The sequence below is a fragment of the Allobosea sp. P2_B12 genome, from assembly GCF_056404835.1.
In genome coordinates this window covers 560,908-605,137 of the sequence record NZ_JBFUDG010000003.1, presented here as the reverse complement: position 1 = coordinate 605,137, position 44,230 = coordinate 560,908, and the positions used below count along the sequence as shown (strand labels likewise).

At 64.4% G+C, this 44,230-nt stretch carries 29 protein-coding genes, 1 tRNA gene and 1 pseudogene (1 of these 31 cut by a window edge); 20 read left to right on the top strand and 11 right to left on the bottom strand.

Annotated elements, in window-relative coordinates:
* The first annotated feature begins 113 nt into the window (after positions 1-113).
* From AC1DYU_RS11590 to AC1DYU_RS11580, 3 genes and pseudogenes are all read left to right on the top strand, one after another.
* Positions 114-190: transfer RNA gene (locus AC1DYU_RS11590), tRNA-Met, on the top strand.
* A 71-nt stretch (positions 191-261) separates the two neighbouring features.
* Positions 262-808: pseudogene (locus AC1DYU_RS11585) on the top strand (IS110 family RNA-guided transposase); the annotation flags it as partial.
* Positions 809-1,625: 817 nt separating this feature from the next.
* Positions 1,626-3,548 (top strand): response regulator, encoded by a 1,923-nt coding sequence (locus AC1DYU_RS11580; protein WP_476791726.1) that lies wholly within the window; start codon positions 1,626-1,628, stop codon positions 3,546-3,548.
* Here AC1DYU_RS11580 and AC1DYU_RS11575 read toward each other — a convergent pair.
* A complete protein-coding gene (locus AC1DYU_RS11575; protein WP_476791725.1) occupies positions 3,506-4,381 on the bottom strand; it encodes a response regulator transcription factor in 876 nt (291 codons plus the stop codon). The two genes, AC1DYU_RS11580 and AC1DYU_RS11575, sit on opposite strands and share 43 nt — an antisense overlap.
* A 95-nt stretch (positions 4,382-4,476) precedes the next feature.
* Between AC1DYU_RS11575 and AC1DYU_RS11570 the strand changes: the two genes are divergently transcribed.
* The 5 genes from AC1DYU_RS11570 to AC1DYU_RS11550 all read left to right on the top strand — a co-directional run bounded on the left by AC1DYU_RS11570 (position 4,477) and on the right by AC1DYU_RS11550 (position 11,733).
* Entirely contained in the window at positions 4,477-5,457 is a 981-nt protein-coding gene (locus tag AC1DYU_RS11570; protein WP_476791724.1) for an ABC transporter substrate-binding protein, read from the top strand.
* Complete coding sequence (locus AC1DYU_RS11565) at positions 5,454-6,350, top strand: ABC transporter permease (protein ID WP_476791723.1); 897 nt, start codon at positions 5,454-5,456, stop codon at positions 6,348-6,350. Before AC1DYU_RS11570 ends, AC1DYU_RS11565 begins: the two co-directional genes overlap by 4 nt.
* 2 nt (positions 6,351-6,352) lie before the next feature.
* A complete protein-coding gene (locus tag AC1DYU_RS11560; RefSeq protein WP_476791722.1) occupies positions 6,353-7,177 on the top strand; it encodes an ABC transporter permease in 825 nt (274 codons plus the stop codon).
* Positions 7,178-7,187: 10 nt separating this feature from the next.
* Positions 7,188-8,249, top strand: a complete 1,062-nt coding sequence (locus tag AC1DYU_RS11555) for an ABC transporter ATP-binding protein (protein WP_476791721.1) — start codon at positions 7,188-7,190, stop codon at positions 8,247-8,249.
* Between the two features lie 109 nt (positions 8,250-8,358).
* Complete coding sequence (locus tag AC1DYU_RS11550; protein ID WP_476791720.1) at positions 8,359-11,733, top strand: molybdopterin-dependent oxidoreductase; 3,375 nt, start codon at positions 8,359-8,361, stop codon at positions 11,731-11,733.
* A 307-nt stretch (positions 11,734-12,040) separates the two neighbouring features.
* On the opposite strand, the gene AC1DYU_RS11545 is transcribed toward AC1DYU_RS11550, so the two are convergent.
* The 6 genes from AC1DYU_RS11545 to AC1DYU_RS11520 form a co-directional block, all read right to left on the bottom strand.
* On the bottom strand, positions 12,041-13,732 hold the full coding sequence (locus tag AC1DYU_RS11545) for an FAD-dependent oxidoreductase (protein ID WP_476791719.1): 1,692 nt from the start codon (positions 13,730-13,732) through the stop codon (positions 12,041-12,043).
* A gap of 74 nt (positions 13,733-13,806) precedes the next feature.
* Positions 13,807-15,036, bottom strand: a complete 1,230-nt coding sequence (locus AC1DYU_RS11540) for an MFS transporter (protein ID WP_476791718.1) — start codon at positions 15,034-15,036, stop codon at positions 13,807-13,809.
* 138 nt (positions 15,037-15,174) lie between these two features.
* A complete protein-coding gene (locus AC1DYU_RS11535) occupies positions 15,175-15,807 on the bottom strand; it encodes a hypothetical protein (RefSeq protein ID WP_158486882.1) in 633 nt (210 codons plus the stop codon).
* A gap of 9 nt (positions 15,808-15,816) precedes the next feature.
* Positions 15,817-18,075 (bottom strand): xanthine dehydrogenase family protein molybdopterin-binding subunit, encoded by a 2,259-nt coding sequence (locus tag AC1DYU_RS11530; protein ID WP_476791717.1) that lies wholly within the window; start codon positions 18,073-18,075, stop codon positions 15,817-15,819.
* A 1-nt stretch (position 18,076) separates the two neighbouring features.
* The gene (locus AC1DYU_RS11525; RefSeq protein ID WP_476791716.1) at positions 18,077-18,538 is read right to left on the bottom strand and encodes a (2Fe-2S)-binding protein; all 462 of its coding nucleotides are present in this window, start codon (positions 18,536-18,538) and stop codon (positions 18,077-18,079) included.
* 23 nt (positions 18,539-18,561) lie between these two features.
* On the bottom strand, positions 18,562-19,014 hold the full coding sequence (locus AC1DYU_RS11520; RefSeq protein WP_476791756.1) for a GlcG/HbpS family heme-binding protein: 453 nt from the start codon (positions 19,012-19,014) through the stop codon (positions 18,562-18,564).
* A gap of 572 nt (positions 19,015-19,586) precedes the next feature.
* Here AC1DYU_RS11520 and AC1DYU_RS11515 point away from each other — a divergent pair.
* The 9 genes from AC1DYU_RS11515 to AC1DYU_RS11475 all read left to right on the top strand — a co-directional run bounded on the left by AC1DYU_RS11515 (position 19,587) and on the right by AC1DYU_RS11475 (position 35,028).
* A complete protein-coding gene (locus tag AC1DYU_RS11515) occupies positions 19,587-22,415 on the top strand; it encodes a winged helix-turn-helix domain-containing protein (RefSeq protein WP_476791715.1) in 2,829 nt (942 codons plus the stop codon).
* Positions 22,416-22,811: 396 nt separating this feature from the next.
* Positions 22,812-24,353: a cation:proton antiporter gene (locus AC1DYU_RS11510; protein ID WP_476791714.1), complete on the top strand. Its 1,542-nt coding sequence runs from the start codon at positions 22,812-22,814 to the stop codon at positions 24,351-24,353.
* Positions 24,350-25,582 (top strand): flavin monoamine oxidase family protein, encoded by a 1,233-nt coding sequence (locus AC1DYU_RS11505; protein ID WP_476791713.1) that lies wholly within the window; start codon positions 24,350-24,352, stop codon positions 25,580-25,582. Before AC1DYU_RS11510 ends, AC1DYU_RS11505 begins: the two co-directional genes overlap by 4 nt.
* Positions 25,583-25,807: 225 nt before the next feature.
* Complete coding sequence (locus AC1DYU_RS11500) at positions 25,808-26,566, top strand: alpha/beta fold hydrolase (protein ID WP_476791712.1); 759 nt, start codon at positions 25,808-25,810, stop codon at positions 26,564-26,566.
* A gap of 130 nt (positions 26,567-26,696) precedes the next feature.
* The gene (locus AC1DYU_RS11495) at positions 26,697-27,710 is read left to right on the top strand and encodes an aldo/keto reductase (RefSeq protein WP_476791711.1); all 1,014 of its coding nucleotides are present in this window, start codon (positions 26,697-26,699) and stop codon (positions 27,708-27,710) included.
* Positions 27,711-28,275: 565 nt separating this feature from the next.
* Positions 28,276-30,948: an aconitate hydratase AcnA gene (gene acnA, locus AC1DYU_RS11490; RefSeq protein WP_476791710.1), complete on the top strand. Its 2,673-nt coding sequence runs from the start codon at positions 28,276-28,278 to the stop codon at positions 30,946-30,948.
* A 44-nt stretch (positions 30,949-30,992) separates the two neighbouring features.
* Positions 30,993-31,961, top strand: coding sequence for a Bug family tripartite tricarboxylate transporter substrate binding protein (locus tag AC1DYU_RS11485; protein ID WP_476791709.1), 969 nt, complete (start codon positions 30,993-30,995; stop codon positions 31,959-31,961).
* A gap of 64 nt (positions 31,962-32,025) precedes the next feature.
* A complete protein-coding gene (locus tag AC1DYU_RS11480; protein WP_476791708.1) occupies positions 32,026-32,928 on the top strand; it encodes a GntR family transcriptional regulator in 903 nt (300 codons plus the stop codon).
* A 177-nt stretch (positions 32,929-33,105) separates the two neighbouring features.
* Positions 33,106-35,028, top strand: coding sequence for a diguanylate cyclase domain-containing protein (locus tag AC1DYU_RS11475; protein WP_476791707.1), 1,923 nt, complete (start codon positions 33,106-33,108; stop codon positions 35,026-35,028).
* A gap of 169 nt (positions 35,029-35,197) precedes the next feature.
* Here the strand turns inward: AC1DYU_RS11475 and AC1DYU_RS11470 are convergent, their stop codons facing one another.
* The 3 genes from AC1DYU_RS11470 to AC1DYU_RS11460 all read right to left on the bottom strand — a co-directional run bounded on the left by AC1DYU_RS11470 (position 35,198) and on the right by AC1DYU_RS11460 (position 38,328).
* On the bottom strand, positions 35,198-36,778 hold the full coding sequence (locus AC1DYU_RS11470; protein ID WP_476791706.1) for a diguanylate cyclase domain-containing protein: 1,581 nt from the start codon (positions 36,776-36,778) through the stop codon (positions 35,198-35,200).
* Positions 36,779-37,012: 234 nt separating this feature from the next.
* Positions 37,013-37,660, bottom strand: coding sequence for a LysE family translocator (locus AC1DYU_RS11465; RefSeq protein WP_158486455.1), 648 nt, complete (start codon positions 37,658-37,660; stop codon positions 37,013-37,015).
* A gap of 41 nt (positions 37,661-37,701) precedes the next feature.
* Entirely contained in the window at positions 37,702-38,328 is a 627-nt protein-coding gene (locus AC1DYU_RS11460) for an FMN-binding negative transcriptional regulator (protein ID WP_476791705.1), read from the bottom strand.
* 77 nt (positions 38,329-38,405) lie between these two features.
* Here AC1DYU_RS11460 and pdxR point away from each other — a divergent pair, with 77 nt between their 5' ends.
* From pdxR to AC1DYU_RS11445, 3 genes are all read left to right on the top strand, one after another.
* Positions 38,406-39,824 (top strand): MocR-like pyridoxine biosynthesis transcription factor PdxR, encoded by a 1,419-nt coding sequence (gene pdxR, locus AC1DYU_RS11455; RefSeq protein WP_476791704.1) that lies wholly within the window; start codon positions 38,406-38,408, stop codon positions 39,822-39,824.
* 131 nt (positions 39,825-39,955) lie between these two features.
* Positions 39,956-41,893 carry a hybrid sensor histidine kinase/response regulator gene (locus tag AC1DYU_RS11450; protein WP_476791703.1) on the top strand — a complete coding sequence of 646 codons (1,938 nt, stop codon included), beginning with the start codon at positions 39,956-39,958 and terminating at the stop codon, positions 41,891-41,893.
* A gap of 140 nt (positions 41,894-42,033) precedes the next feature.
* Positions 42,034-42,306: a hypothetical protein gene (locus tag AC1DYU_RS11445; protein WP_476791702.1), complete on the top strand. Its 273-nt coding sequence runs from the start codon at positions 42,034-42,036 to the stop codon at positions 42,304-42,306.
* Positions 42,307-42,619: 313 nt separating this feature from the next.
* Here the strand turns inward: AC1DYU_RS11445 and fdhF are convergent, their stop codons facing one another.
* Positions 42,620-44,230 carry the 3' portion of a formate dehydrogenase subunit alpha gene (gene fdhF / locus AC1DYU_RS11440; RefSeq protein WP_476791701.1) on the bottom strand. Its footprint extends 1,164 nt past the window's final position, so 1,611 of the gene's 2,775 nt are visible here — the last part of the coding sequence; its start codon lies beyond the right edge, outside the window — the gene reads right to left on this strand; it ends in the stop codon at positions 42,620-42,622.

Sequence of the window (44,230 nt, the reverse complement as noted above, 5' to 3'; positions counted from 1 at the left end):
GAATATGCCCTCATCACATGACAATCAGCGCGCGGCGTTGGAGCGAAAGCCCCAGCGCCGCGTTGCCGTTTAAGGACCAGTCCAACCAAAGGACTAAGTCCAGCAAGCCTTATCGCGGGGTGGAGCAGCCCGGTAGCTCGTCAGGCTCATAACCTGAAGGTCGTAGGTTCAAATCCTGCCCCCGCAACCAAAACACACCAAAACCCCGTCGCACCAGCGGCGGGGTTTTTGACGTTCCGCAGGGAAGAACGCCAGAATTCGCGCCAGGTCAGCCCGGCCTTCGTCGACCAGGTCGTGCAGATGAGCGCCTGTATCCCGGGCCTGTCCGGCGCCATGCGTCGCCTCGTTGCTGCCAGGGCAGCCGTGCTTGAAGCCGTCTCTGCGATCGATGCCGATGTGAAGCGTCTCGTGCGCGTATCCGACGCCTGCCAGCGGCTCATGACCATCCCCGGAGTGGGTCAGCTCACTGCGCTGGCCTTCGCCGCTGCGGTCGATGACCCTTCACGCTTCCGGCGCTCACGGGGATCTCGGAGCCTATCTCGGCCTCGTACCGCGGCCCTATCAATCCGGCGAGATCGACTATGTCGGCGGTATCTCCAAGGTCGGTGACAAGCGCGTGCGAACACTGCTCTACGAAGCTGCGAACGTCATGCTGACCCGTTGCAAGGGCGGGCTGAAACTGAAGGACTGGGCACTCGCCATCGCGAGGCGATCGACAATGCGCAAGGCGCGCATCGCACTCGCCCGCCGCCTCGCCATCATCATGCACGCCATGCTGCGCCACGGCACCGAGTTCCGGCCAGCCTGACATCCACGAGTAGTTACGCAAAGGCAAGACAGGAGGCCGCAATGAGATCCCGAGCGGGAGCGACGCCCGAGGGAGGGAGCAGATGATGGCGCCGATTCTGTAGCATGCCGCCGACCAGATCGGCCGACTGCGGTTTCAACCAAGCCACCCCGCACCCAGCCGACCCCATCAAGTGCCGATGAGCACGCGGAGAACGCAGGCTCCCAACGGCATTTTCCGCTCAGGACCATGCAGCCAGACCTTGACCCGTTAGAGAACACTATCGGCGCGTCCTTGTCTTTGAGCCGCACGGCGTAGAAATGCGGCAGAGATAAAGCGGTAACCGTATTCGTTTCGGCCTGCGGGTTGCCAACTCGGATGCTCATCGTCGCTGAAAGGTGCTTTTGCGACGGCGCCAAGTGGGCCAATCTCGGTGCCAACCTTCTTTGAAACAGGCATATAGCGCCCCATGGTCGACACAGCTGTCTCAGGTGACGCATTGCTCTGGCACTGGTCCGGGCGCTCAAATGAGATCACGTGGACTGTTCCGGCATCCCAAGAGCCCATCGCGGATACATCACAGCTCCGCAACGGCGATGCGCAGATCCGGCTCCATGATGGGACGATTGCGACGCTCAGCGAGCTTGCGCTGTCCGCGGCCCGGGATAGCTCGGCCTTTGTCGGCCATGTCGCCGCGAGCCCTCCCTTCCTCGCGATCGATGGTGCCGCAGTGTTTGGCCGGTGGATCAGCCCGCTCGATGTGGCGGGTACGGTATTTCCCGATGAGCTCGCATGCAAAGGCCAGCCCGATGCGTTGAGCCGCGCCTTGCTCGAGGGCATGGAAGCCCTCCCGGAAGCCTTCGTGCTCTATGACGCGGAAGACCGGATGCTGATCTGCAATGCTCAGTACAAGCGCCTCTACCCTGCAGTCGCCGACCTCATGAAACCGGGGCTCTACTTCCCCGATCTGGTGCGCGAAAGCGTGCGCCGGGGCGTCTTCAAGATCAGCGATGACGAGGACAATTGGGTCGAGCGGCGCATTTCCTTCCACAGGACCGGCATCGGCTTCTTCGAGCAGCAGCTCGCCGATGGACGCTGGATCCAGGTCAGCGAAAGGCGCACCCCCTCCGGCGGCACGACCAGCATCCGCGCCGACATCACGGTCCTCAAGGCGCGCGAGCGTGATCTCAGGGCGGCCCGCGCCAGGGCCGAGGCGGAGATCGCGATGCGCACCCAGTTCATCACCAAGGTCGGGCACGAATTGCGCAACCCGCTGAACGTGATCTACGGCATCGCGCAACTCCTTGCCGAGGAGGCGATGCCGAAGCGGCACCAGGCAATGATCCAGAACCTGGTCGGGGCGTCCCGTGCGATGCGCGATGTCCTGAACGACATCCTAGACATCGCGAGCATCACATCCGGCCGCGTCGCCATCCAATCCGAGATCGTCGAGAGCCAACCCCTGCTTCAGGAGATCGCGGGTCTTGCGCGGAGCATGGCGAAGCAGAAGGGCCTGACCTTCCATGCCCGCATCCGCCCCGACGAATTGATGCCGATCTGGTCGGATCCGCGACGCCTGAGGCAGATCTTCTTCAATCTACTGAGCAACGCGTTCAAATACACCGCTTCGGGGACCATTTCACTGCGGGCAGCCGTCCGCCGCAATGCCAGCGACAGCCCGGTGCTGCGCGTCACGATCACCGATTCCGGCTCCGGCATCGACAAGGACCGCTCGCGACGCCCCTTCGCGCCCTATGGCAGGCACAAGGACCACGTCGCCTCGGGAATCGAAGGCCTTGGACTGGGATTGGCGATCAGCGAGGAATTGGCGGAGGCCATCGGCGCGCGTCTGGGACTGGCCCCCGGCCGCCATCGCGGGACGCGGGCCTGGGTCGATATCCCCCTCGCCAGCCTGGGCGAGAGGCCCCAGCCGGAAGCTCCAGCCGGTTCGGACCGGATCATCGCCGCCGGCGGCCCGCCGCTTGATGTCCTGGTTGTGGATGACGAGCAGATCAATCTGATCGTCGCCGAGGCGCTTCTGAAAAGGCTCGGTCACAAGGTTACGACCGCGCTCGATGGGCGGGCGGGCATTGCCGCCTTGGAACAGCGTTCCTATGACGCTGTCCTTCTCGACATCTCGATGCAGGACATGTCCGGCATCGATGTGGCCGGGTGGATCGTCGATACGCGGCCGCGCGAGAGCTGGCCAGCCATCATCGCCATGACCGGGAACGTACTGCCCGCCGACATCGAGACCTATTTTGCCGCGGGGTTCACGGGCTTCGTCGAGAAGCCTGTCGCCCTGGAGCAATTGGCGGAGACGCTGACAGCGACACGCGATTTCGCGCGGGGCGTTAGCGTGCTGCAGCCCAAGGACCGCCTGCGCTTTTCCGAGCGAACGGACAGCCTCGGCGATTTCGACACCTCGCGCCTCGACCGCATGGTTGGAGATGTCGGGCCGGAGACTGTTCAGGCAATCGTCGTCGCGGGTACGGCGACCCTCCGGCAGGCAGCTGAAGCGCTGGCGTACCCCTCGGGCGATGAGGGCGATCTCGGAAAGCTGATGCACAAGGTGCATGCCGCCGCGGGCCTTTTCGGCTTTCACGAGCTGTCGGACAGAACTCTGCATCCGATCGCAGACGGGGACGGCGCCATATCGCAACGCCAGAACCGCCTTCTGGTCGACTGCCTCACCGACGCGATCGCGCAGATGGAGCACTATGCGTCCCGTCTCGATGAACGGCCGGCGCCTCTGACCTGAAACCGCGGCGTGGTTTCGAGCTTGTAGCCATAGCCCCGCACGGTTTTCAGCAAGGCGGAATCGAGCCCGGCTTCGGCAAGCTTTCTGCGCAGCCGCGAGATCCTGATGTCGATGGCGCGCTCGGATTCCGGCGCGTCGCCGCTCGTTACGGCATCGATCATCTGGGCGCGCGTCAGAACGCGATCCGGGCTTCGCGCCAGCGCGGTCAGCATCGAGAATTCGAGCGCACTCAGATCGACCCGGTCGCCGGCAGCGTTGAGAAGTGTGCGGCCCGCGAGATCGAGTTCACCGCCGGCGCACGCCAGGCGCATGGCGGGATTTTTGTCCTGCCGCTCGCCGCGGCGCAGGATGTTGTTGAGACGCAGCACGAGCTCGCGCGGTTCGAACGGCTTGGTGATGAAATCATCAGCGCCGATTTCCAGCGCCAGCAGCCTGTCTTCCGCGCCATGCCGCCCCGTGACCACGACGATCGGGATAGACGACCGCGCTCGCACCATACGCGTCAGCACGATGCCGTCCTCGTCGGGAAGATTGAGATCGATGATGACGGCGTCCCAGCTCTCGCGGTCCAGCCGCCTCAACCCGGCCTCCGCCGAGCCCACTCTTTCGGTGAGGTAGCTGGCGGTCCTGAAATAGGCGGCGAGAAGAATGCCGAAGGTGTCGTCATCCTCGATGAGCAGCAGTCTCTTGATCGAACGCCTCCCGTTTAGAGCCCTACCAAGCTGAAACAATCGTGAAGCAATGACAACACATTCGTGAAGCCCGCCGCGGTTAGCTTGAAGGTTCACACCCCAGTGGGTGAAGGAACGGCGGGCCGCCTGGCCACAGCCCAATCAAGGGGAATACCGTGTCGGATCATAATCTTGCGGTGGAGAGTCTCGATCGTCGGCGCCTTCTTGGGCTCGGGACGGCTGCCGCCCTGAGCACGATGCTGCCCACGCCCTCTCAGGCTCAGAGCGGGGATCTGGTCGTCTCGAACTGGGGCGGCGACTGGAACGAACGCATCGTGAAAGGGTTCGAAGCCCCAGCCTTCGGCTCCTCGCCGCTGCGCATCGTCCATGACCTCGCTCCGGTGCCTGAACGCAAGGCCAAACTTCTCGCCGAGCGCCGACTTCCGCGGGGCACTGTCGATGTGACCTGGCTCAGCGACGCCGATGCCTACGAAATGAACGCGCAGGGTGCGCTCGAGACGCTCGACGTCTCGCGCATCCCGAGCCATGGCAACATCAACGAGAAATTGCGACTGCCCTATCTCGTGCCCTGCATCTATGGCGGCGTGGTGATCCTCTACAATCCGGCCAAGATCCCTGAGCCTCCGACGAGCTTCGCCGATCTGTGGAACCCGAAATATGCCGGCCGTGTCGGGCTGATGGACCAGATCTACTTCAACTACATCTATGCCGCCTCGCTCTCCCATGGCGGCTCGATGGGCGATGTCAGCAAGGCTTTCCCGGCCCTGCTGGAGATGAAGAAGGCGGTCCAACCGCGGCTCTATCCCTCGCACCAGGCTCTCGCCGCCGCCTTCAAGGATGAGGAGATCTGGATCTCGGCCAACTACAGCGCCCGTGCTGTGCAATGGGGCGCCGAAGGCCTGCCGATCCGCTGGTCCTACCCCAAGGAAGGCGCGGTCTTCATCTCGTTCGGGGCAGGCATTCCCAAGCGCGCCCGCAATGTCGACGGCGCCTATAAATATCTCGACGCAATGCTGCAGCCCAAGCCCATGGGGGCGATCGCGGAGGCGACCTCCTATTCGGTGGTGACCGGCAATGCCGAGCTCGCCCCCGATGTGCGCAAGCGCCTCGAATTCACGCCCGACCAGATCGCCAAGCTGAACTTCGTCGACTACCCCTACGCGGCCAAGAGCGATCCGAAATGGGTCGAATGGTGGAACAAGGAATTCAAGGCTTGAGCCTGGCCTTGGACACCCCCGCACCGAGCCTCTCGCCTCGCCTGGCCCGCCGGTCCAGCGCCGGTTGGCTTCTCCTTCCCAGCCTGACGCTGGTTCTGGCCGGTCTCGTCCTGCCGCTCGTCCTGATGGGCCGGACGAGCCTGGCGGTGTTCGATCCGGGCCAGCTCGCCGCTGAAGGGCTGACGCTGGAGAACTACACGCGTTTCTTCGGCGATCCGTTCTATCTGTGGATTCTCGCACGCACCCTGACGGTCGCCGCCTCCTGCACATTGGTCTGCCTGCTGCTGGGCCTCCCTGCGGCCTACATCCTCACGCGCCTGACGAGTCCGGGCCTGAAGACGGCGCTGATCCTGGCGACGATCGTCCCACTGTTGATGGGCAATGCCGTGCGCGCCGCCGGCTGGATGGTGCTGCTCGCGGATCGCGGCCTCGTCAATTCGGCGCTGCTTTACACCGGCATCATCGTCGAGCCGGTCCGCATTCTCTATACGGGCACCGCGGTGGTGATCGGCCTCATCGCCGTGCTCCTGCCCTTCATGATCATCTCACTGCAGAGCGTCTTCGAGGGCATCGGCGAAATCTACGAGGAGGCGGCGCTCAGCCTCGGCGCCCGACCCTGGTCGATGTTCTTTCGTGTGCTGCTGCCGCTGGCGATGCCCGGCATCTTCTCCGGTTGCCTGCTCTGCTTCGTGCTGGCTGTGAACGCCTATGCAACGCCCGTCCTGATCGGAGGCCCGTCCTTCCAGATGATGGCGCCGAAGGTCTATGAGCAGGCGATCAAGGTTTACAACTGGCCTTTCGCCGCGAGCCTCGCCTTCATCCTGATGGGCGTCACCTTTGCGCTGACCGTGCTGTCGAGCGTGACGCTTCGCAAGCGCTACGGGATGGTGTGACGATGCTGCGCGCCACCTCGGCAAGATTTGACACGTTTCGTCCCGCCATGATCCTCGGCTCGGCCATCGCCTTCGTGACGGTTCTGGCGCCGCTCGGGGCGGTGATCTGGGTCAGCTTCTTCAAGAACAAGATCATCGGCTTTCCGCCGAGTGGCTACACGCTCGATTGGTATCTGGCCGCCTGGGAGATGAACCGGTTTCGCGACGGCTTCATCACCAGCTTGCAACTCGGCATCGTGGCGACGCTGGTCAGCCTGTTGGTCGGCGTTCCAGCCTCCGTCGTACTGGCGCGGGGCGACTTCCCCGGGCGGGAGGCGATCCAGGCCTTGCTGCTCGCGCCGTTGATCGTGCCGGGCATCGTCGCGGGCGCGGCCTTCTACATGTTCCTGATCGAGATCGAGGTCGTGACCGGCATCCAGATCGCGATGACTTTTTCCGGCCTGGCGATCGCCCACAGCCTCATCGCTTTGCCCTGGACGGTCAGGCTCGTCACGGCCTCGCTGCTGGGAGCCGACCGCCAGCTCGAAGAGGCGGCGCTCACCATGGGAGCTCGCCCGCTAAAGGCCTTCTGGCGTGTGACCTGGCCGGTCATCCGGCCAGGCGTCGTGGCGGGTGGGCTGTTCTCCTTCGTGGTCTCGTTCGTCGATCTGGAGAAGTCATTGTTCCTGGTCGGGCCGGGCACCACCACGCTGCCCATAGCCATCGTGAACTACCTGGAATGGAGCATCGATCCCACGATCGCGGCCGTCGCCACTGTTCAGATCGTACTCATCGCGGCCGGGCTCGTCGTCACGGACCGCTATTTCAAGCTCACGCGCGCATTCTGAGAAGACGTCGATGTCAAAGATCACACTTCGCGACGTAACCAAGCGATATGGCAGCCTGACCACGGTAGACAAGGTCTCGCTCGAGATCGCGCAGGGCGAGTTCGTCGCTTTCCTCGGCCCCTCCGGCTGTGGCAAGACGACGACGCTGCGCATGATCGCGGGGCTCGCCTTCGCCAGCGAAGGCAGCATCTATTTCGGTGACCGCGATGTGACGGTCCTGCCGCCCTATCTGCGCGACGCCGGCCTCGTCTTCCAAGGCTACGCGCTCTTCCCGCATATGACCGTCGCCCAGAACGTCGCCTTCGGACTGGAGATGCGCAAGGTCGGCCGTGAGGAGAAAGAGCGGCGCGTCATCGAAGCCTTGTCCCTCGTCAAGCTCGATCATCTGGCGGGCAGGCTTCCCAAGCAGCTCTCCGGCGGCCAGCAGCAGCGCGTCGCCCTGGCGCGCGCCATCGTCTATCAGCCCGAAGTCCTGCTCCTCGACGAGCCGCTTTCCGCGCTGGATGCCAGGCTGAGACACGAGGTCAGGACCGATCTGCGGCGTCTCCAGTCGAAGCTCGGGCTCACCACCATCTTCGTCACGCATGACCAGGACGAGGCGATGAGCGTGGCCGATAGGATCGTGGTGATGTCGGCAGGCAAGGTCGAGCAGATCGGCACGCCTCACGACATCTATGAGCGGCCGGCGAGCCGCTTCGTCGCCGAGTTCATCGGCCTGGCGAATTTCATGGAGGGCGATCTGGCCGCGCCGGATCGCTTCCGCGCCAGCAACGGCGAAACACTGGCAATCACGGCTGATGCGCGTCGCGCCAGCGCCTCGACCATCGCGATCCGCCCCGAACGGATCAGCCTGCACCGGCCCGCAAGTGAGATCCTCGCGGACAACCAGATGGCCGCGACTGTCGAGGAGGTCTCCTATCGCGGGGCGCTGACTGAATTCATCGTCCGCAGCGATGTCGGCCAGCGGTTGATCGCCCACAAGCAGAACCAGGACATCGCACAGGTCGACCTCCCCCGACCCGGGGATCGTGTGGTCGCAGCGTGGTCGGCCGCGGCAACACGCGCCTTCTGAGGCTTTGAGAGACCGGCATTTCGGATAACGGGCGCGCGGCGAGCGCAGCGCCTGAACGAGGACGCGCACGCAAGACGCGCACTGGGACGAAACCGCTTCGAGGCGCGTGATGACCGAGCGACATGAAGGATACTGCACGCTTTGCCGCTCGCGCTGCGGCTCAGTGACTCTCGTCGAGAACGACAGGATGATCGGAGTCGAGCCTCGCCCTGGCCATCCGACGGGCGGCGCCCTGTGCGCCAAGGGGCGCGCAGCCCCCGAAATGGTCCACAGCCCGCTGCGCCTGACCACGCCACTGCGCCGCATCGGCAAGAAGGGCGAAGGCGCGCCACAATGGGCCCTGATCAGCTGGGACGAAGCGCTCGACGAAATCGCAGCGCGCTTGCTGTCGATCCGCGCGGAATCGGGCGCGGAGGCCGTCGCCTTCGCCATGACGACCTTTAGCGGCACCCCGATAGTCGACAGCTATGATTGGGTCGAGCACTTCATCCGCTGTTTCGGCAGCCCCAACCTGATCTATGCGGTCGAGGTCTGCGGCTGGCACAAGGACTACGCCCATGCGCTGACATTCGGACGCGGCCTCGGCATTCCGCAATATGAGCGCGCCGATGTGATTGTCCTTTGGGGCCATAACCCGGCTCGCACCTGGCTGGCGCAGGCGAGCCGGGTCGCCGAGGCACGAAGCCGAGGCGCGAAGGTCGTCGTCATCGATCCCAAGCCGGACGGTTCCGGCCAGCAGGCTGACCTTTGGCTGCGGATGCGGCCCGGCGCCGATGCCGCGCTTGCCATGGGTGCCATCCGCCATCTGATCGAGACCGGCACCTATGACGCCGATTTCGTGCGGGACTGGACGAATGCGCCGCTTCTGGTCGATCGCGCCACGGGCCGCTTCATCCGTGCAGCCGAGGTCATCGTGGACGCGCCGGAGGGCTTCGCCGTTCTCGACAGTGCTGGCAGGCCAGCCTGCTACGATACGAAACAGACGTTTCCCGAGGAAGCGGGCGTCCAGCTCGACGCGGCAGTGACATTGCAGGCGCTCGACGGCCGCGTGATCGACGCCATGACCGTCTTCCATCTGCTCGCGGAACGGGCGCACGGCTACACGTCCTCCCGCGTGGCGGAGCTGACCTGGATCGCCGAGGCCGAGATCGCCACCTTCTATGCCTTGCTCGAAGGCGCGCCTCGCCTCGCTTATTATAGCTGGACCGGCGTCGGCCAGCATACCAATGCCACCATGACCGAGCGGGCGATCGCCACGCTGTTCGCGCTGACCGGCTCCTGCGACCGCGAAGGCGGCAACATCTGGCCGGTGCCGCCGCCGGCCAATACGATCAACGATCTGTCGCTGCTGCCGCCAGGGCAGAAGGAGAAGGCGCTCGGCCTCGCCGAACTCCCGCTCGGCCCACCGTCTCGCGGCTGGATCACCGCGCGCGACTTCAGCCGAGCCGTGCTTCAGGGTGAGCCTTATCGTGTGCGTGCCTTGATGAGCTTCGGCACGAATTTCGCCGTCTCGCAGGCCGACACGGCCCGCAACCTCGCGGCATTGCAGGCGCTGGAGTTCCATGTCCATGCCGACATGTTCATGAACCCAACGGCGGAATGCGCCGACATCGTCTTGCCGGTGAGCATGCCGTGGGAGCGCGAGGCGCTGCGCATCGGCTTCGAGATCACGCAGGAAGCCGTCGAGACGGTGCAGTTCCGGCGCCAGATGTTGCCGCGCTTCGCACAGTCCCGCGCCGATTACGAGATCGTCATGGCCCTGGCGACCCGCATGGGGATGGCCGACAGCGTCTTCGAGGGAGATATCGTCGCCGGTTGGAACCACCAGCTCGCGCCGCTTGGCGTCACGGTCGATGAATTGCGCGCCTTGCCCGATGGCAAGCGCTTCCCCCAATCTTTCCACTACCGCAAATTCGCCGATCTGCGCGATGGCGAGGTGCAGGGTTTCGCGACACCGACCCGCCGCGTCGAGCTCTATTCCGAGCTGATGCGCGAGCATGGCTACGACCCATTGCCCGATTTCGTCGCGCCTGATGACGGGCCTGCCGAAACCGGCCGGCTGCCGCTGGTGCTGACCACGGCGAAGAGCGGCTGGTTCGTGCATAGCTCGCATCGCCATGTCGCCTCGCTGCGTCGCAAGGCGCCCGATCCGTCGGTCGAGATCGGCCCCGGCCTCGCGCAGGCCCGCGGACTGTCCCAGGGAGACTGGGCCGTGATCGAGACACGTATCGGCCGCGCGACCTTGCGCGTTCGCATCAACAAATCGCTCGACGACCGGACGGTCGTGGCGGAATTTGGCTGGTGGGAAGCCTGCGTGCCGCTGGGGCTCGGCGGCGGTGCGATCACCGGCTCTGACACGGCGAATATCAACGCTGCCCTGGGAGACGCGCAGCGCGATCCCGTCAGCGGATCAGTGCCGTTGCGCGCCGTCAGATGCGACATCCGGCGTCATGCCTCCGCGAACCGGGGACACTGGACCGGCCAGCGTCATTTCACGGTTACCTCAGCCCGGCAGGAAGGAACCGACGCCATCGCGCTGTCGCTCGCGCCATGCGACGATGGCGCCCTGCCCGATTTCTTGCCCGGCCAGCATGTCCTCGTCCGCCTGCCGGACAACCCGCTGGCGCGAGCCTATTCCCTGACCGGCCCGGCGAGCCATCCGGGCAAACTCTCGATTGCCGTGCGCCACGATCGGTCTGGCGGCGATAGCGCATCGCTCTCACAGGCTCTCCAGCGTGTGCGCGTTGGCGACGAGGTGCTGATCGAGGCGCCCTCCGGGGTCTTCACGCTACCCGTCACCAGCACCCGGCCCGTTATTCTGATCGCGGGCGGAATCGGCATCACGCCTTTCGCGGGCTATCTTGAGGCGGTGGCAGCAGCAAAGCCTGGGCCGTCTCACGAGATCCACCTCCTGCACGGTTGCCGCAACGGCGCCGAACATCACCTCGCCGGGCGCCTCGACGAACTCGCGCGCGAGTTGGAGGCGCTTCATCGCGTGACGGCCTATTCGCAGCCAAGTCACGAGGACCGGCTCGCGAGGCGCTTCGACCAGGAAGGGCGGCTTGATCTGAAGGTCGTTGCAGACATCGTCTCGCAACGTCCGCTCGCCTATCTGTGCGGTTCGCCGGGCTTCAACAAGGCGATGACGGCTGCGCTGGTGCATATGGGCCTACCGCGGTTCGACATCTTCGCCGAGGCCTTTTCTTCGCCGGGGGAGATGCCCGCCCGGCTGGAGCCGCAGACCGTGACGATCGCAGGAACGGGGGAATCCTTCCTCTGGACGCCCACCGCCGGCCCTATCCTCGATGCCGCGCTGGCCGCCGGTCTGGCACTGCCGAGCGGGTGCCGGGTCGGCCAATGCGAAAGCTGCTCGGTGCGCGTCGTCGAGGGGCGCTTCGCCCATATGGTCGATTTCGACGGCGAACCCGGTCAATGCCTGACCTGTCAAGCCGTTCCGCTCTCCGCTCTCACGATAGCGTTCTGAGCTTGGCTCGCTTCTACGGACGGACGCCCCTGTGACGACAGCACTCGACCTGTCTCAGTTCAGCGACGATCTCTTCAGGTTTGTGCTTCGTCTGCAGCATCACGGGCATCCTCCAAGGCTCAAAAGCCTGCTTCAGCGGCACTTTAAAGGGGGTAGACCAGACAGCGCCAAACGTCCGCTTGTGGGCAACCATCCAATGTCTGGAGTTGGTGCGCTTCAGTCCTGCCACTCGGAGGCTTTCAAGACTCCTCCGGACCGGGGATGCATCTCACGCCGTTGCCGCTGACGATGCAGCGGCCCCGTTCGATCACGCTTGCCGCAGCGCGTTCGATGCGCGTCCGACGTTCCGTGCCAGGACGGGATGAATCTGTGCGATGACGGCGGCACCTTCGCCGACCGCGGCGGCGACCCGCTTGGTCGAGCCGGCGCGCACGTCTCCGACGGCAAAGATGCCTGGGCAACTGGTTTCGAGCGGCAGCCGCTCGCCGTCACCGGCGCGCTCCCCCGTGAGGACGAAACCGGGTCCGTCGAGCGCCACGCAGCCATCGAGCCATCGCGTATTGGGATCGGCACCGATGAACAGGAAGAGGTGGCGCGACGTGCATTCCCGGATCGCACCAGTCCGGCTGTCCCGCAACGTCGCCCCGGTCAGGCCCGTCGCCCGGTCGCCGTGCAAATCGACGATCTCGCTGCCCATATGCAATTCGACATTGGGCAATGCCGCGATCCGATCGATCAGGTACCGGGACATGGTCTGCTCGAGGGGGCGGCGCACCACCAGGTGCAGATGCCTGACCTGCGGTGCGAGATAGGCAACGGCCTGGCCCGCCGAGTTTCCTCCGCCGACCAGGACGACGTCCTCGCCGGCACAAAGTCGCGCCTCGATGGGCGATGCCCAGTAGGAAACGCCGGCCCCTTCCAGCTCTTCGATATTGGGAATGTTGGGCTGCCGGTAGCGCGCTCCAGACGCGATCACGATGGTGCGCGACCGCGCAGTGCCGCCGTTGCTGAGCTCGAGGGTAAACGGGACTTCCGCATCCGCTCCGTGACAGCGGAGCAATCCGACGGTCAGTGGGATGGCGAGTTCGGCGCCGAATTTCGCCGCCTGATTGAAGGCCCGGCCCGCTAGGGCTTGTCCGGAGATGCCGGTGGGAAAGCCGAGATAGTTTTCGATCCGGGCGGATGCGCCCGCCTGGCCGCCGAACGCGCGGCTGTCCAGGACCAGGACCGACAGGCCTTCGGATGCGCCATAGACGGCCGTGGCAAGTCCGGCCGGCCCGGCCCCGATGACCGCCACGTCATAGACAGTTTTCGGATCGAGATCCGGTGTGATGCCGAGACAGGACGCGGCATCCGCATTACTGGGGCTTCTGAGCAACGTGCCGTTCGGGCAGATCATCAGCGGCAGATCCTCGGGAGCGACGCCAAGCCGTTCGACCACTTCGCGGCCCTCTGCCTCGCACGCGGCAATGACGGTATGGGGGTAGCCGTTGCGGGTGAGAAATCCAGACAATCCGACGATGCTCGGATCATCCCGGCGTCCGACCAGGACCGAGCCTGCGCCGCCGGTCTGCCCCTCCTCGATCAGCATGACGCGCCGGAGGATGAAGGCGCGCATGATCGTTTCACCGATATCCGCCGATCCGATGACGAGCGCACGCAGATGCGGCGCATCAAAGGGGATCGCAACCGCGCCAGCGTCACCCGCCACGACCGACATGAGGGACGGACGGCCCGAGAGCTGATTGGTCTCGCCGGTGAACTGGCCGGGACCGTAGGTGGTGACCACGGACGACTGGCCGGCTGCGCTGCGTTGGATCGCGTCAGCCGAGCCATCGAGGATCAGCCAGGAGGGGGCGTTGCGGATGCCGATCTCGTAGACGACCTCCCGAGGGCCGAAGCGGTGCGGTGCGCCGCTCGCGAAGCGATGCGCCATGGCAATCTGAAGGGCGGACAGCGTCGGAAACATCTGCTCTCGCCGAGCATCGCCGATTGCCATGGGGTGACCTCCATATCGCGCCTATGCCACGTCTCGTGCGACACCATCCGACCAGATGAAGAGCCTCACTGCAATCAGGCGGGCGCGAGCTGGCGCGCCTTCGGCAAGGCGAGCGCGAAGACGAGAAGGCCCAGGAGCGTCAGCCCGAAGCCCGCCCATACGGCAGACAGCAGGCCGTAGCCGGCCGCAATCGTCGCGCTGCCTGCCCAGGCGCCGATGGCGTTGGCGACGTTGAGCGCCGCGAGGTTCATGGCACCCATCAGCGTGGGCGCCTCCGGCGCGAAGCCCGTCAGGCGCACCTGAATGGTGGGGATGGCGACCATCATCGTCGTGCCCACGCCGAACAGCGCCGGCATCAGGATCCAGACATGGCGGCCGCCGGCGGCCAGCACCGCAAGCACGATCAGGGCACCGCCGAAGCCCACGACCAATCCGCGTGCGGGATAGACATCCGCCAGCCTCCCGCCGATCACGTTGCCGGCGGCCATGCCAAGCCCAAACAGCGCGAGCGCAATCGGGATCCAGGCTTGATCGAGCGCCGCTATATCGGTGACGAAGGGGCCGATGAAGGTGTACACGGCGAAGATGCTGGCAACGCCGAGCGCCGCGACGACCATCATGGCCCAGACGGCCGGATTGCGCAGCGAGGCAAGCTCCTGGACGACGGGCCCGCCGTGAAGCGCCTCGGTCCGAGGCACCCAGGTCCACAAGGCAAGGAAGGCCAGAACGGCGATCCCGGCGACGGTGAAATAGGTATTTCGCCACCCCATGGTCTGGCCGAGGAGGGTCGCCAGCGGTGAGCCGATGATCGTCGCGACGGTCAGTCCGGTCATGACCAGCGCGAACGCCTTTCCGGCATGACCGGGGCCGACGATGTAGGACGCCACCACGGCGCCGGCGCCGAAATACGCCCCCTGCGGCAGGCCGCTGACGAAGCGCGCTATGGCGAACATGCCGAGATCCGTGGCGACTGCCGACAGGACGTTGCCGAGGACGAACAGGCCCATCAGGCATAGGAGAAGCGTTCGCCGGTTCAGCCTGGCCGCCACCAGCGTCACCAGAGGAGCACCGATCACCACGCCGAAGGCATAGGCCGCAATCGCGTTGGTCGCCGTGGGGATATCGATGCCGAGGCTGGCCGAGAACAGCTGAAGGATCCCCATGCTCGCAAACTCGGACGTCCCGATGCAGAAGCTGCCGAGGGCCAGGGCGAACAGGGTGAGGCCGCTGTTGCGTTGCTCCGCTTCGTTCGCGCAATGCACCTTCACGGCGGCACATTGACCGCGATAGGCCTTGTCCAGCATCGCTCCCTCCATTCGTTGGGTCTAGGGATTGCGCCGATCCGCGTGCAGCGATCAGCCAAAACGTCTCGCCATCCGACCGCGCTCTGAAGGATCGGCGATTGGGGAGTGCCGCATCGCCAGCACCGCGGTCCTGGCCTCCTAGCCAGGACAGGGCTGCCCGGCAGCCCCCCAACGAGCCATGTCCTTGACATGCTCTTCGAAGGTTCCGGGCGGAATCGCACGGCCGGCGCCGGGCTCCCACGCTCTGGGGATAAATCCGCTGAGCGATGCATCGTGCCTCAAATGCTCGAGCAGGCCGACCGCGTCGCGACCGCCATTCCGCTTGGGATCCTTAAGTTGGGCGCAGATCTCGGCTCCACTCTTGCCAAACCAGATGAATTCCACCGGCGCCAACTGCCAGCCGATGCCCGCATGCATGGGCGCGGGCGCGGGTGGATTCGGCAGCGTCGACGTGACATGGCAGGTCGAACACGGAACCGTCTCTGCTCCAATGCGGCTTTGCCCGCCATGGATGTTCATGCCGTGTACTCTTGGCTTGCTTTCGCCGGCCGGGGTCCAGATGGGAACAGCCTTCGCATCGACATGGCAATTGGCGCAGCGAGGATGCGTCACCACCGCCTCGATCTTTGTCCATGCCTGCAGCCCCTCGGCCCGGCTGATGCTGCCTGATGGCAACGCATCTTTTGATACGTCCTTGGCAAGGACAAGCCCCGCCAGGGCGACCATCGACGAACCGGCACATGTGAGCGCGATCAGGGTTATTTTTCGCATGGCCCGCCCTCACACGAAATCGATGAACTTGTTGAAGGGCATCTCCCGTATGCGCTTGCCCGTCGCCGCGAAGATCGCGTTGGCCAGCGCCGGCGCCGCAGGCGGTACGGGCGGCTCGCCGATACCCCTGACGGTGTAGTCATTCTCCAGGCCGCGCACCTCGATCGCCGGGCATTGATACATGCGCATGGCTTCGTGGTGATTGTAGTTGGTCTGTTGGACGGCGCCCTTGGAATAGGTGAGTTCGCAGTTCATGGCATGGCCAAGGCCCCAGACGACGCCGCCCTGGACGAGATTCTCGAAGTTGACGGGATCGACGATCTTGCCCACATCGGCCGCCACCCAGACCTTGTCGATCCTGATGCCCGCGTCGGTCATGGTCACGTCCACGATCTCGGCGACAGCCGTTCCAAACGACTCGACGAACGCGACGCCACGGCCCTTCCCGCCTCCCAGAGGCCCCTTCCAATCCGCCATCTCGCCGACGGTTTCCAGGACCTTGCGGTAGATCGGGATCTTGCACATCTCGATGCGCGCCTTGAGCGGGTCGAGCCCCGCGGCGTGAATCAATTCGTCGATGAAGCTCTCGGTAAAGAAGCCGTTGGCCGAGGCTCCAACCGACCGCCAGGTTGTGCACGGCGACAATCCCTGCACTTCGAAGCTTGTCGCCCGGTAGTTCGGAATATCGTAATAGACGTTCCAGATGCCGACCGCGAGCTGGCCGTCAGGGTCGTTCGAGGGCGACCCCATCCTGGCCAGGAGTTCCTTGAAAGGCGCCGTCGCCGCCACCTGCGCATCGGCCGCGATGATCTTCCCGTCCTTGACGCTTCCCCGATATCTGCCCATCGCGATCTGCCGCGGAATATCCTGCAGGAAGTCCTCTTCCCGCGAGAGGACGAGCTTGACCGGTGTCCCGCGCATCTGGTTCGCGATCTCGGCGAGCACCCTGATATTATCGAATTCGAGGCGGAGCCCGAAGCTCCCACCCATCCACTCGTTATGGAAGGTCACCTGCTCTGGCTTCATGCCGATCGCCGTGGCCGCGATGGACTGCACCGATTGCGGCGTCTGATGCCCGACCCAGATTTCCATTCCCTTGTCGGTCACGATGCCGATGCCGTTGAGCGGCTCCAGCGGCTGATGACCGACGTAGGGTGCGCGATATTCCGCTTCGATCAGCGTTCCGTCTTTCAGTCCGGCTTCGATATTACCGTCGTTGCGCCACTCCTTGCCGAGGAACTGCGGAACGAAGGACGAGGATACGGTTTTCCAGTGGTCGGCCTGTTCGGCCGGATATGTGCTCGGCTCCCAGACGCAGTCGACACGCTCGGCCGCCTGCATCGCGTACCAGCTGTTCGTGGCGATGACCGCGATGCCATTCGATATCTTGAGGATCTTCTGGACCCCCGGCATCGTCTGAGCCTTGCTCGCATCGTAGGATCGGATCGGCTGGCCCTTGTTGGGGTTCAGCTTGACGGCCGCGTACACCATGCCGTCCATCCTCCGGTCGATACCGAACTTCATTTCGCCGGTGACTTTCGAACGGATGTCGAGCCGCTCCATCGGCTTGCCGAGAATTCGCCATTGCGACGGGTCGCGGAGCTTGGTGACCGCGACCGGCGTGATCTTCGCCGCATCGGCCGAAAGCGCGACATAGGGAATCTTCGTCCCGTTCGGCAGGATGACGTTTCCGGCCTCGGTACGCAGGTCGGCGGCCGCGACCCCGCTGCGTTTGGCTGCGGCCGCTTTCAGCGTTTCCCGCGCGACCGCGCCGGCCATACGCAGCTTTTCATAGGTATCTGGAATGGCGCTGGAGCCGCCGGTCATCTGCAGCCCGGCTTTCCTCAGCCATTCCAGCGCGGAGGCGCGAGCCTTCTCGGCTCCTGGGCTTTGGTCCGGTGCCATGAAGGGTGCAAGTTCGTGGGCGAAGCCCGTGTTGAAATAGGCGGGACTAGGTCCGGCGAAGCGGATCTCGAATTGACCCGGCTCGAGATCCAGTTCCTCGGCGATCATGAGGGGCTGGATGGAACCGACGCCTTGGCCTTTGTCGGCATGCTGGGCAATCAGTGTGATCTTGTCCGGACTGATCTCGACCCACGGATTGAATGTGACCGAATGCGGACCAAGGTTCGCCGCGAGCGGATTCGTCGCGGCAGCGGAAGACGGTGCCTGTTGCGCTTGACCATACTGACCGAAGGCCACACCGCCAGCGACCGCAGCCGAGCCGAACACGAAGGTGCGTCGCGAAAGATCCGGCATCTCGCGCATGTCATTTCCCTCCCATCTTTTCGGCAGCGGCATGGATCGCAACGCGAATGCGCTCATAAGTGCCGCATCGGCAGAGATTTCCCGACATGACCTGGTTGATGTCTTCATCCGTCGGCTTGGGAACCGCTTTGAGCAGCGAAATCGCCTGGATCATTTGGCCGGTCTGGCAGTAGCCGCATTGCGGTACTTGGTGCTCGATCCAGGCTTCCTGCACGGGGTGTAGCTTTCCGTTGCCGACCGCTTCGATGGTGGTGACCGCCTTGCCGGCGACGTCAGCCATACGCGCCTGGCACGAGCGAACGGCGGCTCCGTCGATCTGCACCGTACAGGCGCCGCATTGAGCGATTCCGCAGCCATATTTGGGGCTTGTAATGCCAAGCTCATCGCGCAAAACCCAGAGCAAAGGCATCTCCGGGACGACGTCTACCTGATGTTTGGTCCCATTGACGGTGAGTTCAAGCATGCCAACACCTTCCCTCTGTAGCGTTACGGGGCGTTGCTGCGAACAGGATCTTCCGCAGGTCCGCTGATGACCGCGGCCGCCGCCTCGGCGACCGCAATGTCTTGCTCGATCGAACCCGCACTCGTGCCGACCGCGCCGATGATCTGGTCATCGACTTTCACCGGCAGGCCACCTCCGAAAATCACGACATGGCCGCCATTGGTCTGCTCGATCCCAAACAGTGGCGCCCCCGGCTGAGCCAATCCGGCGAGATAATCCGTCGTCTTGTCGAACATGCGCGCCGTCTTCGCCTTGCTGATCGCGAGATCGATGCTTCCCACGAGAGCGCCGTCCTGGCGGGTGAAGGCGATGAGGGCGCCACCGGCATCGACCACCGCGATATTGTAGGGAACGCCGAGATTCGCTGCCTTGGCCTCGCCGGCCTCGAGCATCCGCTTTGCATCCGCTAGCGTCAGTGTATCGAGCGTGCGAGGCATGCATCCCCTTTCTCTCGACCCGGCGTCCAGTTGGCCGATCGACCCGAACGCAACGAGAGGCGGCGCCAATAGCGATCGATAGGCGAGTATCAACTGAACGATTACTGTCTTTGCGGCCGGACGATCGTTTCCGCCTTCCGTATTGCCTGGGACAAAAGTTAGCACCGAGGCGCCGCGAGCGGCGGTTAAAAGATGTAAAAATGAAAAACTGCAGGATTGATTGCACCGGCCATCCCCCGCCATAGGCAGGAAAACGACCGAGGTTGCTGAAACCGCCATGGGGCCCAATCAGATGGTGCAGGGATCGCGCACCAATCGTTTCCGGTCCGGCTTCAAGCGTGCATGGCGAAGCGTTGCCCGTGATGCGATCGGGCATTCGAACTGGGAATGACGGCCGCGTGGACGGCCGCGGCACCCGAGGGCTAGGATCGTGGGGCGCGCGGGCGCCGGTCAGACGCGGTGGGCCTTGTGATGAACAGCAGTTCAAGCGGCGATCGGACGAGCAGATTTCTTGCCGGAGCTTGGCGGCCGGTCAGCGGCGTGCAGCAAGCCCCGTCCAAGCGCCTGACGCCATGACAGGAATCGACAGATCAGACGAGGTTCTGTCGTTCGGCTCTTTCGAGCTCATGCCGACGCGCCGGATCCTGCTCGAGAACGACAAGCCGGTCGGCATCCGCAGTCGCGCCCTGGACCTCCTCTGCCTGCTCGTGGAAGCGTCGGGGCAGATCCTGAGCAAGGATGAGCTTCTCGCGCGCGCCTGGCCGAGTACGTTCGTGGCCGAAGCGAATGTTCGCGTCCAGATCAACGAACTGCGTCGCGTCCTCGGCGACGGGCGCCATGGCCGGCGATACATCGTGACCGTGCCCAATCGTGGATACAGCTTCGTCGAGACGGTGCACCGCAGGCTGGTGCTTCCGCCCGGCGACCGGGCTCCCGCCGCGGATCGGCAAGGCTTCGGTTCGCCCCCCGTATGGCCGGGCAGAATCATCGGAAGGGATCGGTCGATCCAGACGCTCGCGAAGCAAATCCAGCAGCAGCGAGTGGTCACTGTCGTCGGCACGGGTGGCGTCGGCAAGACGACACTGGTTCTTTCCGTGATCGCAAAGATGCGCGAGGGGGAGGAAAGGCCTCCCTGGCAGAAGATCGTCTTTGTCGATCTCGCTTCGCTATCCGATGGTCACGCTGTTCCGAGCGCATTCGCGTCGGCGCTCGGTGCGGTCCTGGCTGGCGACGATGCGGTGTCGAGCATCGTGCACTATTTGCGCGAGGAGGCATGCCTCCTCGTCATCGACAATTGCGAGCATGTGATCGACCCCGTGGTCGAGATCGTCGATGCGATTCTGCGGCATGCGCCCGATGTTTTCTTCCTGGCGACGAGCCGGGAGCCGCTGCGGATCGCCGAGGAGTGGGTCTACCGACTGCAGCCGCTCGCCGTGCCGCCCGCCTCGGAGATACTCAGCCTGGATGAAGCGTTGGCTTTTCCCGCTGCGGCTCTGTTCGTCGAACGCGTGTCCGCCCGTCGCGGCAGCATGGCGCTTCGCGATGACGATGGCCGCTTCGTGGCCGACATCTGCAGGCGCCTGGACGGCATACCGTTGGCGCTGGAACTCGCCGCGGGACGGTTCGAGGCGTTCGGCGTCCGGGGGCTGGCCGCCGTGCTGGACAATCTCTTCGCGGTGCTCACCCACGGCGAGCGCAGGGCCCTGCCACGGCAACGGACGCTCCATGCTACGCTGGACTGGAGCTTCAACCTGCTTACGGCACGCGATCAAGCGCTCATGCGGCGGCTGGCCGCATTTTCGAACAGATTCACCCTGGACTTCGCCGCGGCAGTCGCTGCGTGGGGTGAACTGAGCGCCGCGGACGTGATCGAGGGCGTCGCCGATCTCGTCTCGCAGTCGATCGTAAGCACGGCTCCGGGTGCGGAAGAACCCGGTTTCATCCTGCTGGAGACCACCCGCGCCTATGCCAGGGAGAAGCTCGCAGCCGCGCCCTGCGCGGCCGAAGTCGCCAGGCGGCATGCAAAATTGTGCCTCGATCTTCTGGCCGAGGCCGAGCGGCCAGGCTCCGGGCGGACCACCGATGAGCAAGGCCTGCTCCCAGATCTGCGAGCGGCCTTGAATTGGGCCTTCTCCCAGGATGGGGATCTGACATGCGGCGTCGCGCTGACGGTTGCAGCGATTCCGCTCTGGCTGCGGCTTTCGCTGGTCAGCGAATGTCGCGAGCGCGTCGAGGAAGCGCTCGCGCGATACGGCAAGGAAGACGATACCGGCGACCCAATCGTGCTCAAACTGCAGACCGCGCGGGGCTGGTCCCTGATGTACAATGCCGGCACGGCGCGGGAAACGAGCGACGTGTGGAAGGCCGCCCACAGCCTCGCGGAACGGCTGGACGACAACGACTATCGATTGCGCTCGCTATGGGGGCTCTGGGCAGGCCATATGAAGAACGCCGCATTCGAGACGGCGCTCGACAGCGCGTTCCAGTTCAAGAACGCCGCAGAGCAATCCACGGATGCGGACGATCTCGCAATCGGTGACAGGCTGATCGGAACCTCGCTGCATTTTCTCGGCGCCCAGTCAGCTGCGCGCCATCACCTCGAGCGGATGCTGGATCGCTACCCGCCGCCAGGCCATCGTTCTCACATCGCCCGCTATCAGGTCGCTCCACGCATCGCAGCGCTGATGACACTGTCGCGCGTGCTGTGGCTGCAGGGCCATGCGGCAGCGGCCGCAGACATGGCCGAAGCCAGCCTCGCCGAGGCCCGTTCTCTCGATCACCGGCTCTCACTCTGCTACACGCTGGCCCAGTCGGCCTGCCCGCTAGCCCTTCTGAATGGCGAGTTCGAGCGGGCGGGATGCCTGATCGACGAGCTGTTCGAGGAGACGGCGCGGCACCGTCTCGAAATCTGGCATATCTACGCGCAGGGCTACCGAGGTCATCTGCAGGTCCTGCGGGGCGAGCCCGAGCGCGGTTTGCCACTCATGCAGCACGCGGTGAACGAGCTCCGAAGCGCACGTTTCATGCAGCACCACTCGGCATTCGTGCTCGCCCTCGTCGAGTCGCTGATCTCGGCGGGCCAATTTGATGCCGCAAATGCCCTGCTCGATGAGCAACTTGCGCATCTCGCGCGCGGCAGCCGCCTATGGGTGGCGCCAGAAATCCTGCGCCTCAAGGGCGAGCTGACATTGCGCCTTGGCGACCAGATTTCGGGCGAGGCGCTTCTGGAGGAATCGCTGTCACTGGCCAAGAAAAGCGGCGCGCTAGGGTGGCACATTCGTTCTTACTTGAATTCATCTGCAGCGCGGGACGATGGATTGCTGCCGATCCAGGAGATCGTCCCGAGATCGCTGATCGGCCATTTCGATAGTGGGCGAGCCGATGCTCAACGCCGCCCGTGACCTCATGCTTCTGAGCACCCCACCTGCCGCGTGAAAGCGACGAGGTACCCGCCGGCATCCACGACGGCGATATTATTTCGAATTCAAATCAACAGGCTCGACGACAAACGCCAGGCACGTGGCATTGGATCCGACGACAAGGACTTTTCCTTTGGCCATCGCTCTGTCCCCCCTGCCGTTATGCTAGGGCGAACCTGGCGCAGTGCGGAATGGATGACGGCAAAATCCATATCCGACGCCTCGTCTCACATGCGGTAAAACGATGTAAAATCGCGAGCCAGCTGCATCTGAAGGCTGGTTTCGACAATCGATCTGACGTTTTTGTTCTCTTCGGAGCCGTCGCGGACGCGATCGTTTTGTACGATTTCGTGGGTTTTCGCCGGGGGAGATCGTTCGATGGTCCTGTTCGAGGCGATCTTGCTGATCCTCTTGGGAGCGGTCCTGCTGGCCGCCTTCGCGCGGAAGGCTGGCATTGCCTATCCGGTGATTCTCGCGATTGCCGGAGCCGCTCTCGCGTTCATCCCGAACACGCCCCAGATCCCTCTCGACCCAGAACTCGTCCTGGTCCTGTTCGTCGCGCCCATCCTTCTCGATGCGGGCTTCGACACCTCGGTTCGCGATCTTCGCAGGAACTGGCGTTGCATCGCTGGGCTGGTCGTCATCGCCGTCGGATTGACGACGGTCGCAGTCGCGTTCGTCGCCCGCTGGCTGGTGCCCGACATTCCCTGGGGAGCCGCGATCGCGCTGGGAGCCATCGTCGCGCCGCCCGACGCGGTCGCGGCCACAGCCATATTGCGTCGGGTTCGGCCGCCGCATCGGTTGATCGTGATCCTGGAAGGCGAAAGCCTGCTGAATGACGCGACCGCTCTGCTGATCTATCGGCTTGCAGTCGTCGCCGTGGTCACGGGCGGCTTCTCACCTGTCGCAGCTCTGCCGACATTCGGCCTCGTCGTGCTCGGCAGCATCGCGCTCGGTGTCGCCATGGGATGGCTTGTCGTGCGCTTCCTGGCGCGGTTTGAGGATGCTCCAAGCCTGATCATTCTCCAGTTCATCACCACGTTCGGTGCCTGGATTCTGGCCGAGCGGCTTCACCTGTCGGGGATCATCACGATCGTCGTCTATGCGATGGCGCTCGCTTGGTCGACGCCTGCACGCACCAGTGCGCGGCTTCGCGTGCCGACATATGCGGTCTGGGAAACGGTGATCTTCGTTCTGCAGATCTTCGCGTTCATGCTGGTCGGGCTGCAGCTTCGGCCGGTTTTCGGCAATCTCAACCATGCTACGATCGTCGAATACGGGATCGTAGCAGCCGCCATACTCGTGACCGTGATCGTGGTCCGCTTGGTCTGGGTGATTTTCGAGCACCGGATCGCCGATTATTCGCAAGGGGAGGGCGGGCGCCACAGCGCTCTGCAACCCGATGTATCTTCGCGCGGCGACGGGCTTGTCATCGCCTGGTGTGGGATGCGCGGCATCGTCACCCTGGCGGCGGCCTACGCGCTGCCACCCCAATTCCCCTATCGCGACCTCATATTGATCTCGGCCTTTGGGGTGGTTGTTGGAACCTTGGTCATCCAGGGCCTGACCCTGCCTATGCTATTGCGGTATCTCGCCATCGAGGATGACCATCCAATCGAGCGAGAGCTCCGGCAGGCGCGCAAAGAGGCGCTTGAAGCGGGTATCGAGGCGATTGCCGACGTCCATTCGAACGCTGCCAGCATGGTGAGGGTGGAGTACGCCGACATGTTGCAGCAGTCCCTGGATCAAACAAATTTCGATACGGAGCAAAACCAGCTCAGGCGGGTCGCTCTGGCGATGGCTCGAAGCCGCGCCCTCGACATGCGGCGATCGGGGCAGATCGGCGACGATGCATTCCACCGGCTCGAGGAGGAACTCGACTGGCTTGAATTGGGTGCGGCCGCCCGGATATCGGCATGAGTGATGAATACGACGTCGTCATCATCGGTGCCGGCGCGGCTGGCATCGCAGCAGCGCGAACGTTGCGCGCGGCAGGACTATCTCTCCTGATCCTGGAGGCCAACCATCGCATTGGTGGACGCGCGCATACCGTAACCTGCGAGGGATGGCCGATCGACCTTGGCTGCGGATGGCTACACTCCGCCGATCGCAATCCCTGGACCGTCCTTGCCGGAACGCTCGGCTTTGACGTCGATCGCTCGCCGCCACCTTGGGGGCATCGATTCCTCGAGCTCGGTTTTCCCACCAGCGAACAACACGCCGCGCGAGCGGCGCTGGAAGCGTTCGATGGCCAGGTGCGGAGCAGCCAGCCCGCCACCGATCGAGCGGCTGATCTGCTCCATGGCGCGCAAACCTGGCTGCCCTTCCTTGAGGCCTACAGCTCGTATGTGAACGGAGCCCAGCTCAGCGAGGTGTCAATCGCGGACTATCGCGCCTACATCACAGCGGATACCCGAACGAACTGGCGGTTGCCGCAGGGCTATGGGGCCCTCATTGAAGCGGCGGGGCGGGCGCTGCCCGTTCGACTGGGCATCGCCGCGACGGCCATCGAAGCGCATGAGCGCCGGCTTTCCGTCCTGACCACGGCGGGCCGGATCGAAACGCCCCGCGTCATCATTACGATCTCGACCGGCCTGCTGGCGTCGGGCGCGCTGAGGCTGCCATACGCAGTCGATAACAGGATCGACGCGGCGGGGCGCCTGCCGTTGGGTCTGGCAGACAAGGTCTGGTTTCATCTCGACGCGCCGGACGGTTTTGAACCCGACACACAGGCAATCGGCAACCCGCATCGAACGAGGACCGGAAGCTATCAGATCCGCCCGTTTGGCCGCCCTCTGATCGAAGGTTTCGTGGGAGGTGCTGCTGCTCGCGACCTGGAGGACGGTGACGATCTGGCGGATTTCGCAATCCTGGAACTCGTCGGACTGTTCGGCGCCGATATCAAACGGCGCCTTCGGCTGGCGACCTGCTCGCGCTGGGGCCGCGATCCGTTCGCGCGGGGCGCCTATAGTCACGCTTTGCCTGGCTGTTCCGACTACCGAGCCGTGCTGGCCGCGCCCTGGGAGGATCGGATCTATTTTGCCGGAGAGGCCTGCGCACCGAGTGACTATTCGACCGCGCACGGCGCTTACGACTCCGGGGTGACTGCGGCCCGGCTGATCCTCGATCGACAATCCTGGCGACCTTGAAGCCGACATCGTGCCTTAAACGACGTCGCTGCGCCCCATTTTACACCATTTTACGGAGGAGATCGCCGATCACATGCTAATTTCAAACCGAAGCTTGGCGTAACGACAGGCTGCCATCGCCAATTGGCTAAGTCGCCTGGTCAATACGCTGTGCGAGAGGCCTTGCCGGAGTGGCCCCATCATCAACTGAGGCCCAATCGACAAAAACCTGGAAGGGACATTGAAATGAGCAATTATCGGCGGTTCTTGTATCTCCTGGCGTACATGGTCACGCTCGTGGGGGGCTCTGCTGTGGCTGTCGCGCCGGCGGCCGCGAATACGGTGGTTCTTGTGCATGGGGCGTTTGCTGACGGATCATCTTGGCACAAGGTCATTCCTCAGCTGGAAAAAGCCGGCCTGAAGGTCATCGCTGTTCAGAACGCCCTGCAGTCGCTCGAAAACGATGTGGCGACGACACGACGCGCGATCCGGGATGCTGAAGGGCCGGTCGTGCTGGTCGGACACTCTTATGGTGGCATCGTCATCACCGAAGCTGGCAACGATCCGAAGGTCAAATCGCTCGTCTATGTCGCAGCCTATGCTCCAGACAGCGGCGAAACTCAGAGCGATATCACGTCTCGCTATCCTCAGCTGGAGAGCCGGGCCGAGTATATCCGCGACGCGGACGGTTTTCTCAGGATTAGCGATGCCGGTATCGCCAAATACTTCGCGGCGGATCTGGCCGCTGCCGAGCAGAGATTGGTGGCGACCGTGCAAGGCAGGCTTCATGCGGGCACGCTCGCCACGCGGGTCGGTCGCGCGGCCTGGCGCGACAAGCCCACCTTCATGGCTGTCGCGACGAACGACGCGATCATCCCGCCGCAGCTTCAGAAGGATCAGGTCGAGCGCGCGCGAGCGGTGGCAGTGGAACTCCCGTCCAGCCATGTTGCCATGCTGTCTTTCCCCGAGAAGATATCTGATCTGATCATCAGGGCAGCCAAGTAAAGGACATCACTCGCTGAACGCCGTCGTTGACCGGTGGTCTGTCCGAGAAAATCCGAAGGGCGACGGGCTTACCCGCGCGTGCATTTGGTCCTATTTCATCGATGGAAGTTGGCCGGAGAAAGCTTTCCAGATGAAACTTCGAGACATCCTCCCAAGCAAGATCGGCTTCGGCGCTGCGCCGCTGGGCAATATGTTCCGAGACATTCCCGAGCCGGAGGCGCTCGCGACGGTGGAAGCCGCCTGGAGCGATGGAATCCGCTATTTCGACAATGCGCCCTTCTACGGCGCAGGGCTTGCGGAAATCCGGATGGGCGACGCGCTCGTCGCGCGACCGCGCGACGAGTATGTGATCAGCACCAAGGTCGGCCGCGTTATTCTGGACGAGGTCGAGGATGTCAGCGCCCGCGACCTTGGCGAGAAGGGCGAGGTCTTCAAATACGGCCTGCCGAACAAGATCGTGAACGACTATTCGGCGGATGCCACGTTGCGTTCGATCGAGGATAGTCTCAAGCGCCTCAAGACCGACCGCATCGAGATTGCCTGGGTTCACGATATCGCGCAGGACTTCTATGGCGACGAGTGGCTCGGGGTGTTCGAGACCGCGCGCAAGGGCGCCTTCAGGGCGCTCGACCGGCTCCGCGACGAGGGCGTGATCAAGGCCTGGGGTTTGGGCGTCAACCGTGTCGAGCCGATCGAACTGCTGCTCGCACTCGATGGCCCGCGCCCCGACGGTTTCCTGTTGGCCGGGCGGTATACGCTGCTCGACCATGAGCGCGCCCTCCAGCGCGTGATGCCGATGGTCGCCGAGCGCGGGCTCGGAATCGTCGTCGGCGGTCCCTACAGCTCGGGCGCGCTCGTCGGCGGGCCGAACTTCGAATATGCGCCGATGACACCGCAAATCAGGGAGAAGGTCGCGCAGATCAAGGCCATCGCCGACCGCCACGGCATCAGCATGAAGGCCGCGGGGCTGCAATTCTCGCTCGCTCATCCGGCGGTTGCGGCCGTGATCCCCGGCGCCAGCCAGCCGAGCCGGATCGCCGAGGACCGCGCCGCACTCCGGGAGAAAGTTCCCGCTGACTTCTGGAGCGAGTTGAAGGATGCCGGGCTGGTGAATTCTGGCGCGCCGCTGCCCATCGGCCGCTAGCGCTAGCCCGCTTGGATGTCGGATCCAGCGGTCGCGGGACTGCGTTGGTCGCCGGATTTTCCCAGACCTGATGTCGGATCGAAAATTGGCGAGCGAAGCTGGCGAGATGTGTCCGCTTTCGGACTGCAACCCAATGTCAGCTTTTGGCGCAATCCTGAAGCTGGTGAATTGATCTCGGTGGTTTCAGGCCCCCGCAACCAAATACCCGAAAACCCCGTCGCACCAGCGGCGGGGTTTTTGCGTTTGGGGGCGGAATACAGATTTGCGTGCGCCATGCCGCCCAGGAAGAGTCGTGGCACCAGGACGGCTCCGGCGAAACCGTCGTCCACGCGGGGGGACGCTTCTCGCCGCGTGCTATGTCAGCGGTTATCGCCACGAGCACGCTGTCGGCCTCGCGCCAAAATCTGAGGCTAGTCACCCCGGAGCCAGACCTTCCACAAACCCGCGCTTCGCCCATCGATGTGTGACATGGGTTTGATGACAATGGCCTGTCTGCGCCGGCCCTGTCATGGAAATTCGGTCGACCTATATTGCATTTATTGTCGCCATTATGCATATATCGTGCATGAGCCCGTCGTTTTCATCGTTCACTCGAACCGCGCACCTCGCTGGCGGCGGCTACGTTGTCGCTGATCTCCAGGCAGCGTTCGGCGACGACTACCGTCAGCTGCCCCATGTTCTACGCATCATCGCCGAGAACGTCCTTCGCGAGCCCAAGGCACACGAGGAACGCAGCCAGGCTCTCCGTGGCCTGCGCGATTGGCTCGCGCACGGAAGCTCGGACGTCGAGGTCGCCTTCCAGCCTGGCCGCGTGCTGATGCATGACACCACCTGCACGCCGGCCCTGGTCGATGTCGCCGCCATGCGCGACGCCATCGCCGCGGGAGGGGGAGACCCCGACCACCTGAGCCCGGTCCTGCCGGTGGACGTGTCGGTCGATCACTCGCTGGGGGTCGACCTTTCGGCGTCGCCCGAGGCGATGCGGCTCAATCTGGAGCGCGAATATCAGCGCAATGGCGAACGCTACCGCTTCCTGAAATGGGCGACGCAGGCGCTTCGTGGCGTCCGGGTCCATCCGCCGGGCACCGGCATCATGCACACGATCAATCTGGAGCAATTGGCGACCGTCGTGACGACGCGGATCGTCGAGGGGCGGCTCTGGGCGATGCCCGACACGCTGATCGGCACCGACAGCCACACCCCGATGATCAACGGCATCGGCGTTCTGGGATGGGGCGTCGGCGGCCTCGAAGCCGAGAGCGTGATGTTCGGCGTGCCGGTGATGATGCGCATCCCGGATGTCGTCGGCGTGCGCCTGACCAACCGGCTGCGCGAGGGCGTGAGTGCGACGGATTTTGCGCTGACGGTGACGCAGCGCCTGCGCGCCCGTAACGTGACCGGCGCCTTCGTCGAGTTCTTCGGGCCCGGCGTGTCCAGCCTCTCGGGCGGCGAGCGCGCCGTCGTCGCGAACATGACGCCGGAATTCGGCGCCTCCACCGGCTATTTCCCGATCGACGAAACGACGTTGCGATATCTGGCGCAGACGGGCCGGGCGCCGGAACAGATCGCGCTGGTCGAAGCCTACGCGAAGGAGCAGCGGCTCTGGTTCGATCCGCAGGCGCAGCCGCGCTACACTGACATCGTCGAGATCGATCTCGCCGCGATCGCCATCAGCCTTGCCGGCCCAAGCCGCCCACAGGATTTGCTTGCTCCCGAAGCGGTGGCTCCTGCGCTTGATGCGATGGCGCAGCCGACATCGCCGTCTGCTTCCCTGCCGCGCTATCCCGTTGCTATCGCCGCGATTACGAGCTGCACCAACACCTCCGATCCTCGGCTGGTCGTGGCCGCTGGCCTGGTGGCACGCAAGGCACGCAGGCTCGGCCTTAGGCCACCGGCCTGGGTCAAGACCTCGCTCGCGCCGGGATCGCCGGCGGCCGAGCGCTATCTCGAGCGCGCCGGACTGCTCGAGGATCTCGAGGCCCTCGGCTTCGGCATCGTTGGCTATGGCTGCACCACCTGCATCGGCAATTCCGGGCCGCTCCTGCCGATGATGGATGCCGCCATCCATGCCGATGAGATTTTGCCGGTCGCCGTCCTGTCCGGCAACCGCAACTTTCCCGGCCGCGTCCACGGCCAGGTCGAGGCCGGGCTTCTGGCTTCGCCCGCGCTCGTCGTCGCCTACGCACTGGCCGGCGACGCCGATCGCGACATCCTGACGGCTCCGCTGGCATCGACCGCTGCCGGCGAACCCGTACTGCTCGCCGACCTGTGGCCGACGGGAGCCGAGATCGACGCGGCGCTGGCGCTCGCCCTCGATCCGGCGGACTTCAGCCGCGCCTTTGCCGAGGCGACCACGAGCCGCCACTGGGCAGACCTCGACGCTCCCTGTGTGCCGCTCTTTCCATGGGACCCGGCCTCGACCGCGCTTCGGCCGCCGCCCTTCGCGCAGGCGGTTCAGCCCCACCGGCTCGGCCATTACAGGGCTCAGCCACTGCTGATCCTTGGCGATGACATCACCACGGATCACATCTCGCCGGCCGGACAGACCCCCGCCGCCAGCGAAGCCGGGCGATGGCTGGTCGAGCGCCGCGAGGACCCGAAGGACCTCAACGTCTACGCCTCGCGCCGGGGCAACTGGGAGGTCATGCTGCGCGGTCTCTTCACCAACCGCACGGTGGTGAACGCGCTTGCACCGGACCTGCCGCCGGGATCGACGCTCCATGTTCCGACCGGAGAGATTCTGCCGCTCTGGCGCGCCGCCGAACGCTACCGCGCATCGGGCGATGCGATGGTGGTCGTGGCCGGGGAGCGCTACGGCACGGGTTCTTCGCGCGACTGGGCGGCCAAGGGCCTCGGCCTCCTTGGGGTCAAGGCCGTCCTCGCCAGCAGCTTCGAGCGCATCCACCGCTCAAACCTGATCGGCATGGGCATCCTGCCGCTTCAGCTCCCACCCGGCACCGGCCCCGGCTCGCTAGGACTTGCGCCAGGCGACACGATCGAGATCGAGGCCGCGCCCGGCGCGCTCGCACCGCGCTGCGCCGTCGCAGCGCGCATCCACCGGGCCGGCGGTCCGGGCGAGCCCCTGGCACTGAAGGCTGCCATCGAGACCGCGCTCGAATGCGAGACGCTGCGTGCCGGCGGCATCATCTCCCTGATCCTCGGACGCCTGCTGGGCGCGTCCGCTACGCCTTTCACCGCAGCAGGTGAAACACGACCCGCAGCATCGCGGGAAGCCTGAAACAGCGCACAAGCGCGAACACCGCTATCCCTGGGAGGATCATCATGACGACCCGCAGAGTTTTCCTGGCCGCCGGCATCGCGGCTCTGTCCATCACATCCGGCGCCCCGCTGGCACAGTCGCCGATCCAGGAACTGAAGATCATGGCTCCGGCTGGTCCCGGCGGCGGCTGGGATGGCGCGGCGCGCTCGATCCAGCAGGTGCTGACCGAGACCAAGGCCGTCCGCAGCGTCCAGGTCAACAACGTCACCGGCGCCGGCGGCACGATCGGGCTGGCGCAGTTCATCACCAACGCCAAGGGCGACCCGAGCCAGCTGATGGTCAACGGCATCACCATGGTAGGCGCGATCCTGACCAACAAGTCGCCCGTCAGCCTCGACCAGGTGACGCCGCTGGTGCGGCTGACGGGCGATCCGCTGGTCATCGTGGTGCCCGAGACCTCGCCGCACAAGACCGTCAAGGACTTCCTGGCGGCGATCAAGGCGGATGTCGCCCGCGTCACCTGGGCAGGCGGATCGGCCGGCGGGGCGGATCACATTCTCGCGGCGCTGGCGACCAAGGCCGCCGGCGCCGATGCCGGCAAGGTCAACTACGTCGCCTTTTCCGGCGGCGGCGAGGCGCTGGCGGCCATGCTCGGCGGTCGCGTGACCGCCGGCGTATCCGGCTATGGCGAGTTCGAGGGCCAGATCAAGGCTGGCAAGCTGCGCGCGCTGGCGATCTCCTCGGGCAAGCGGCTCGAAGGGGTCGACGTGCCCACGCTCAAGGAACTTGGCTACGATGTCGAAGTGGTCAACTGGCGCGCCGTGATGGCCGGCCCCGGCGTCACGGCGGACCAGAAGGCGCAGCTGACCAAGCTCTTCGACGGCCTGGTCGCCAGCAGCGAATGGAAGGCCCTGCTCAAGGCACGCGGCTGGGACGACTACTATCTCGCCGGCGAACCCTTCGCCAAATTCCTGAAGGAAGAGCAGGTCCGGGTCGGGGATATCCTCAAGACGATCGGGCTGGTGAAATAGCGCGCTTGCTCCCAGGCCGTGCCGTCCCTAGACGAACGGCAGCATCGGCGTGGGGGCATGGCACATGGCGGGCAGCGGAAGACGGGACCTGGCGACGCCACTTGCGGCCCGGATCCTTGACGAGATCCGCGATGGCGGCCTGCCGCCGGGCTCTCATCTTCGATCACAGGACATTGCGACGCGCCTGGGCGTGTCGCGCTTTCCAATCGGACAGGCCCTGCAGCTTCTCGCCGACAAGGGCGTGCTGCGGCATGAGCGCAATAGGGGCTTTTTCGTTGGGCAGGACGCGCCGCCCTCCAGCGAGGCACTGGGCTTGTCGGAACCGGACGCCGTCACGCAGGCCTATTTCCGCATCGCCGATGACCATCTCCGTGGCCGGCTGCCCGAACAGATCAGCGAATCCGATCTCAGACAAGGCTATGGGCTGACGCGCGCGGAGCTCGCCGCGGTGCTGAACCGGATCAATCAGGAAGGATGGGCGGAACGACGTGCAGGCTATGGCTGGACTTTCGCGCCAGTGTTGAACACGCCGGAGAGCCTGGAGCAGACCTACCGGCTGCGCCTCGCGCTCGAACCCGCAGCCTTGCTCGAGCCGGGATATCACCTCACGCCGGAGGCCATCGCCGCATGCCGCGCTGCCGAGGAGCGTCTCCTGGCGGGCGCGATCGAGACCGACAGCGCCGACGCGCTCCACGAACGCGGCGTCCGTTTCCACGAGACCATCGTGGCGGGGGCGGGAAACCCGTTTTTCCTGGACACGATCCGGCGGATCAACCGAGTCCGGCGCCTGCTGTCCTATCGCTCCATGCTCGATCGCAAGCGCTACCGGCTGCAGTGCGAGGATCACCTCGCCATTCTCGATTGTCTGGCCGAGGGGCGGCAGGCGGACGCTGCCGAGCGCCTGCGGGTGCATCTGTCCCATACCATCGAAAACCTCAACGTTATCCGGCCCCTGCTCAATCCTTGACGAGAGGGGAATGAAGTCTACCGCCCCTTGCGGTCTGCTCGGAGAGGATCGAGGCGTCGTCGATCTCTGATGCCAGGATATCGCACTGTGCTTTCAAGCTTCGAATGGGGCGAAAGGCCGTTCCGTTAAGCTTTGTTAACGCGCCGGTGCGAGCTTCCGGTCTGAAGGGAGCCGGCCATGACCATGGTTCGCCTCAATGATGACGCCAATGGCCTGCCGCGCCTTCCGTTCTGGGCCGCAGCTTTCGTGACCTTGGCCTGCGTCGCGCTCCTTGCCCTCAGTGGGTGGCGGGAATGGCAGGCGAGGAGCGCCGACCTGAAGAGCGCCGAGGTCGACATGACCAATCTCGCGCGCTCGCTCACGCAACATGCGGAAGACACCGTCGAGGTTGCCGATGCGACACTGCTGGGCTTGGCCGGCAGGCTCGAAGCAAACGGGACGGACTCAGCAGCGATCGCGAAAATTCAGGCTTTTCTGGAGCTTCGCAAGCCGACTTTGGGACGTATCCGGGGCCTTTTCATCTACGACGCGACAGGCCGTTGGCTGGCAACCACGGAGAGGGTGAACCTGGCCGGCCTCAACAACAGTGACCGCGCCTATTTCAAGCATCATCGCGAGTCTGACGACGCCGGCGTCTATCTGGGGCAACCCGTCAAGAGTCGATCGGGCGGCCAATGGATCATCACGGTGTCCCGGCGCTTCAACCACCCCGACGGCAGTTTCGCCGGCGTTGTTCTCGCGACGGTCGACGCTGCGTACTTCTCTCAGTTCTATCGGCAGTTCGACCTTGGACCGAATGGCGCCATCACGATGCTGAGCGCCGGCGGCATTCTGCTCGCGCGCAGTTCCGATGACGGCACCTATGTCGGACGGGACATGTCGGCGACGCCTCTCCTGAAGGGGCGGGCGTCGCGCCCCTCCGCCAGCGCCTATTATTTCAAATCCCCGCTGGACGGCCTGCAGCGCTTGAGCGCCTACCGCTTCAGCGAGCGCTATCCTCTGCTGTTGCTGGCGACCCAGGCCCAGGAGGATGTTCTGGCGCCCTGGCGGCAGGCTGCCGTCATACGCACGGCCGTCGTCGTCGTGCTGACGGTGGTGATCGGTATCATCGGCTTTTATCTCGTGCGCCAACTCGTCGGGCGCCAACGCATGGCGATCGCGCTCGCCGCCAAGGAGGCGGACTTTCGGTTGCTTGCGGAAGAATCGAGCGACATGGTCATGCGGATCGGCTTCGATGAGCGCGTTCTCTACGCGTCGCCATCCTCCACGCGTGTCGTGGGCTGGGACCCTTTGCAACTCGTCGGGACGCCAGCCCTGGCGGGCGTCAACCCGGAGGATTTGCCCCGCGTCGAACAGGCGGTCGCATCACTGAAGCGCGGCGACGTCGAAGAGGCCAGGATCATCTATCGCACGCGGCACCGGGAGAAGACTGAGATCTGGGTCGAGACCGCCTTGCGCGTGACGAGAACGCCTGCCACCGGCATGGTAGACGGCGTCGTGGCGATCTCGCGCGACATGACGGAACACAAGGACCTCGAAGACAAGCTCGCGGCGCTCGCGGCCTCCGACGGGCTGACCGGGCTTTCCAATCGCCGCTGCTTCGACGAGCGGCTGCAGCAGGAATGGGCGCGAGCGGCGCGAGACGGCACGTCTCTTGGCCTGCTGATGATCGATATCGACCATTTCAAGAAATTCAACGATCACTACGGACATCAGGCCGGAGACAACTGCCTGCGGACCGTCGCAGGTGTTCTGGCGGACCATGCGCGGCGGCCGGCCGATCTGGCAGCGAGATACGGTGGAGAAGAGTTCGCGCTGCTGTTGCCGAACACGGATGCCGAAGGCTGCGAGCGGGTCGGCACCCGGCTTCGCGAGGCCCTTCGCGAAGCGGGGATTCCGCACGCCTTGAACCCTCCCTCCGAGCTTGTCACTGCCAGCCTCGGCGGCGCGATCGCTTGGCCCAGCATCGCGACGGAGACGAACTGCGCCTCGCTGGTCGCGACGGCCGATCGCGCGCTTTATGCAGCCAAGGCCAACGGGCGTGACTGCCTGGTGATGTCGGGACAGGTTATGGCCTGGCCTCACGCGAGGAGCGCGTAGGTAACGCTGTCTTCGCCGATGCTTTTGGTTCGCGGAGCAACAGCGTGGAGCTAGGAGGCAATTTCGGCGAGGCGCCTCGCGCCGAAGTCGAGGCTGCTCTCGTGATGGTGGAGCGCGGAGCTCTCCCGTGATCGTCTGCCGGTCCGACTGGACGGATCTAGCTGAAGGATCAGGCAGCACGGCTCCAGCGGCCGCGCCCGCTCTTCTTGACCTTGTAAAGCGCGTTATCCGCCCTGCGCATCAGTATGGCTGCGGAATCCGCGTCGTCCGGGTAGACTGCCAGGCCGATCGACAAGCTGACCTCGAGCCTGTGGGCCTCGACCAAAACCGGCTCGGCCAGAGCGGCCAGCAAGCGCAGGGCGACGGCGGCCGGATCGCCACATCTCTGTCCCGACCTGCACAGGACCGTGAATTCATCGCCGCCGACGCGGGCCAGCAGATGCGGCTCGTCCAGGGCGGATCGGAAACGCTCGGCGACGGAGCAGAGCAGTGCGTCGCCTGCGGCGTGGCCGTAGGTGTCGTTGACCTCCTTGAAGTGATCGAGATCGAGCCAAAGCAGGCCCACCTCGCCACGACACGCAGCGGCCTCCTCGATGGCCTGATGCAGTTCGTTCCGAAACAGGCGAAGATTCGGCAGGCCCGTGAGGGCATCATGGTTCGCGAGATAGGCCATGCGCTCCCGCGCCGACTTTTCCGCACGGATGTCGCGTACCTCGATCAGGTGTAGCGGGGGTCCGGAGGACGGGATCGGCGTCGCGCTGAATGCGACATCGATCCGGGCACCGCCTGCCGTGATCAGTCGCTTTTCGACCTCGCCGATATCGCCGTTGCGACGCTGTCCGATCGAGGGCGGCCCGGCGACGAAATCTGCAAGAGGGCGTCCTTCGATCTCCTCCTGCCTCAAATCCACTAAGGTGCCAAAGGTGCGGTTCGCCGCGATCACCGTCTGGTTCTGGCAAACGACGATGCCGGTCTGAGCGGCTTCGATGATGCTTCGCATTCGTGTGGCCTCGGCAGAAGCCCGATGGACGCGCTTGTCGAGGAATACGGTGACCAGGCTGAGGATCACGATCAAGGACGTCACCAATGCGACCGAGAGCCCGAGCAGAAACTCCGACAAGTCGCCATCCGAAACCTCAAGGCCTGGATCGGCTTTGAGGATCGCAGCCGCCATCGCCGTGAAATGGAGGCAACAGACTGCCGCACCGAACAGCGCGGTCGCCGCAAGTCGATGCCGCAACGCGCCGGAACGACGTTCGATGACAATTGCAGCGCCTGCCAGCAGCGCGCCGGAGCCGAGGGAAAGCGCAACCAGAGCCGGCTCCCATTCGAGCGTGCCGGCGAAGACGAGCGCCTTCATTCCGGTAAAGTGCATGCTGGCAATCGCTGCACTGAGGACGATGGCCCCTCCCAACGCGTGGAGAGAGACTGCCGACAACAGAAGCGGCATGGCCATGCCGGCGATCAGGATGCTAAGCAGCGCCGAGGCGAAGGTCAACGTGATGTCGTAGCTGACGGCGGTAGTAGGAGAGAAGCCGAGCATCGCAACGAAATGCGTGGACCATATGCCCCCGCCCGCAACGCAGGCCGCCATGAGGGCCCAGCCATGCCGCGCCTTGCCATGTTGCGCGCGGGCATGGCTGATGATGGCAAAGACGGTAAATCCGGAAATCAGCGAGATGAGAATTGCCAGGATAACGAGCCGCGCGTCATGATCAGTCCGTATGCAGTCCAGAACGCGGATGAACATGGGCAACCTCGCCGTCTCAAGTACTTGCTACGGAATCGCCGCGCGACTCGTTCGATTCAGTATTGAAGCATAACGGCAAAATACTTTCTGCGTGGTCAAGAACCTCATGGTTAAGTTAAGTTTAAGAATTAAATTACAAAGCTGTCGATAGGCTCGACAAGAGGATGTTTAGTATGAGCTTGTCGCGCTTGGGGCATTTTTATTTTGCTGTGGACATCGCGGGCGTCCTGCCTCCTAGGCGGATGGCCGCTTGGCCAAAGCCAGGCCGACACCCAATGCGATCATTGCGCCGCCCGAAGCCTCGCGGAGGCGCTTGACCAGCCCGGGGCGGGCAACCGCACCTTCACGGATACCGCTGGCCGCAAAGGCGACCACGACGTCGGCCAGGGTGTTGAGGACGACGGAGATGAAGCCCAGAATCAGGAATTGCAGCGCCACGCTTCCCGTCGTGTCGACGAACTGGGGGATGAAGGCGAGGAAGAAAGCCGCGGTTTTAGGGTTGAGCGCCTCGACGACGACGCCCTCACGGAACGCCTTCCGAGGTCCGATGGGCGGCTCGGCCGCGCCACCGCTGAGGACGTTCGCCGCGTCCCGGCGTGCAGCCTGGAAGGTGCGGAAGCCGAGCCAGACGAGATAGGCTGCCCCGACAAATTTGAGCGCGGTGAACAACTCCGCGCTCGCGAGCACGATCGCAGACACGCCGACGCTGCCGGCAAGGACATGGACCATGCCGCCCAGTCCGGTGCCGAAGCTGGACGCGATGCCTTCAGCGCGGCCGCCGGCGAGCGTTCGGGCTGCTACGTAGAAAATGCCGGGACCGGGCGTGATCGCGAGCAGGAAAGCTGCGCCGACATAGAGAGCGAATTGCGCGAGATCGGGCATGGGATTTTACCAGTGAATGGGATGGTTGCTGGAGCGTGGCGTCAGGCGACCGGGACCAGTGCAGCTGCCTCGCGTTCCGATGGCCGGGCGCTTTCGGCCAGGCCGGCGGCAACCTGGGTCCGATCGGCCAGGCTGCGATTCTGGCTCATCTTGCGCTTGCCCTCCAGCCGCGTGATCGGCATGCGGATGCCGATGATCCCGCGCAGCTGCGCCTGGATGAAATCGGGAGGGGCGTCGGATACGCCCCAGGGCACCGCGCGCTCGCCCTCATGGATGTTGGTCAGCCGCGTCACGGCCTCCAGCAACCTGGCCGGATCATCAAAGAATTCGACCGGGCCATAAGCGTGGACCCCGATATAGTTCCACGTCGGAACGACCTTCCCGGTCTCCTGCTTAGTCGCGTACCATGACGGCGTGATGTAGGCGTCCGGCCCCATGAAGATCGCCAACCCGTCGCCGATCGCCGCTGTCCTGCCTTGAGGGTTGGCCCTGGCGAGATGGCCGTACAGGACGCCATGCTCACCCTCGGTCTCGTCGAGGTAGAGCGGCAGCGGCGTCGCCAATATGCCGTCCGCCGTGGCGGTGATGAAGGTGGCGAGACGGGCTGCACGGATGGTTGCCCGGATGCTGTCCCTGTCGTCGTCACGGAAGGCTGGAGGCGTGTACATCTTGGAACTCCCTTGCGTTGTCTGGACAGATGCAGCCATTCTGGCCTGCCGGGAATAGCCAGTTGTGAGGGATTGAAGTGGTCCAGTTGGAAGGCGTCGGACGCAGGATCATCGCGGCGATCAAGAACCAGATCCACAGCGGCGCCTATCAACCGGGCGATCGGCTGCCCTCGTCGCGGACCTTCGCGGCCGAGTGGGGAGCGTCCCGCACCACCGTGACGGCGGCCTATGGTCAGCTGATCGCCGAGGGATATCTGGTCACGCGGGCCGGAGCCCGTCCGGTCGTGGCCCAGGGCCTCGTGACCGAGCCGAAACTGACGCTCGCCCCAAAGGCGGCGGCACGACATCTCTCGGGCTTCGCCCAACGCCTGCTCAGCTTGCCGCCGGCGACACCGCCTCAAGCGGTCAAGGTCGCGGACTTCCGCTACGGAGACCTGGCCGGTGATGATTTTCCAGTGCTGGCTTGGCGGCGAGCGCTGAACGCGGTCAGCCTTCGACGAAGCGCGCGGCTGCGCTATGGCGATCCCCAGGGCGCTTCCGATCTGCGCTCGGCACTGCAAGGCTATCTCTGGCGGGCTCGTGGCATCGGCTGCTCGCCGGACGACATCGTCGTCGTCAATGGCTCGCAGCAGGGGCTCGACCTGTGCGCCCGGCTGCTGCTCGATCCCGGCGATGCTTTCTTGATCGAGAACCCGGGATACGTGCTAGCACGTCATGCCTTCGCCGCCGCCGGCGGCGTTGCGGTTCCTGTTCCCGTCGATGCCGAGGGCATATGCACCGACGAACTGCCATCGGGGCGTCTCGTCTATGTCACGCCCTCGCACCAGTTTCCGCTCGGCGGGGTTCTCTCCGCCTCGCGCCGACGTGCGCTCCTCGCCTGGGCTACCGCTTCAGGCGCCTGCATCGTCGAGGACGACTACGACGGCGAATATCGGCACGACATTTCGCCGATCCCGCCGCTACAAACGCTCGATCCGCAGGCGGTGATCTATGTCGGCACCTTCTCAAAGACGCTCTCGCCCACCCTGCGACTGGGCTATCTCGTTCTTCCCGCCGGATTGGTTGGGGTGTTCAACGAGGCCAAGCGGCTGACGGACCGGCACACCCCGCTGCTGGAGCAGGAAGCGCTGGCCGCTCTGCTCCTCAGCGGCGCCTACGAACGCCATGTTCGCAGCATTCGCCGGAAGAACGCCGAGCGGCGCGCCGTGTTGCTCCAGGCCCTGTCGGCGGAATGCGGACCGGCGGTGTCGATCGAGGGCGCTGAAACGGGGCTCCATATCGTTATCTGGATCAACGGCGTCGATGCGTCTCGCGAGGGCGAGATCGTCGAAGCGGCACGCTCGGTCGGGCTTGGCCTCTATCCGGTGTCGTCGCTGTATGATCCGAAGATATCCAAGCCTGGCACGGCAGGATTTGTTATCGGCTACGCTGCGCTCGACACCGACATGATACGTCGTGGCGTTTCGATGCTGGCGACCGTCCTGAACCCGGCTTGAGCCAACTGTAAACCGGCATCCCCGACGGTGGCGGAACCTGCGCAAAGCTCCAGCCTCACGGGAACAAAAGGCCGATTGCTGGGTTCGCTTGAGTTGCTCCCTGGTTGCGGGGCATGGGGGTATCCGGGGATATGACGTCTGAGAACAATTTGGCCGACGACAGGTATCGGCTGCTGGTCGAATCGGTCACCGACTACGCCATCTACATGCTCGACCCCTCGGGATTTGTTTCAAGCTGGAACCCTGGCGCGCGACGCTTCAAGGGTTATCAGGACCACGAAATCATCGGGCGGCACTTTTCGCGTTTTTACACCGCAGAAGATCAAGCTGCGGGGCTGCCGGCACGGGCGCTGGAGATCGCCAGCCGCGAGGGGCGCTTCGAGAATGAAGGCTGGCGCGTCCGCAAGGACGGAACGCGGTTCTGGGCTCACGTCATCATCGATCCGATCATTCACCCCACAAGCGGCAAGGCTTTGGGCTACGCGAAAATCACCCGCGACCTGACCGAGCGCAAACGGCAGGAGGAGGCGTTGCGGCGAAGCGAGCAGTCGTTTCGACTGCTGGTGCAGGGTGTCACCGATTACGCCATCTACATGCTCGATCAGAACGGCATCGTCACCAATTGGAATGCGGGTGCGCAGCGGATCAAAGGATATCGGCCAGAGGAGATCATCGGCCGTCATTTTTCGATCTTCTACACCGAAGAAGACCGGGCACGGGGCGACTGCGAGCGGGCTTTGGCCAGCGCCCGCGCCGGCGGGTTCCAGATCGAAGGCTGGCGGCTTCGCAAGAGCGGTGAGAAGTTCTGGGCCAGCGTTGTCATCGACCCCATCCATGATGATCAGGGGCACGTGATCGGTTTCGCCAAGATTACCCGCGACATGACCGAGCGCCGGCGCTCGGACGAGGCACTCCAGGCGGCTCGCGAGGCGCTTTACCAGTCGCAGAAGATGGAATCCCTGGGCCAGCTCACGGGCGGCATCGCTCATGATTTCAACAATCTGCTCAACACCGTGATCGGCAGCCTGGAGCTTCTGCGCAAACAGGTGACGGACGAACGCCTGCTCGGATTGATCGGCAACGCGCTGAAAGGAGCGACACGCGGGGTTTCGCTGACCCAGCGCATGCTCGCATTCGCCAGAAAACAGGAACTGCAACCGAGCCCGGTGAACGTATGCGAGTTGGTCGGCGGCATGGCCGACCTTCTGAGCCGTTCGCTCGGGCCCACGATTGCACTCGAGACGCTGTTCCCGAAGGGGCTCCAGCCGGCATTCGCCGATCCAAATCAGCTTGAGCTGGCCATCCTGAATCTCGCGGTCAATGCACGCGACGCCATGCCCGACGGGGGTAAGATCACGATCACGGCCAAGAACACGCTGGTGACCGAAGAAAGTCGCTCCGCGCTCGCTCCCGGCAGCTATGTCCGGATTATCGTGACCGACACCGGAACCGGAATGGATGCTGAAACGCTGGCCAAAGCCTCCGAGCCCTTTTTCACCACGAAGGGAGTGGGCAAGGGTACGGGGCTCGGCCTGCCCATGGTCCTGGGTACGGCCGAGCAGCTTGGCGGGAGCCTGACGCTGCAAAGCGAGGTCGGCCACGGCACGACCGCTACGCTGTGGCTGCGCACGAGCGAGCCGGGGGCCAGCGTCGTCAGCACTGAGGGTCAGCCTTCGCCTGTCGCGGCGTCCGCCTCGTCGCTGGCCATACTGGCAGTTGACGACGACGCGCTCATCCTGATGAACACGGTCGCCCTTCTGGAGGATCTGGGCCACACCGTCGTCGAAGCCAATTCGGGCCGCGAGGCTCTCAGGAAGCTTGAGGACGGTCAGCCATTCGACCTGATCATTACCGATCACGCCATGCCTCACATGACCGGCGGTCAACTGATCGCCGAGGTGAGCACGCGCTGGCCCAATATCCCGATCATTCTTGCGACGGGCTATGCCGACACGCCAAACGGCCTTCCGCCCGGTGTTCGGCGTCTCGGAAAGCCCTTTTGGCAAGCCGATCTTCAAAAGGCGATTTCCGAGGCGACCACCGGGGCAAACGTTCCCATGGGTACCTGAGAAGATACCGATCAAGGTCGAGCAGGACATAACGCTCCGGCTTATCGCCGACGCAACCATTGCCATACCAACGAGTTCATTGCTCGCGCCCGCTCGGCGGTGTGCGATGTCATAGGTTTTGAACGGGAAGGAGGCGGGGGATGGCTGAACTCAGCGTTGAAGAGGCCGGTGTCGTCGATCGCCTTCTTCAGATTATCGCTGATGAAGGCTTGGTCGATCGCAGCAAGTTGGCACCGCACGCCCAGCTCGACGAGATCGGGGTGTCTGCCGATGACCTCGTCTTGATCGGGAATGCCATCGAACGTGAGTTCGACAGGGACATTCTCGGCGATGGCGAACTGGAGAAATGCGTGACCGTCCGGCAATTGCTCGAACTCTTCGCCAGCCGGATTTCACAACGGAGTGGCGGCTGACGTCGATCGCGTTCCACAAGCTGTCGGTTGCGGCATGCCCTCCACGACAACTCTGTGGCGGGCGACCAGAATATGGAGTACGTCAGCAAGGTCGCTTGCGACCGACCTTCCGGGTCGGACCTGCGGCACCTCAGGTTGAGCTGACCAGCTCCCGACGGAAGGCGGCTCCGCAGTGATGCGGAGCCGCTTTCGTTCGTCGGTCGGTGTCTTAGACGGGCAGCGGTCCGTCGCGCGCCGATGCTTTCGGCAGCCCGTCGAAGCCAACCGCCGGAGAGGGCGATTGGCACGCTGACGGCGTTGGGCCGGACCGTAGCTACTCGGCCGCCGTACTCAGCGACTCCTCCACCGGCCGCGCCCTGACGGCGCAGAACTTGAACTCCGGAATCTTGCCCATCGGATCGAGCGCCGGGTTTGTCAGCAGATTGGCGGCGGCCTCGGCGTAGCAGAACGGCATGAAGATCATGTTCTGGGGAACGTCGCGGTCCGAGCGAACCTTGACGGCGATTGCGCCACGGCGTGTCTCGAGCTGGACAAAGCCGCCCGGCACGAGGCCGAGCCGCCCGAGATCACGCGGCGACATCAGCGCGACGGCTTCCGGCTCCAGATCGTCGAGCACGCCGGCGCGGCGGGTCATCGAGCCGGTATGCCAATGCTCCAGCACGCGCCCCGTGGAGAGCACCATCGGGTACTCGTCATCGGGCACCTCGTCCGGCGCCACGATATTGGCCGGCACGATCTTCGCCCGGCCGCTTTCGGTCGGATAACCCTGCGAAAAGATAATCTCGTTGCCGGGGACGTCGAGCGCATCGACCGGATAGGTCACCGCGCCCTCGCGTTCCAACCGCTCCCAAGTGATATTGTTGAAGGACGGCATCACCAGGGCCATTTCGGCAAAGACCTCGGCTGGCCCGGCATAGGTCCAGTCGCAACCCATGCGCCGCGCGACCTCCTGAATGATCCACCAATCCTGCTTCGCCTCACCAGGCGGCCGCACGACCTGGCGCGCCATCTGTACGCGCCGATCGGTGTTGGTGAAAGTGCCGACCTTCTCGGCGAAGGCCGAAGCCGGCAGCACGACATCGGCATGGAAGGCCGTCTCGGTCAGGAACAGGTCCTGGACGACGAGATGGTCGAGCTTGGCCAGCGCGCCGCGAGCGTGGTTGAGGTCCGGATCCGACATCGCCGGATTCTCGCCCTCGATATACATGCCGGTGATCTCGCCGGCATGGATCGCGTTCATGATCTCGACGACGGTCAGGCCCTTCTGCGGGTCGAGCGACTGGCCCCAGAGCGTCTCGAAGATGGTGCGGACCTCGGCTTTCTCGACCGACTGGTAGTCCGGATAGACCATCGGGATCAGGCCGGCATCGGAGGCGCCCTGGACGTTGTTCTGGCCGCGCAGCGGATGCAGCCCGGTGCCGGGCCGGCCGATCTGACCGGTGACCATGGCGAGCGCGATCAGGCAGCGGGCATTGTCGGTGCCGTGGATGTGCTGGCTGATGCCCATGCCCCAGAAGATGATCGAGGCGCGCGAGCGGGCATAGGCGCGGGCAACCTCCTTCAGCGTCTCGGCGGGGATGCCGCAGACCGCTTCCATCTTCTCCGGAGGGAAGGCCTGGATGCTCTCCTTCAGCCGCTCAAAGCCCTCGGTGTAGCCGGCGATATACTGCTCGTCGGTCAGCCCCTCGGTGATGATGGTGTGCAGCATCGCATTGAGCATGGCGACGTCGCTGCCGGGCTTGAAGGCGAGATGCTGCCAGGCATGGCGTGACAGCGCCTGCCGGCGCGGGTCCATGATGACGAGTTTGGTACCCTTCTTGGTGGCATTCTTGATGAAGGTCGCGGCGACCGGATGGTTCACCGTCGGGTTGGCGCCGATGACGATGACGAGCTCGGCATCGAGGGCTGCCGCGAACGGCGCCGT

What these genes read in the sequence shown, in the direction of transcription:
- AC1DYU_RS11445 (WP_476791702.1), top strand. Translation starts at nt 42,034, where the DNA reads ATGGCTGAACTCAGCGTTGAAGAGGCCGGTGTCGTCGATCGCCTTCTT.
- AC1DYU_RS11485 (WP_476791709.1), top strand. Translation starts at nt 30,993, where the DNA reads ATGACGACCCGCAGAGTTTTCCTGGCCGCCGGCATCGCGGCTCTGTCC.
- AC1DYU_RS11570 (WP_476791724.1), top strand. Translation starts at nt 4,477, where the DNA reads ATGCTGCCCACGCCCTCTCAGGCTCAGAGCGGGGATCTGGTCGTCTCG.
- AC1DYU_RS11560 (WP_476791722.1), top strand. Translation starts at nt 6,353, where the DNA reads ATGCTGCGCGCCACCTCGGCAAGATTTGACACGTTTCGTCCCGCCATG.
- AC1DYU_RS11460 (WP_476791705.1), bottom strand. Translation starts at nt 38,328, where the DNA reads ATGTACACGCCTCCAGCCTTCCGTGACGACGACAGGGACAGCATCCGG.
- AC1DYU_RS11525 (WP_476791716.1), bottom strand. Translation starts at nt 18,538, where the DNA reads ATGCTTGAACTCACCGTCAATGGGACCAAACATCAGGTAGACGTCGTC.
- AC1DYU_RS11515 (WP_476791715.1), top strand. Translation starts at nt 19,587, where the DNA reads ATGACAGGAATCGACAGATCAGACGAGGTTCTGTCGTTCGGCTCTTTC.
- AC1DYU_RS11505 (WP_476791713.1), top strand. Translation starts at nt 24,350, where the DNA reads ATGAGTGATGAATACGACGTCGTCATCATCGGTGCCGGCGCGGCTGGC.
- AC1DYU_RS11465 (WP_158486455.1), bottom strand. Translation starts at nt 37,660, where the DNA reads ATGCCCGATCTCGCGCAATTCGCTCTCTATGTCGGCGCAGCTTTCCTG.
- AC1DYU_RS11470 (WP_476791706.1), bottom strand. Translation starts at nt 36,778, where the DNA reads ATGTTCATCCGCGTTCTGGACTGCATACGGACTGATCATGACGCGCGG.
- AC1DYU_RS11550 (WP_476791720.1), top strand. Translation starts at nt 8,359, where the DNA reads ATGACCGAGCGACATGAAGGATACTGCACGCTTTGCCGCTCGCGCTGC.
- acnA (WP_476791710.1), top strand. Translation starts at nt 28,276, where the DNA reads ATGAGCCCGTCGTTTTCATCGTTCACTCGAACCGCGCACCTCGCTGGC.
- AC1DYU_RS11450 (WP_476791703.1), top strand. Translation starts at nt 39,956, where the DNA reads ATGACGTCTGAGAACAATTTGGCCGACGACAGGTATCGGCTGCTGGTC.
- AC1DYU_RS11510 (WP_476791714.1), top strand. Translation starts at nt 22,812, where the DNA reads ATGGTCCTGTTCGAGGCGATCTTGCTGATCCTCTTGGGAGCGGTCCTG.
- AC1DYU_RS11475 (WP_476791707.1), top strand. Translation starts at nt 33,106, where the DNA reads ATGACCATGGTTCGCCTCAATGATGACGCCAATGGCCTGCCGCGCCTT.
- AC1DYU_RS11530 (WP_476791717.1), bottom strand. Translation starts at nt 18,075, where the DNA reads ATGCGCGAGATGCCGGATCTTTCGCGACGCACCTTCGTGTTCGGCTCG.
- AC1DYU_RS11580 (WP_476791726.1), top strand. Translation starts at nt 1,626, where the DNA reads ATGGAAGCCCTCCCGGAAGCCTTCGTGCTCTATGACGCGGAAGACCGG.
- AC1DYU_RS11545 (WP_476791719.1), bottom strand. Translation starts at nt 13,732, where the DNA reads ATGGCAATCGGCGATGCTCGGCGAGAGCAGATGTTTCCGACGCTGTCC.
- AC1DYU_RS11535 (WP_158486882.1), bottom strand. Translation starts at nt 15,807, where the DNA reads ATGCGAAAAATAACCCTGATCGCGCTCACATGTGCCGGTTCGTCGATG.
- AC1DYU_RS11500 (WP_476791712.1), top strand. Translation starts at nt 25,808, where the DNA reads ATGAGCAATTATCGGCGGTTCTTGTATCTCCTGGCGTACATGGTCACG.
- AC1DYU_RS11480 (WP_476791708.1), top strand. Translation starts at nt 32,026, where the DNA reads ATGGCGGGCAGCGGAAGACGGGACCTGGCGACGCCACTTGCGGCCCGG.
- AC1DYU_RS11520 (WP_476791756.1), bottom strand. Translation starts at nt 19,014, where the DNA reads ATGCCTCGCACGCTCGATACACTGACGCTAGCGGATGCAAAGCGGATG.
- AC1DYU_RS11495 (WP_476791711.1), top strand. Translation starts at nt 26,697, where the DNA reads ATGAAACTTCGAGACATCCTCCCAAGCAAGATCGGCTTCGGCGCTGCG.
- AC1DYU_RS11540 (WP_476791718.1), bottom strand. Translation starts at nt 15,036, where the DNA reads ATGCTGGACAAGGCCTATCGCGGTCAATGTGCCGCCGTGAAGGTGCAT.
- AC1DYU_RS11555 (WP_476791721.1), top strand. Translation starts at nt 7,188, where the DNA reads ATGTCAAAGATCACACTTCGCGACGTAACCAAGCGATATGGCAGCCTG.